The 55,013-nt window shown below is 32.8% G+C and carries 70 protein-coding genes and 2 pseudogenes (1 of these 72 running past the window's edge); 70 read left to right on the forward strand and 2 right to left on the reverse strand.

Going from position 1 to position 55,013, the window contains the following annotated elements; all coding sequences use genetic code 11:
- From LBD57_RS02035 to LBD57_RS02315, 57 genes and pseudogenes are all read left to right on the forward strand, one after another.
- A pseudogene (locus tag LBD57_RS02035) lies at positions 1-119 on the forward strand (elongation factor Tu); the annotation flags it as partial.
- Positions 120-198: 79 nt separating this feature from the next.
- On the forward strand, positions 199-540 hold the full coding sequence (gene rpsJ, locus LBD57_RS02040) for a 30S ribosomal protein S10 (protein ID WP_373469679.1): 342 nt from the start codon (positions 199-201) through the stop codon (positions 538-540).
- 39 nt (positions 541-579) lie between these two features.
- Positions 580-1,254, forward strand: a complete 675-nt coding sequence (gene rplC, locus LBD57_RS02045; protein WP_373469680.1) for a 50S ribosomal protein L3 — start codon at positions 580-582, stop codon at positions 1,252-1,254.
- Between the two features lie 110 nt (positions 1,255-1,364).
- Positions 1,365-1,985: a 50S ribosomal protein L4 gene (rplD, locus tag LBD57_RS02050; RefSeq protein WP_373469681.1), complete on the forward strand. Its 621-nt coding sequence runs from the start codon at positions 1,365-1,367 to the stop codon at positions 1,983-1,985.
- 31 nt (positions 1,986-2,016) lie between these two features.
- Positions 2,017-2,304, forward strand: coding sequence for a 50S ribosomal protein L23 (gene rplW / locus LBD57_RS02055; protein WP_373469682.1), 288 nt, complete (start codon positions 2,017-2,019; stop codon positions 2,302-2,304).
- Between the two features lie 95 nt (positions 2,305-2,399).
- Positions 2,400-3,233 (forward strand): 50S ribosomal protein L2, encoded by an 834-nt coding sequence (rplB, locus tag LBD57_RS02060; protein ID WP_373469683.1) that lies wholly within the window; start codon positions 2,400-2,402, stop codon positions 3,231-3,233.
- A 16-nt stretch (positions 3,234-3,249) separates the two neighbouring features.
- Positions 3,250-3,534, forward strand: a complete 285-nt coding sequence (rpsS, locus tag LBD57_RS02065) for a 30S ribosomal protein S19 (RefSeq protein WP_373469684.1) — start codon at positions 3,250-3,252, stop codon at positions 3,532-3,534.
- Between the two features lie 72 nt (positions 3,535-3,606).
- Positions 3,607-4,002 (forward strand): 50S ribosomal protein L22, encoded by a 396-nt coding sequence (gene rplV, locus LBD57_RS02070; protein ID WP_373469685.1) that lies wholly within the window; start codon positions 3,607-3,609, stop codon positions 4,000-4,002.
- A 28-nt stretch (positions 4,003-4,030) separates the two neighbouring features.
- Entirely contained in the window at positions 4,031-4,753 is a 723-nt protein-coding gene (rpsC, locus tag LBD57_RS02075) for a 30S ribosomal protein S3 (protein WP_373469686.1), read from the forward strand.
- A gap of 31 nt (positions 4,754-4,784) precedes the next feature.
- On the forward strand, positions 4,785-5,198 hold the full coding sequence (rplP, locus tag LBD57_RS02080; protein ID WP_373469687.1) for a 50S ribosomal protein L16: 414 nt from the start codon (positions 4,785-4,787) through the stop codon (positions 5,196-5,198).
- A 7-nt stretch (positions 5,199-5,205) separates the two neighbouring features.
- Positions 5,206-5,412 carry a 50S ribosomal protein L29 gene (gene rpmC, locus LBD57_RS02085; protein ID WP_373469688.1) on the forward strand — a complete coding sequence of 69 codons (207 nt, stop codon included), beginning with the start codon at positions 5,206-5,208 and terminating at the stop codon, positions 5,410-5,412.
- Between the two features lie 21 nt (positions 5,413-5,433).
- The gene (gene rpsQ / locus LBD57_RS02090; protein WP_373469689.1) at positions 5,434-5,703 is read left to right on the forward strand and encodes a 30S ribosomal protein S17; all 270 of its coding nucleotides are present in this window, start codon (positions 5,434-5,436) and stop codon (positions 5,701-5,703) included.
- 27 nt (positions 5,704-5,730) lie between these two features.
- Positions 5,731-6,099, forward strand: a complete 369-nt coding sequence (gene rplN / locus LBD57_RS02095; RefSeq protein WP_373469690.1) for a 50S ribosomal protein L14 — start codon at positions 5,731-5,733, stop codon at positions 6,097-6,099.
- Between the two features lie 83 nt (positions 6,100-6,182).
- On the forward strand, positions 6,183-6,494 hold the full coding sequence (gene rplX / locus LBD57_RS02100; RefSeq protein WP_373469691.1) for a 50S ribosomal protein L24: 312 nt from the start codon (positions 6,183-6,185) through the stop codon (positions 6,492-6,494).
- Positions 6,495-6,542: 48 nt separating this feature from the next.
- Positions 6,543-7,100 (forward strand): 50S ribosomal protein L5, encoded by a 558-nt coding sequence (gene rplE, locus LBD57_RS02105; RefSeq protein ID WP_373469692.1) that lies wholly within the window; start codon positions 6,543-6,545, stop codon positions 7,098-7,100.
- 31 nt (positions 7,101-7,131) lie between these two features.
- Positions 7,132-7,317: a type Z 30S ribosomal protein S14 gene (locus tag LBD57_RS02110; RefSeq protein WP_373469693.1), complete on the forward strand. Its 186-nt coding sequence runs from the start codon at positions 7,132-7,134 to the stop codon at positions 7,315-7,317.
- Positions 7,318-7,341: 24 nt separating this feature from the next.
- Positions 7,342-7,737, forward strand: coding sequence for a 30S ribosomal protein S8 (gene rpsH / locus LBD57_RS02115; protein WP_373469694.1), 396 nt, complete (start codon positions 7,342-7,344; stop codon positions 7,735-7,737).
- A gap of 94 nt (positions 7,738-7,831) precedes the next feature.
- Complete coding sequence (rplF, locus tag LBD57_RS02120; protein WP_373469695.1) at positions 7,832-8,395, forward strand: 50S ribosomal protein L6; 564 nt, start codon at positions 7,832-7,834, stop codon at positions 8,393-8,395.
- An 87-nt stretch (positions 8,396-8,482) separates the two neighbouring features.
- Entirely contained in the window at positions 8,483-8,842 is a 360-nt protein-coding gene (gene rplR / locus LBD57_RS02125; protein WP_373469696.1) for a 50S ribosomal protein L18, read from the forward strand.
- A 44-nt stretch (positions 8,843-8,886) separates the two neighbouring features.
- Complete coding sequence (rpsE, locus tag LBD57_RS02130; protein ID WP_373469697.1) at positions 8,887-9,390, forward strand: 30S ribosomal protein S5; 504 nt, start codon at positions 8,887-8,889, stop codon at positions 9,388-9,390.
- Positions 9,390-9,833, forward strand: a complete 444-nt coding sequence (rplO, locus tag LBD57_RS02135) for a 50S ribosomal protein L15 (RefSeq protein ID WP_373469760.1) — start codon at positions 9,390-9,392, stop codon at positions 9,831-9,833. The genes rpsE and rplO overlap by 1 nt, the downstream gene beginning before the upstream one ends.
- Positions 9,834-9,995: 162 nt before the next feature.
- Positions 9,996-11,417, forward strand: a complete 1,422-nt coding sequence (gene secY, locus LBD57_RS02140) for a preprotein translocase subunit SecY (protein WP_373469698.1) — start codon at positions 9,996-9,998, stop codon at positions 11,415-11,417.
- Between the two features lie 193 nt (positions 11,418-11,610).
- On the forward strand, positions 11,611-12,240 hold the full coding sequence (locus LBD57_RS02145; RefSeq protein ID WP_373469699.1) for an adenylate kinase: 630 nt from the start codon (positions 11,611-11,613) through the stop codon (positions 12,238-12,240).
- A gap of 74 nt (positions 12,241-12,314) precedes the next feature.
- On the forward strand, positions 12,315-13,100 hold the full coding sequence (map, locus tag LBD57_RS02150) for a type I methionyl aminopeptidase (RefSeq protein ID WP_373469700.1): 786 nt from the start codon (positions 12,315-12,317) through the stop codon (positions 13,098-13,100).
- 158 nt (positions 13,101-13,258) lie between these two features.
- Entirely contained in the window at positions 13,259-13,480 is a 222-nt protein-coding gene (gene infA, locus LBD57_RS02155; protein ID WP_373469701.1) for a translation initiation factor IF-1, read from the forward strand.
- 134 nt (positions 13,481-13,614) lie between these two features.
- A complete protein-coding gene (gene rpmJ, locus LBD57_RS02160) occupies positions 13,615-13,728 on the forward strand; it encodes a 50S ribosomal protein L36 (protein ID WP_373469702.1) in 114 nt (37 codons plus the stop codon).
- Positions 13,729-13,780: 52 nt separating this feature from the next.
- Entirely contained in the window at positions 13,781-14,170 is a 390-nt protein-coding gene (gene rpsM, locus LBD57_RS02165) for a 30S ribosomal protein S13 (protein WP_373469703.1), read from the forward strand.
- Between the two features lie 77 nt (positions 14,171-14,247).
- Positions 14,248-14,640, forward strand: a complete 393-nt coding sequence (gene rpsK, locus LBD57_RS02170; protein ID WP_373469704.1) for a 30S ribosomal protein S11 — start codon at positions 14,248-14,250, stop codon at positions 14,638-14,640.
- An 85-nt stretch (positions 14,641-14,725) separates the two neighbouring features.
- Entirely contained in the window at positions 14,726-15,352 is a 627-nt protein-coding gene (gene rpsD, locus LBD57_RS02175) for a 30S ribosomal protein S4 (protein WP_373469705.1), read from the forward strand.
- 41 nt (positions 15,353-15,393) lie between these two features.
- A complete protein-coding gene (locus LBD57_RS02180; protein WP_373469706.1) occupies positions 15,394-16,368 on the forward strand; it encodes a DNA-directed RNA polymerase subunit alpha in 975 nt (324 codons plus the stop codon).
- Positions 16,365-16,718 carry a 50S ribosomal protein L17 gene (rplQ, locus tag LBD57_RS02185; RefSeq protein ID WP_373469707.1) on the forward strand — a complete coding sequence of 118 codons (354 nt, stop codon included), beginning with the start codon at positions 16,365-16,367 and terminating at the stop codon, positions 16,716-16,718. Before LBD57_RS02180 ends, rplQ begins: the two co-directional genes overlap by 4 nt.
- Before the next feature lie 169 nt (positions 16,719-16,887).
- On the forward strand, positions 16,888-17,916 hold the full coding sequence (locus LBD57_RS02190) for a rod shape-determining protein (RefSeq protein ID WP_373469708.1): 1,029 nt from the start codon (positions 16,888-16,890) through the stop codon (positions 17,914-17,916).
- Positions 17,917-17,940: 24 nt separating this feature from the next.
- Complete coding sequence (gene mreC / locus LBD57_RS02195; RefSeq protein ID WP_373469709.1) at positions 17,941-18,780, forward strand: rod shape-determining protein MreC; 840 nt, start codon at positions 17,941-17,943, stop codon at positions 18,778-18,780.
- On the forward strand, positions 18,777-19,253 hold the full coding sequence (gene mreD, locus LBD57_RS02200; RefSeq protein WP_373469710.1) for a rod shape-determining protein MreD: 477 nt from the start codon (positions 18,777-18,779) through the stop codon (positions 19,251-19,253). The genes mreC and mreD overlap by 4 nt, the downstream gene beginning before the upstream one ends.
- Positions 19,254-21,038: a penicillin-binding protein 2 gene (gene mrdA / locus LBD57_RS02205; protein ID WP_373469711.1), complete on the forward strand. Its 1,785-nt coding sequence runs from the start codon at positions 19,254-19,256 to the stop codon at positions 21,036-21,038. It abuts the gene before it with no gap.
- Between the two features lie 154 nt (positions 21,039-21,192).
- Complete coding sequence (rodA, locus tag LBD57_RS02210) at positions 21,193-22,539, forward strand: rod shape-determining protein RodA (protein ID WP_373469712.1); 1,347 nt, start codon at positions 21,193-21,195, stop codon at positions 22,537-22,539.
- Positions 22,540-22,786: 247 nt separating this feature from the next.
- On the forward strand, positions 22,787-22,984 hold the full coding sequence (locus LBD57_RS02215) for a hypothetical protein (protein WP_373469713.1): 198 nt from the start codon (positions 22,787-22,789) through the stop codon (positions 22,982-22,984).
- Positions 22,985-23,275: 291 nt separating this feature from the next.
- Positions 23,276-23,800, forward strand: a complete 525-nt coding sequence (gene infC, locus LBD57_RS02220) for a translation initiation factor IF-3 (protein ID WP_373469761.1) — start codon at positions 23,276-23,278, stop codon at positions 23,798-23,800.
- 96 nt (positions 23,801-23,896) lie between these two features.
- Positions 23,897-24,097 (forward strand): 50S ribosomal protein L35, encoded by a 201-nt coding sequence (rpmI, locus tag LBD57_RS02225; protein WP_373469714.1) that lies wholly within the window; start codon positions 23,897-23,899, stop codon positions 24,095-24,097.
- Between the two features lie 32 nt (positions 24,098-24,129).
- On the forward strand, positions 24,130-24,477 hold the full coding sequence (rplT, locus tag LBD57_RS02230) for a 50S ribosomal protein L20 (RefSeq protein ID WP_373469715.1): 348 nt from the start codon (positions 24,130-24,132) through the stop codon (positions 24,475-24,477).
- Positions 24,478-24,485: 8 nt separating this feature from the next.
- A complete protein-coding gene (locus LBD57_RS02235) occupies positions 24,486-25,793 on the forward strand; it encodes a TrkH family potassium uptake protein (RefSeq protein ID WP_373469716.1) in 1,308 nt (435 codons plus the stop codon).
- Between the two features lie 10 nt (positions 25,794-25,803).
- Positions 25,804-26,505, forward strand: coding sequence for a TrkA family potassium uptake protein (locus LBD57_RS02240; protein WP_373469717.1), 702 nt, complete (start codon positions 25,804-25,806; stop codon positions 26,503-26,505).
- A 48-nt stretch (positions 26,506-26,553) separates the two neighbouring features.
- A complete protein-coding gene (locus LBD57_RS02245; RefSeq protein ID WP_373469718.1) occupies positions 26,554-26,847 on the forward strand; it encodes a tetratricopeptide repeat protein in 294 nt (97 codons plus the stop codon).
- Positions 26,848-27,004: 157 nt separating this feature from the next.
- Positions 27,005-28,024, forward strand: coding sequence for a phenylalanine--tRNA ligase subunit alpha (gene pheS, locus LBD57_RS02250; protein ID WP_373469719.1), 1,020 nt, complete (start codon positions 27,005-27,007; stop codon positions 28,022-28,024).
- 22 nt (positions 28,025-28,046) lie between these two features.
- The gene (locus LBD57_RS02255) at positions 28,047-28,445 is read left to right on the forward strand and encodes a hypothetical protein (protein WP_373469720.1); all 399 of its coding nucleotides are present in this window, start codon (positions 28,047-28,049) and stop codon (positions 28,443-28,445) included.
- A 5-nt stretch (positions 28,446-28,450) separates the two neighbouring features.
- Positions 28,451-28,836: pseudogene (locus tag LBD57_RS02260) on the forward strand (SDR family NAD(P)-dependent oxidoreductase).
- Positions 28,837-28,848: 12 nt separating this feature from the next.
- Positions 28,849-31,209 (forward strand): phenylalanine--tRNA ligase subunit beta, encoded by a 2,361-nt coding sequence (gene pheT, locus LBD57_RS02265; RefSeq protein ID WP_373469721.1) that lies wholly within the window; start codon positions 28,849-28,851, stop codon positions 31,207-31,209.
- Positions 31,210-31,884: 675 nt separating this feature from the next.
- Positions 31,885-33,006 carry a Fic family protein gene (locus tag LBD57_RS02270; RefSeq protein ID WP_373469722.1) on the forward strand — a complete coding sequence of 374 codons (1,122 nt, stop codon included), beginning with the start codon at positions 31,885-31,887 and terminating at the stop codon, positions 33,004-33,006.
- A gap of 370 nt (positions 33,007-33,376) precedes the next feature.
- Entirely contained in the window at positions 33,377-34,153 is a 777-nt protein-coding gene (gene purQ, locus LBD57_RS02275; RefSeq protein ID WP_373469723.1) for a phosphoribosylformylglycinamidine synthase I, read from the forward strand.
- Between the two features lie 118 nt (positions 34,154-34,271).
- Positions 34,272-35,336: a threonine synthase gene (thrC, locus tag LBD57_RS02280; RefSeq protein ID WP_373469724.1), complete on the forward strand. Its 1,065-nt coding sequence runs from the start codon at positions 34,272-34,274 to the stop codon at positions 35,334-35,336.
- A gap of 4 nt (positions 35,337-35,340) precedes the next feature.
- Positions 35,341-36,642, forward strand: a complete 1,302-nt coding sequence (locus LBD57_RS02285; RefSeq protein ID WP_373469725.1) for a competence/damage-inducible protein A — start codon at positions 35,341-35,343, stop codon at positions 36,640-36,642.
- Position 36,643: 1 nt separating this feature from the next.
- Positions 36,644-37,087 carry a bis(5'-nucleosyl)-tetraphosphatase gene (locus tag LBD57_RS02290; protein WP_373469726.1) on the forward strand — a complete coding sequence of 148 codons (444 nt, stop codon included), beginning with the start codon at positions 36,644-36,646 and terminating at the stop codon, positions 37,085-37,087.
- 1 nt (position 37,088) lies between these two features.
- Complete coding sequence (locus LBD57_RS02295) at positions 37,089-37,799, forward strand: Bax inhibitor-1/YccA family protein (protein ID WP_373469727.1); 711 nt, start codon at positions 37,089-37,091, stop codon at positions 37,797-37,799.
- Between the two features lies 1 nt (position 37,800).
- Positions 37,801-38,388: a ribosome biogenesis GTP-binding protein YihA/YsxC gene (gene yihA / locus LBD57_RS02300; protein ID WP_373469728.1), complete on the forward strand. Its 588-nt coding sequence runs from the start codon at positions 37,801-37,803 to the stop codon at positions 38,386-38,388.
- Between the two features lie 24 nt (positions 38,389-38,412).
- Positions 38,413-38,889, forward strand: a complete 477-nt coding sequence (locus LBD57_RS02305; RefSeq protein ID WP_373469729.1) for a cytidine/deoxycytidylate deaminase family protein — start codon at positions 38,413-38,415, stop codon at positions 38,887-38,889.
- A 69-nt stretch (positions 38,890-38,958) separates the two neighbouring features.
- Entirely contained in the window at positions 38,959-39,390 is a 432-nt protein-coding gene (locus LBD57_RS02310) for a hypothetical protein (protein ID WP_373469730.1), read from the forward strand.
- Positions 39,391-39,660: 270 nt separating this feature from the next.
- Positions 39,661-40,878, forward strand: coding sequence for an ATP-binding protein (locus tag LBD57_RS02315; RefSeq protein ID WP_373469731.1), 1,218 nt, complete (start codon positions 39,661-39,663; stop codon positions 40,876-40,878).
- Positions 40,879-41,003: 125 nt separating this feature from the next.
- On the opposite strand, the gene LBD57_RS02320 is transcribed toward LBD57_RS02315, so the two are convergent.
- Together LBD57_RS02320 and LBD57_RS02325 are read right to left on the reverse strand one after the other, a co-directional pair.
- Complete coding sequence (locus LBD57_RS02320) at positions 41,004-42,197, reverse strand: carbohydrate porin (protein WP_373469732.1); 1,194 nt, start codon at positions 42,195-42,197, stop codon at positions 41,004-41,006.
- Between the two features lie 35 nt (positions 42,198-42,232).
- Positions 42,233-43,585 carry an MFS transporter gene (locus LBD57_RS02325; RefSeq protein ID WP_373469733.1) on the reverse strand — a complete coding sequence of 451 codons (1,353 nt, stop codon included), beginning with the start codon at positions 43,583-43,585 and terminating at the stop codon, positions 42,233-42,235.
- Between the two features lie 361 nt (positions 43,586-43,946).
- Between LBD57_RS02325 and rpsB the strand changes: the two genes are divergently transcribed.
- The 13 genes from rpsB to ispG all read left to right on the forward strand — a co-directional run.
- Entirely contained in the window at positions 43,947-44,735 is a 789-nt protein-coding gene (gene rpsB / locus LBD57_RS02330; RefSeq protein ID WP_373469734.1) for a 30S ribosomal protein S2, read from the forward strand.
- The gene (gene tsf, locus LBD57_RS02335) at positions 44,732-45,331 is read left to right on the forward strand and encodes a translation elongation factor Ts (RefSeq protein ID WP_373469762.1); all 600 of its coding nucleotides are present in this window, start codon (positions 44,732-44,734) and stop codon (positions 45,329-45,331) included. The genes rpsB and tsf overlap by 4 nt, the downstream gene beginning before the upstream one ends.
- Positions 45,332-45,333: 2 nt before the next feature.
- A complete protein-coding gene (pyrH, locus tag LBD57_RS02340; protein WP_373469735.1) occupies positions 45,334-46,053 on the forward strand; it encodes a UMP kinase in 720 nt (239 codons plus the stop codon).
- A 129-nt stretch (positions 46,054-46,182) separates the two neighbouring features.
- On the forward strand, positions 46,183-46,743 hold the full coding sequence (frr, locus tag LBD57_RS02345) for a ribosome recycling factor (RefSeq protein ID WP_373469736.1): 561 nt from the start codon (positions 46,183-46,185) through the stop codon (positions 46,741-46,743).
- 23 nt (positions 46,744-46,766) lie between these two features.
- A complete protein-coding gene (locus LBD57_RS02350) occupies positions 46,767-46,937 on the forward strand; it encodes an indolepyruvate ferredoxin oxidoreductase subunit alpha (protein WP_373469737.1) in 171 nt (56 codons plus the stop codon).
- Positions 46,938-46,963: 26 nt separating this feature from the next.
- On the forward strand, positions 46,964-47,641 hold the full coding sequence (locus LBD57_RS02355) for an isoprenyl transferase (RefSeq protein ID WP_373469738.1): 678 nt from the start codon (positions 46,964-46,966) through the stop codon (positions 47,639-47,641).
- 77 nt (positions 47,642-47,718) lie between these two features.
- Positions 47,719-48,516 (forward strand): phosphatidate cytidylyltransferase, encoded by a 798-nt coding sequence (locus LBD57_RS02360; protein ID WP_373469739.1) that lies wholly within the window; start codon positions 47,719-47,721, stop codon positions 48,514-48,516.
- Complete coding sequence (locus LBD57_RS02365; RefSeq protein WP_373469740.1) at positions 48,513-49,676, forward strand: 1-deoxy-D-xylulose-5-phosphate reductoisomerase; 1,164 nt, start codon at positions 48,513-48,515, stop codon at positions 49,674-49,676. Before LBD57_RS02360 ends, LBD57_RS02365 begins: the two co-directional genes overlap by 4 nt.
- Positions 49,673-50,725 (forward strand): RIP metalloprotease, encoded by a 1,053-nt coding sequence (locus tag LBD57_RS02370; RefSeq protein WP_373469741.1) that lies wholly within the window; start codon positions 49,673-49,675, stop codon positions 50,723-50,725. Before LBD57_RS02365 ends, LBD57_RS02370 begins: the two co-directional genes overlap by 4 nt.
- Before the next feature lie 177 nt (positions 50,726-50,902).
- Positions 50,903-51,103: a Fic family protein gene (locus tag LBD57_RS02375; protein ID WP_373469763.1), complete on the forward strand. Its 201-nt coding sequence runs from the start codon at positions 50,903-50,905 to the stop codon at positions 51,101-51,103.
- Between the two features lie 313 nt (positions 51,104-51,416).
- Complete coding sequence (locus LBD57_RS02380; RefSeq protein ID WP_373469742.1) at positions 51,417-53,585, forward strand: ATP-binding protein; 2,169 nt, start codon at positions 51,417-51,419, stop codon at positions 53,583-53,585.
- 38 nt (positions 53,586-53,623) lie between these two features.
- A complete protein-coding gene (locus LBD57_RS02385) occupies positions 53,624-53,899 on the forward strand; it encodes a hypothetical protein (RefSeq protein ID WP_373469743.1) in 276 nt (91 codons plus the stop codon).
- Positions 53,900-54,171: 272 nt separating this feature from the next.
- Positions 54,172-55,013 carry the 5' portion of a flavodoxin-dependent (E)-4-hydroxy-3-methylbut-2-enyl-diphosphate synthase gene (ispG, locus tag LBD57_RS02390; RefSeq protein WP_373469744.1) on the forward strand. It continues 241 nt past the right edge of the window, so the window shows 842 of its 1,083 coding nt (coding positions 1-842); it begins with the start codon at positions 54,172-54,174; the stop codon falls past the right edge of the window.

Here is a 55,013-nt window from a genome sequence, read left to right on the forward strand (position 1 = left end):
ATGTAACGATGGATATAGAGTTGATAATGCCAGTGGCGATGGAGTCGCAGTTGAGGTTTGCGATAAGAGAAGGTGGAAGGACAGTAGGCTCAGGTGTTGTAACTGAAATTGTTGAATAATCACGTATTTTAATGTTTGCTATATAGAATGTTGTCGATGGTATTAGAAAGATAATCAAAATAAACAGGATTAAAAGTTATGGGAAATGAAAAGACAGTCCAGAATCAAGATTTAAGAATTAAATTGCGGGCTTATGATCACAAAATGTTAGATGATTTTCTTGCCAAAATAGTGGAAACGGCAAGACGTACAGGTGTAACTATAACAGGTCCTGTACTGTTACCTACAACTATAAAAAAGTATACAGTTAATAGATCGGTTCATACAGATAAAAAATCTCGTGAACAGTTTGAAATGAGAATTCACAGAAGATTAATAGATCTTCGTGAACCTTCTAATAGAACGGTAGAAGAACTTCAAAAATTAGACTCACCTGCTGGTGTTGATATTGAGATTAAGTATAAAGAAGTTCGCGGATAGAGTAAAAATAAAAAACAATTAAAACCGTAGAGAGAAAATATGTTGAAATCAATTATAGGTAAAAAAGTTGGCATGTCCCAAGTTTTTGATGATAAGGGAAATCTTATACCGGTAACAGTGGTAGAAGCTGGACCTTGCATTGTTACAAATGTACGTACAGTAGAGAAAGATGGTTACAGCGCTGTGCAGCTTGGTTTTAGAAGTGTTAAAGAAAAAAATCTTAATAAATCTTTAAAGGGATTTTTTAAGAAAAACAATGTTGAGCCTAAAAAATTTATAAAAGAGTTTAGGGTTCAAGATGCAAAAGAGTTTTCAATAGGACAAGAGATAAAGGCAGATATTTTTAAGGCGGGAGATTATGTAGATGTTTGTGCTTTAACAAAAGGTAAAGGTTATGCAGGTGTTATTAAAAGGCATAATTTTGGTATGCAACCTACAACTCATGGTCAATCAGACAGGACGCGCGCCAGAGGTTCTAGTGGTGGACAAGGGCCTCAAAAGGTTTTAAAAGGTATGAGAATGTCTGGACATTTAGGTAACGAATATGTTACAATACAAAAGTTGCGCATTGTAAATGTTGATGTGCAAAAAAATGTTTTGCTTATTAAGGGCGCAGTGCCTGCTGTAAAGAGAGGCACTTTATTTATAAGTAGTACAGTTAAAAAAGTTCCTGTTGTTCAGGAAGTAAGAGCAGTTAAAGCTAAAAAGAAATAAATAATCAGGTTTATTGACAGTTACTGGTTTTTTGTAAAAGATAATTTATTTTAGGGTCTAGAATTTATTAAATATATATTAGATTTTTTCTAATAGGATAGAGAGAGAAAATGGAAACAATAGTTTATAACGCAAAGGGACAGGAGAAGGGAAAGGTAGAACTTCCCTCTTTTTTTTGTACGGAAGTTTCTAGCGTGCTTCTGCATGAGATTACGACAGCGTATTTAAACAATCAAAGAGCGGGTACGCATAAGACGAAGACAAGGGGAGAGGTATCTTTTTCTGGTGCAAAACCTTGGAAGCAAAAAGGGACTGGCAATGCGCGTGCAGGACAAAGAAATTCTCCATTGTGGAGAAAGGGTGGTATAATTTTTGGTCCACAGCCAAGAGATTATTATACAAAAATGTCAAAACAAAAGAAAAAATCATCTTTAAGTATGGCGTTTTCTGCCCAGTTGAGAAATGGCAATGTTATTGTTGTAGATTCTGTAAAATTAGAAGAAGCTAAGACGAAAAAAGTAGCAGAAATTTTAAAAAATCTTAAAGTTGAAGATAAAAAAGTAGTTTTTGCAATTGCTAGTGATACAGATTTTAAAATGGCTGCAAAAAATATAAAAAATGTTGTTGTTGAAAATATTAAAAATGTTAATGCATATCAAATTCTTTGGGCAGACAAAGTAGTTCTTACGTCAGAAGCTATTGATTTAATAAAAGAAAGGCAATCTGTTTAATTTAGATGCCTTTTACTATTTAGGAATAAAAATGGATATTAGAAACATTATTAAGAAACCAATAGTAACTGAGAAAGCCTCAATCTTAAAAGAAAAAAGCAATAAGTATACTTTTGTTGTAGATAAAGAAGCAAACAAGTTCCAAATAAAGCAAGCTGTTGAGTCTTTGTTCAATGTTAGAGTGGAGAGTGTGCACACTGCAAATTATGCGGGTAAAAGTAAAAGAATGGGCGCTCGTTCTGGTTTTAAAAGTGATTGGAAAAAGGCTATAGTGAAACTTAGTGAGGGTCAAGAAATTCAGATGGTCGAGGAAGCTTAAATTTAGACTTTAAGCGCAAGCAATTTAATTTGCTTAAGAAGTAAATATGGGTAGTAAAAAAATTGAACTGCCCGATAACAGAACAGGAAAGTATAATGCCGATTAAAACATTTAAGCCGTATACGCAGTCTAGAAGACAAATGTCTGTTTCAAATTTTTCAGATATTACAAAAACAGAGCCGGAGAAGTCATTAACAAGAATTATAAAGAAAAAAGGCGGCCGTAACAATACTGGACAAGTAATGGTTCGCTTTAGGGGTGGCGGGCACAAAAGATTTTATAGAATCATAGATTTTAAAAGAGATAAATTTAATATTCCAGCCAAAGTCATTGCAATTGAGTATGATCCTAACCGTTCAAGCAGAATAGCGCTTCTGCAATATCAGGACGGAGAAAAGAGATATATAATACAGCCTGTAGGTGTAAAAGTTGGAGATACTTTGGTTTCCGGACCGGATGCCGAGATAAAACCAGGTAATGCTCTTTCTCTTGCAAATATTCCTGTGGGTACTTTTATACATAACTTGGAGCTTGCAGTAGGCAAGGGTGCACAGCTTGTACGCTCAGCAGGTGCTGCAGCACAGCTTTTAGCAAAGGAAGGCGAATATGCTCATGTAAGAATGCCTTCTGGCGAGATAAGGCTTATTCGAGTAAATTGTTATGCCACTGTTGGACAAGTAGGCAATTTGGACCATGAAAATATTACGATAGGCTCAGCAGGAAGAAACCGCCATATGGGAAAAAAGCCCCATGTGCGTGGAACTGCAATGAACTCTGTTGACCATCCTCATGGAGGAGGTAGAGGCAGATCTAAGGGAAATAATCAGCCTAGAAGCCCATGGAACCAGCCTGCTAAAGGTTTTAAAACAAGGCCTAAAAAGATTTGGGATTGGGTAATAGTAAGCCATCGTAATAAAGCTAAGAAGTAATCGGAGGGAATAATAGATGAGTCGTTCAACAAAAAAAGGTCCTTATGTAGATGATAAACTTTTGAAAAAAATGCAAAAACTTAATGAAGAAGGTAATAAAAAGGTTATAAAGACTTGGGCGAGGTCTTGCACTATAACACCAGAGTTTGTAGGACATACAATAGCAATACATAATGGGAAAAAGTTTCTTCCAATATTTGTTTCTGAACAAATGGTTGGCCATAAGTTAGGTGAGTTTGCTCCTACTAGAATTTTTAAAGGTCATGGCGGTATGACAAAACAGGAAACATCACTTACGTAAAAACAACAAGACAATATCCAACAGCTCAGGCTATTCAGTATGTTGTTGAACAAGAAAAAAAGGATACAAAAGATGCAAGCAAAGGCAACAGCGAAATTTGTTAGATATACTCCAAGAAAAGTTAACCAAGTGCTAACGCTTATAAGAAATAAAAAAGTGGATAAAGCATTTGAAGTTCTTTCTTTCCTTCCTAAGTCTGCTGCGCCGCTTGTTAGTAAAGTGCTAAAAAGCGCGACTGCAAACTCAGGGAAACTTAAAGATTTTTCTGGTCTTAAAGTAAAAGAAGCTTGGGCAGGTAATGGCCCTATTTTAAAAAGAATGAGACCAGGCCCTCAAGGACGAGGAATGCCAGTTAAAAAAAGAACATCTCATCTTACTATAGTTGTTACAGATGCTGGTGTTGTTGAAAAAAGAAAGAAGAAAATTGCCAAGACTGCAAGTGCAGGCAAAGAAATGCAAGCAAGGTAAGATAAAAAATTTAGGAAAGGTATAATAAATGGGTCATAAAGTACATCCCAAAAGTGTAAGATTAGGATATATTAGAGATTGGGAATCTAAGTGGTTTAGTTTAAAAGAAATGCCCGATTTTATAGAAGAAGATCGTCGTTTAAGAGTTTATTTAAAAAATCAACTCAAATTGGCCTCTGTGTCCAAAATTGTTATTGAGAGACCAGGTAAATATATACGTGTAAATATTTACACATCGCGTCCAGGCATTGTTATTGGCAAAGGTGGACAAGGTATTGAAAATTTAAGAAAAGAAGTTGAATCTATGACGTCAAAGAAAAGCTTTATAAACGTTATGGAGATAAAAAAGCCTGAACTAGATGCTCAACTTGCTGCTGAAGGCATTGCTTTTCAATTAGAAAAGCAAATTGCTTTTAGAAGAGCAATGAAAAAAACTATAGAAAAAGCAATGGCATCAGGAGCTGGTGGTATAAAGGTCATGGTTTCTGGGAGACTTGGCGGAGCAGAAATTGCAAGAACTGAGTGGTTAAAAGAGGGGAGAGTACCTCTACAAACTTTTAGAGCTGATATTGATTATGGTTTTGCTGAAAGCTATACGACAATGGGGCAAATCGGTGTAAAAGTTTGGATATTTAAAAAGGAACTTTTTAAAAAAACTACTAAAGATTTAATTGAAGAAGCCAAGCTTGTTGAAGCATCTTCTGATAGTATAGAGCAAGGAAAATTGCCAAAACAAGAAGTATCTAAATAATTAATAAGATATAAAGACCAAAGGAATTTATATGTTGATGCCAAAAAGAGTTAAATATAGAAAAACACATAGAGGACGGATGAAAGGTAAAGCTAAAGGGGGCACTTATTTAGCTTTTGGTAAATATGGCCTTCAAGCTCTTGAGCCTGTATGGATAAATAGTAATCAGATAGAAGCAGCTCGTGTTACGTTGACAAGATTTACAAAAAAAGGTGGAAAGGTTTGGATCAGAATATTCCCTGATAAACCAATTACTAAGAAACCTGCTGAAACAAGAATGGGTAAAGGTAAAGGAGATCCACAGTTTTGGGTTGCGGTGGTAAAGCCTGGTAGGATAATGTTTGAGATGGAAGGACTTTCAGAAGCTGAAGCACGTAAAGCTTTAACGCTTGCATCAAACAAACTTCCTATACATACAAAAATTTTAGTTAGAGCTGATATTTGAGGGTATGATGAAAAGTAAAAATTGGAATGAGACAAAAAATATGACAGAAGCTGAACTTTCCGTAAAACTTAGCCAGCTGCAGGATAAACTTTTTAGGTTAAAATTTCGTCATCAGACAGCTCCTGTAAAAAACCCTTTAGAAATTAGAGGACTGAGAAGAGATGTTGCCAGAATTAAAACTTTAATTAATCAGAAAAGAAAAGAGTCTAAATAAGACAATAAATAGGAAGGAACAATGTCACAACAAGAACGTGGAAAACGCAAATGTCGTACGGGCATAGTTGTAAGTGATAAAAGTGATAAAACAAGATTAGTTTCCATAGAGAGGACATATCGTCATTCATTGTATGAACGTGTGCTTCGTAGAAAAGTTAAATTTGCTGCACACGATGAGAAAAACATTTCTCATATTGGCGACACTGTTGCAATAATGGAATCAAGGCCAATATCAAAGACAAAAAGATGGGTATTAATGGAAGTTATAAAAAAAGCGGCAGAAATTTAAAAAATAAGTTTATCGAAGGATAACAGAATGATTCAGGAAAGAACTATTTTAACTGTAGCAGATAATTCAGGTGCAAAAAAAATTCGTTGTTTCAGAGTTACAAAAGGTTTGAAGCGTCGTTATGCAAGTATTGGAGATGTAATTCATGCTTCAGTACAAGACGCATTGCCGCATGGAAATATAAAGAAGGGTGAAGTAGTCAAAGCTGTTGTTGTACGTACAGTAAAAGAAGTACGTCGTGCAGACGGCACGTATATTAAATTTGATGACAATGCTGCTGTTATAATTAATGATGAAGGAGAACCAAAAGGTACGCGTATTTTTGGTCCGGTAGCAAGAGAGTTAAGGGAAAATAATTATCTTAAGATAATATCTTTAGCTCCTGAAGTGATATAGCCTCTAGTTATTGTTATCTTTTATTGGTAGAGATAACATGCTTGTGGATATAATTTTTAAGCGAAAAACAAACAGGATATAAAATGCTTAACATTAAGAAGAAAGACAAAGTGGTAGTGTTATCTGGGAAAGATAAAGGTAAGAAAGGGGAAGTTCTTGATATTTTTCCGGATAAGGGAAAAGTTATTGTTTCAAAAGTAAATTTTGTAAAAAGACATACAAAACCTACTCAAAGAGATGCTGGAGGAATTCGTGAAAAAGAAGCTCCTATTGCTATGAGTAAGGTAATGCTTATATGTCCTAAATGTGAGCAAGCTTCAAGGCCTAAGTTTGATACGCTTTCCGATGGTAAGAAGGTAAGATTATGCCGTAAATGTGGGGAAATGATAGCATAATCAGACAAGATAATTGGAGAATAAAGGCAATAATAAGGAAAGAATAAAATGAATCAACCTCGTTTAAAAAAGGTTTATCAAGAAAGTGTAGTAAACGAATTAAAGAAACAGTTTAGTTTAAAGAATACTCATCAAATTCCTAGGCTTAGTAAGATTGTTATTAATATTGGTTTAAGTGAAGCAAAAGATAATATTAAAGTTTTAGATATTGCGTCTGCAGAACTTGCATCTATTACTGGACAAAAACCGTTAGTATGTAGAGCAAAAAAATCTGTATCTAACTTTAAATTGCGTCAGGGAATGCCAATAGGTATTAAAGTAACGTTGAGAAATGCGATGATGTATGAGTTTTTAGATAGACTTATAAATGTAGCAATCCCTCGTATAAGAGATTTTAGAGGGATAGAGCCTAATGGTTTTGACGGACAAGGGAATTTTAATTTAGGACTTACAGAACAATACATATTCCCAGAGATTAGTATCGAAAAGTCAGATAAAGCTAGAGGTATGAATATTACTATAGTAACAACGGCCAAAAAAGATGAGCAAGCAAAATCTTTGCTAGAGGCGCTTGGCATGCCGTTTAAAAAAAGAGATAATAAATAGAAACGCAAAATAGAGCAAAGGATATTTTTCTATGGCAACAACTTCAGCAGAAGCAAAAATGCGTAAACCTCAAAAATTTGCAACACGGTACAGGAATAGATGTAGTCTCTGTGGAAGACCGCGTGGTTTTTATAGAGATTTTGGTCTTTGCAGAATATGTTTGCGCAAATTAGCGCATAATGGCGAAATACCAGGTCTTACAAAATCAAGTTGGTAATATTTTTTAAAAGAGGTCGGTTGAATGATTACAGATCCAATTTCAGATATGTTTGCGCGCATTCGTAACGCGAATGCAAAGTTGCACGAAAAAGTAGATATTCCATCTTCAAAAATGAAAATGGAAATAGCTAAGATTTTAAAAGAAGAAGGGTATATTTTAAATTATAAGAATATTGAGGACAACAAACAGGGAATTTTAAGAGTTTATTTAAAATACACTCTAGCAGGCAGGCAAGTTCTTAAAGGTATAAAGAGAGTTTCTAAATCTAGTTTAAGAATATACAAGGGTTATGAAGATATGCCTAAATCAGTTGGTGGATTAGGTGTTACAATAGTTTCTACATCTAAAGGCTTAATGACTGATGCAAACGCAAGAAAAGAGAAGGTTGGAGGAGAAGTAGTGGGTTTAGTTTGGTAAAAGATTGTTTTTCTTTGCAATTGTCCTGGCAAGATTTGTCTTGAAGAATTTTGATTTTGTTATTTTGTAAAAAATTTATATTGAGGGTCAAACAATGAGTCGCTTAGGCAAAAAACCGGTTCATATTCCGGAGAAGACGAAAGCAGAATTTAAAGACGGTATATTAGAAATAACAGGTCCCGGTGGAAAACTTTCGCAAGTAATTGATAGCAAGATAAATGTAAAAATTGAGAAGGATAATATACTTATTGAGGCGCTTGGAGATTCTCGTGAGCATAACATGTTTCATGGTCTTACGAGGGGTCTTATTGTAAATATGGTTGAAGGTGTTACAAAAGGTTTTAAAAAAGAATTGGAAGCAATAGGCCTTGGATTTAAGGTGAATATAGAAGGAGGGAAAAAGTTAGTGTTAGCTGTAGGTTTTTCTCATTTAGTAAATCTTGAAATTCCTCAAACAGTTAAAGTAACTGCTGCTCTTACTCCAGACAAAAATACCTTAATAACCGTAACAGGTACAGATAAATACGAAGTAGGCGCTTTTGCTGCCAAAATTAGAGCTGTAAAACCGCCAGAACCATACAAGGGTTTTGGTATAAGATATTTAGGCGAAAAGATTATTAGAAAAGCGGGTAAAGCTGCAGCAGGTGGCAAAAAGTAATTTTTTGCGCTAGTTTCCAAAAATGGAGATTTGTTTTTATCTAATAATTAACATAGTAAAAGCAGCCAAAAAAATAGAGGATATTAGATGAAAGATTCAAATAAAAGATTTGATTATCGTGTAAAAAGAGTAAGAAGCAAAATAAAAGGAGCACAAGAAAGGCCTCGTTTAAGCGTTCATCGTGGGCATAAACATATCTATGCTCAAATTATAGACGACAGTAAAGGGGTTACTCTTGCATCTGCGTCAACATTGTCTCCGGAACTTAAAGGTAAGTTAGAAGTTACAGATACCGTTACAGCTGCCAAATCAGTAGGTGATTTAATTGCCAAAAAAGCAACAGAGAAGGGCATTAAAAAGGTTGTTTTTGACCGCAGAGGTTATGAATATACAGGCAAAATAAAAGCTCTCGCAGATGCTGCCAGAGAAAATGGATTAGAATTTTAATATAAATTTTAAATAAACGGTGTTGTAAGTCTTAGGAGGACAAGTTGGCTGAAAAAATAAGTAAACAACAAAATGATAGTGGTTTAAAAGAAACAGTTGTGGTCGTTAATAGAGTCGCAAAAGTTGTTAAAGGTGGCAAAAGATTTTCTTTTAATGCTTTAGTAGTGGTAGGGGATGAGTCTGGTAAGGTTGGTTGCGGATTAGGTAAAGCGAACGAAGTCCAGTCTGCAATACAAAAAGGTAGTGCTCAAGCGGCAAAACATATGGTTTCAGTACAGCTTAAGGGCAGTACAATACCTCACGAAATAATAGGTGTTTCAGGTTCTGGGAAAGTTTTGTTAAAGCCTGCTGCTCCTGGTACAGGTGTTATTGCTGGCGGGGCTGTAAGAGCTGTTCTTGAGGCTGTCGGAATTAGAGATATTCTTACAAAGTCAATGCGTTCTTCAAACCCTTTTAATGTGGTTTATGCAACGATAGAAGCTCTTAAGGAACTTCGCTCAAAGGAAGAAGTTGCTAAAATTAGAAAAAAAGAGGCGATAGAAATATGATAGGTTTGCACAATTTAAAGCCTCAAGAAGGCTCAAAACATAGAAAAAAAATAGTTGGACGTGGAGTAGGGTCTGGCCACGGTCGTACATCTACACGTGGATCTAAAGGACAAAAAGCTCGTTCTGGTGATGGGTCAAAAAAGATAGGTTTTGAAGGCGGACAAATGCCTTTGTTTAGGAGAATTCCTAAAAGAGGTTTTAATAAGCAGTTTCGTAAAGAGTACGAAATTGTAAACATTGAGAGTTTAAATAGATTTGAATCGGACGTAGAAGTTACGCCTGAGATTTTAAAACAGGCCGGCATGGTAAAAAAAGCTAAACTTGTTAAGATTTTAGGTGTTGGCGAACTTAAGAAGTCTTTAACAATCAAAGTCGCCGCTTTTTCTAAATCTGCAGTAGAAAAAATTAAGTCTGCAGGCGGTAAAGCTGAAGTAGCAAAATAAGCTTTTAGAGAGTTCTTTAAGGTAAAGTAATATAAGCGATCAAATATATGTTTTATAATTTTTTATTTAAAGATTTAAAAATATTACATATCTGAACAACGTTGTTTTTTAATAGTTTTTTATAAGACGTTCGGAAGATAATATAAACGAACGTCTGTTGTTTTGTACGCATCTGTTTTAATAGATTTTATAAGGTTTTTAGATAGACCCATAAATCCAAATGATAACAGGGATAAAGATATGTTAAAAAGTCTTTCTGACATTTTTAGGGTACCTGAACTTAGAAAAAAAGTAATCTTTACATTGCTTATAATAGTTGCTTATAGAATTGGTGCTACTGTTCCTATTCCTGGTATAAACAGTGAAGCTGTAAAATCTTTATTTGCTGCGCAAAGTAATGGTTTACTTGGATTTTTAGATATGTTTTCTGGTGGAGCTTTAAATAGGATGTCAGTTTTTTCTATGGGTATTATGCCATATATTAACGCGTCTATTATAATGAGTTTATTGCAAGGAGCGCATATAATACCTTATTTAGACAGACTTGCTAAAGAGGGTGAACAAGGAAGAAAAAAACTTACGCAAATTACAAGATATGGAACCCTTGTATTAGGTGCTATACAATCTTTTGGATTAACTATGGCAATAACAAAATTGCCTACACCTTCTGGTGTCCCTATAGTTGTTGATCCTTCGTGGTCATGGATTGCTCTAACAGGAACCACTCTTGTTACAGGTACTGTACTGATTATGTGGCTTGGCGAACAAGTTACAGAAAGAGGTATAGGTAATGGGATTTCTATTATAATATTTTCAGGCATTGTAGAAAGGCTTCCTCATGCAGTTATGAGTGTTATAAAACTTGTGCAAATGGAAGAACTTTCAATACTGTTTGCTTTAACTTTAACAGCTATAGTAGCGGCAGTTTTAATTATTGTTGTATGGGTAGAGACGGCTCAGAGAAGAATCCCTATTCATTATGCAAAAAAAATGGTTGGTAGAAAAACTTATGGTGGACAGACTTCTTTTTTGCCTATAAAAGTTGACCAATCAGGTGTTATAGCTGTTATATTTTCAATGTCTATACTATCTGCTCCTCTTACTATAGCGCAGTTTGCTCCTGACTGGACAATGTTTGGTTATCCTTTAGCTAAAAAAATTATGGAATGGTTTAATGGTAGTTCTGTAATATATAGTCTAGTTTATGCATTTTTAGTTATATTTTTCTGTTATTTTTATAATTCAATATCTTTTAATCCTAAAGATTTAGCAGAAAATATGAAAAAATCTGGTGGTTTTGTACCTGGTATAAGACCTGGTGAGCCGACTTCTAACTATATACAAAAAGTTTTGGAAAGAGTTACCCTTGGTGGTGCGTTGTTTGTTGCTGCGATTGCAGTCCTCCCAGACTATTTACGTTCTGCGATGAGTGCACCATTTTTTTTTGGAGGGACGTCCTTGCTTATTGTTGTAGGTGTAGCTCTTGACACAGTCGGGCAAATAGAATCACATTTGATTATGCGACATTACGATGGGTTTATGAAAGAGGGGCGTATAAAAGGACGTTGGTTCAACATTAAGTAGTTGGGCTAGTCTTTTAATTTGTACTTCCTTATGCGGTGGCTCACATATTTTAATCATATGCTTCGCCGTCGCAAGCGTTGTCTAAATTTAAAATTCTGCGCTTTGAGATAGAGAGTTTTTGTAGAAATGTGGGTTTACGTTTTGTCAAAACGAGTGTTGCCTAAATTAAAAGTGTTAAAAATACAAGGAAAAAATGAATTATATACTTTTAGGTCCTCCAGGAGCAGGGAAAGGTACACAAGCTAAAAATATTGTAGACAAGTTTGAGTTAGTACATTTATCTACAGGAGAAATGTTTAGAGAAGCTAAAAAATCAGATGAAACTATAAGTAAACTTGTTGCTTCCGGGCAACTTATTTCAGACGAATTAGTTGTAAATATGATCAAAAAACATCTTTTGAAAGTGGGTGTAAAAAAAGGGTTTCTTTTAGATGGGTTTCCTAGAACAGTAAACCAAGCTAAGTCTTTGGATTTAATACTTAAATCAGAAAATATTAAAATAGATGCAGTATTTTTTATAGACTTAAAATTTGAAGAAATAATCAAAAGAATATCAGGAAGAAGAATTTGTTCCTGTGGAGCAAGTTATAATTTGTATTTTATTCCTCCAAAAGAGTCTAATAAATGCGATGATTGCAATAAAGATCTTATTCAAAGAGATGATGATAAAGAAGAAATTGTAAAAAATAGGCTTGATGTTTATGAGAATCAAACAAAACCTTTAGTTGAGTATTACAAGAGGCAAGGTTTTTTAATTGAAATAGACGGGTCAAAATCTGAGTCAGAAGTTTTTAAACAAATAAGTGAAAATATTAAACCGTAAAGTTTTTGTTCTTTAAAGATTTTATAGACTGTTATGTGCTTAAACAGATAACAACGTTTATTTTGGAGTGTTAAGTGTTTTTAAAAAATCTTAATATCGAGTTAAAATCGGCAAGAGAAATTGAAAAAATGAAAATTGCCGGTAAAGTTGTAGGCGAAATTTTAGAGAAGCTTTCTGAAATAATAAAGCCTGACATAGCAACTAAAGATATAGATATATTTGTAGAAAAATATATAAAGTCATCAAAAATGAAGCCAGCTTTTTTAGGGCAAAAAGGTATAAGATATCCTTTTCCGGCTTCAGCTTGTGTGTCTATAAATGACGAAGTTGTACATGGGATTCCAAATGTTTCTCGTGTGCTTAAAGAGGGCGATATTGTTTCTGTAGATATTGGCGTTATTTATGAAGGATATTATGGAGACGGAGCAAAAACTTACGCAGTCGGTAAAATTTCCGATACCGCATCCAAACTTCTTAAAGTTACGGAAATATCTTTAGAAAAAGGCATTGAGCAGGTGTTGATAGGCAACAGACTTGGTGATATTTCTTGGGCAGTGCAAAATGCAGTAGAAAGTGAAGGTTTTTCTGTTGTTCGGGATTTTGTTGGACATGGTATAGGTAGATCTTTACATGAAGATCCTCAAATTCCAAATTACGGGAAGGCAGAAACTGGTGTAAAGCTTATGGCTGGTATGGTTTTGGCAATTGAGCCTATGGTTAATGTAGGAAGTCATGAAGTTGTTATGGTAGACGATGGCTGGACTGTTGTTACAAAAGATGGCAGTTTAAGTGCTCATTTTGAGCACACAATTGCTATAACAGAACATGGTTATGAAATTTTGACAGGGTGTTTTTCTTAAAGCCTCTAATTCGTATGATTGATGTGAACTTTTTGACAAGGCAATGCAAAAATATAGGACTTATTGTGCAATAAGCGCAATTTTTTAACGTAGCAGTGTCTGAAAAGGCTCAGTAAGTATACGTGTTAAGGTTTTTAAAGAGACCTCGAGGGTATAAAATGACTAAAGAAGAAAAAATTGTTGTTGAAGGTAAGATACTAGAAGCTTTGCCAAACGCAGTTTTTAGAGTAGGACTTATTGAGGGAGGGCATATTATTTTAGCGCATATTTGCGGGAAAATGAGAATGCATTACATAAAGATCCTACCGGGAGATAAAGTTAAGGTAGAACTTTCTCCTTATGATTTGTCTAGAGGAAGAATAGTATATAGAGAAAAGTAAAAGATTTTTGTAGATACGCGTAAATATTAAAAAGTCTCAATTGAAAAATACCCAAAGGGATTTAAAAGTTATTATTTTTGTGGTATAATGCATAGACTTTATTAGAGTATAGAACTTATATGGAGTATATCAAAATGAAAGTCAGAACATCTGTAAAACCTATTTGTCAAAAATGTAAAGTAGTAAAACGTAAAGGTGTAGTAAGAGTAGTATGTCAAGATCCTAGACATAAGCAAAGACAGGGATAAATTTTGGGGAAAATATAATTAAAATAGAAGCACAGAATTTGGAGGATAATAAATGGCTCGTGTAGCTGGAGTAGATTTACCAAAAAGCAAAAGGCTTGATATAGCATTAAGATATATTTATGGTATCGGATCTGCAATATCAAATGAAATTATTGCAGAACTTTCTTTAGATCCCGCTAAAAGAGTTAAAGATTTAACGGAAGAAGAAGTCAATAGAATCAATAATCTTATTACTAAAAATTTAAAAGTAGAAGGCGATCTTAGAAGAGAAATTCAATCAAATATAAAAAGACTTATAGAAATAGCCAGCTATAGAGGGTCTAGACACAGAAGAAATCTTCCTGTAAGAGGACAAAGAACCAAAACAAATGCACGTATAAGACGTGGCAAGAGAAAAACTATAGGTGCAAGTAAAGCTCAAGATCAAGGTAAAAAAGGTTAGTTTTTAAGTTTTTTGGAATAAAAAATAATGGGTTTCTCTAAAAATTTTAATTGTAGATAATAAAATACGGAGGAAGTATGGCAGATGAAAAAAAGATCGGTAGTACCAAAAAGAAAAAGTATACCGGGTCAGTAGCAAAAGCATATATATTGTCAACATTTAACAATACTATTGTTAATATAACAGATGAAAGAGGAAATACTTTAACATGGGCATCAGCAGGAGGGTCAGGCTTTAAAGGAACAAAAAAAGGTACTCCTTTTGCAGCGCAGCTTGCAGCTTCTTCTGTAGGTAAAAAGGCTTTGGATATGGGCGTAAAACAAGTAGCTGTTTTTGTTAATGGTCCAGGACCTGGAAGAGAGACTGCTATTAGAGGTTTACAGAGTGCAGGTCTTGACATAACAGCTATAAAAGATGTTACGCCGGTACCTCACGATGGTTGTCGTCCACCAAAACCAAGAAGAGTATAATTAAGATAATATTTGGCACAACGGCTGCTGTCAAGTATTGTTTACATAAAGAAATTTGTAAATAAACCTTGGAGGGTTTTAATAGATGTCACGTTATTTAGGGTCAGTATGTAAATTGTGTCGTCGAGAGAGAGAAAAGCTTTTTCTAAAAGGGGAGAGATGCTCTTCTAATTGTACTCTTGATAAGAAAAGAGGGAAAAACGGCCCTGGTCAGCATGGAGCAGCTAAAAGTAAAATGTCTGATTACGGAAAACATTTACGTGAAAAGCAAAAAGCAAGAAGAGTTTACAATTTAACAGAAGAACAATTTGTTCACTATTATGAAGTTGCAGAAAAAATGAAAGGTTCTACAGGAGACAATCTCTTTAAGCTTTTAGAAATGAGATTAGACAATGTAGTTTTTAGATTAGGACTTGCAGTTTCTAAAAAAATGGCAAGGCAGATTGTTAATCACGGGAATATTTTAGTAAACGATAAGAAGATAGATGTGCCTCGTTATCAAGTTAAAATTGGTGATGTTATAACAGTGCCTGAAAAGTATAAAACAAGTGATGGTATAAAGAATTTGCTTGAAAAAACAGCACCGAATATTCCTGCTTGGCTAAGTTTTGATAAGAATAAGGTAGCAGGAACAGTTGTAAGTGAGCCGCTTGCAGGAGAGGTATCGCATCCTATCAACAGCCAGCTTATTGTTGAATACTATTCAAAATAAACTAACAACTTAAAAAGTTGTTTTAATGAGGTTATTAAATAATGAAAGCACCGGATTTAGAAAAATTACGCAAACTTGTTTTAGATGAAAAAACTTCCACCTCGTTTTATGGTTGTTTAACGGCAGCCCCTTTTGAGCGTGGTTATGGTCATACAATTGGAAATTCACTAAGAAGAGTACTTCTTTCTAGTCTAGATGGCGCTGCTATAACTTCTGTAAAGGTTACAGGAGCCTTGCACGAGTTTGCAGTTCTCAAGGGCGTTAAGGAAGATGTTGCTCAAATAGTTTTAAACTTAAAAAAAATTAGAGTTAAACTTAATTCAGAAGGTCCAGAGAGACTTTATCTTAAGGTAAAAAATCCAGGTAAAGTAACTGCAAAAGATATTGAGATGAATCCTAATGTTGAAATAATGAATCCAGAACAAGAAATAGCTCATATAGATAATGGTACAGTTCTTGAAATGGAGATGGAAGTAAGTATGGGTAGAGGCTATGTTCTTGCTGAAGAATTAAAATCCTCTAAAGATTCTGTAGGGACAATACTTTTAGATTCTTTATTTTCGCCTGTAACAAAAGTAAATTATGAGGTTGAAAATACACGTGTAGAGCAGGCTTTAAATTATGATAAACTTGTTATAGAAATTTGGACAGATGGCTCTATTGCTCCTAAAGATGCTTTAATAAAATCTGCAAAAATACTTAGAAATAGCCTAGTAACTTTTACTGGTGAGCCAGTAGAGTCTGAAGAAGTTGTTGTAGAAGATTCTTCTGTTAAAGAGAATTTAGAAGAAGGCATTTTTGGTCAGCATATAAGTAATATGGGCCTTTCAACAAGAGCTTCCAATAGTTTAAAAAATGCTAGTATAGAAACTATTGGTGATCTTGTAAAGATGAAAGCAGAGGATATATTAAAGCTTAATAACTTTGGGAAACGTTCCTTTGAAGAAATAAAAACAAAACTTGAAGAACTAAACTTAACGTTTGGAATGGAAGTTAAGAACGGAGTAAAGAAATGATAAAGACTTATAATGGGAGCAAATTAGGAGTAACAAGTGCGCATAGGAAAGCATTGCTTCGCAACTTGGCTGCTGAATTGTTTCTTCATGAAAAAATAACTACTACGCTTACAAAAGCAAAAGAGCTTGTAAGCTATGCGGAAAAGCTTGTAACTAAAGCTAAAAAGGCTGATTTAAGTGCTATAAGAGCAATAAATGGACAAATACATAATAAAGATGTTGCAAAAAAAGTTTTTGATGTTTTAGTTCCAAGGTACAAAGAAAGACATGGCGGATATACACAAATTTTAAAAGTTGGAACAAGACGCGGTGACAGCGCGCAAGTAGCCATAGTAAAATTAGTTATTTAGTAAAAACTTTGTCTTTTTTAAATTTTGTTACCGTATAAACTTATTTTATATAATAAAAAGCATAGAGTGTTAATAAGATAGTTAATATATATATAAGTTTAATTTGTATTAGCTTAAGTGCACTCTTGTTTTTTGTTTGTTAATTCTATAAGCTCGAGGGAAATGATAAATGTTTAATTATATTTTTGGTCTATTTTCATACGATATGGGTATAGACCTTGGGACAGCTTCAGTTTTGGTATACATAAAAGGTAAGAACGTTGTTTTAAAAGAACCTTCAGTAGTTGCTATGGATAAAGAAACAAAACGAGTTTTAGCTATTGGTATTGATGCAAAGAAGATGTTAGGTAAAACTCCTGCAAATATTGTTGCTGTAAGGCCTCTTAGAAATGGTGTTATAGCAGATTTTGCAGCTACAGAAAAAATGATTAGATATTTTATAAAAAAAGTGCATAATAAGAGAGCTTTTCTTCATCCAAGAGTAGTTATAGGTGTACCTTCTGGGATAACAGAAGTTGAAAGAAGAGCTGTGAGGGAGTCTGCAGAGCAAGCAGGAGCAAGAGAGGTATATCTTATAGATGAACCTATGGCAGCAGCAATTGGGGCGGGAATTCCTATTCAAGATCCTGAAGGCACTATGATAGTAGATATTGGTGGAGGCACAACGGAAGTTGCTGTTATTTCTTTAGGTGGTATGGTAGTAGCAAAATCTTTAGATGTTGCCGGCGATAAAATGGATGAAGCAATTGTTCAATATTTTAGACGCAAATATAATCTTGCAATTGGAGAAAATTCTGCAGAATCAGTAAAAATGCAGATAGGTTCAGTTTTTCCTTTGGATCAAGAAATAACCATGGATGTAAAGGGGAGAGATTTATTAACAGGCCTTCCTAAAACTGTAACAATGTCGTCTGAAGAAGTTAGAATAGCTTTAGAGGATCCAATAAGAAAAATCGTAGAAGTAGTAAAAAGTGTTTTAGAAGAAACTCCTGCAGAGCTTTCTGCAGATATTGTAGATAAGGGCATAATACTCAGTGGTGGTGGCTCTTTGGTAAAAGGATTACCTGAGTTGTTATCTCAAGAGACGGAACTTCCTGTAAATCGGGCAGACGACCCTGTTACTTGTGTAGTCAGGGGAACAGGTGCGTATTTAGAAGAGCTTGATAATATAAAAAAATCTAAGAAAAAAAATATATAAAATTTTTAGACTTTTATAAATGAAATGAGTCTATATAAAAAATCAAGATATGAAAATATTGTTTTTATAGTATTAATACTAATATGCTTTATTTTTATGTGTGGTAGATTTTTTGTTAGTATAAACTGTATAAAACACTTCATTTATTACATAGCCTATCCTAACTTAAGTGCAGCTGATAATATTTTAAAATTTTCTGGTAACTTTGCCAATAATATTGAGTCTTTAATTTCTCTACATCAAGACAATATATCTTACAAACAAAAGAATCAAGAATTAACAGACAAACTTCGCAATTATGAATTAATAAATCATGAATATGAGAGCTTGTTAAAACTCTTCAAATTAGACAAAGTTGATAATACTAAATCTGTCTATGCTAGAATTGTGGTAAGAGAGCCTAGCTTGTGGTATCAAAGTTTTATAATAGATAAAGGTTCAGATGATGGTCTTTATAATGAACTTCCTGTTGCTGTTTTTAATAAGACAAAAAATGCTTTGTATGCAATGGGGACTATAGTTGAAACTTATAAAAATTCATCTAAAGTTGCTTTAATAACAAACTCAGAATCTATTTTGCCTGTAGAAATTAAAAACAAAGGTATAAATTGTTTGGTTGAAGGCTTCGATTCGTGTTTAGTCAAAGTAACTTATATTCCTCTAAATGTTGATGTTAAGCCCGGAGATGAGCTTGTTGTTAGTAATTTAAGTTCAATTTTTAATTACGGTATTCCTGTGGGTGTTATTAGAGGTATTGTTCAAGAACCGTACATGGATTTTCAGACTGCCACTGCAGAAGTTTTTTTTGATATGGTTTCTTCAAATATAGCAATTGTTTTAGTGCCTTCGGAGCAAAAACAATGAGAAAATTAATACTTTACTTTCTTATATACATAATTTTTTGTTTGATACAGTTTTTCTTTAGCCAATACTTAAATAGTTTTAGAATTTTCCCGAATTTTATTTTAGTTTGTGTTGTTTGTATAGGTTTTATAAAAGGATCTTTTAATGCGCAACTTGTTGGTTTTTTGTTTGGTCTTACTTGGGATATTTTTTCCACAGATGTTTTTGCAACAAGGGCGCTGCTATTTACAATATTAGGTTACTTATCAGGAAAATTAAATAGAAAGTTTGACATTATCAATACTTTTTTTCAGTGTGTTATTGTTTTTCTTGCAAATATAGTTTATGATTTAGGCTTATATCTTATTAATTGCATTATAATTCAAGATTTCAAAGATACTCTTACATTTAAAAATATTTCAAATATTTTTACTACAACAATTGTAACCCCTTTTGTTTTTTATGTTTTGCGGCGCGTCTTAAAAGGAATATAGATGGTATGGCAAAAGAAAGATAAGTTTTCATATGAAATTTTTCTTGCTAAACACAAGGTAATCCTTGTGTTTTTTATGTTTCTGTTCCTGTCTCTGTCATTACGTCTTTTTTATTTGCAAATTATAAATGGTAGTAAATATAAAAATATTTCAGAATATCAAAAAATTCATAATACTAAAGAATGTGCCAAGAGAGGTATTATATATTCAGCTGATGGGCAAATACTTGCAGAAAGTAAAAATTCCTATGCTGTATTGTATTATCCTTGTCCAGGAAATCAAAAGCCTTCAGAACAAATTTTATTGGAATTGAGTAAAATTTTGCAAAAAGAAATTAAACCTTCCAATAGTCTTTTTTCTAAATATGGAAGAAAAGTTATGGTTCTTGTAGAAAATTTAACTCTTAATGAGGTATTTAAAATTCAAGAGAAGAAGTTTAAACTAAAGGGAATTACTATAACAAAAGCCTCTAAACGTTTGTATCATTTTTCTAAAGAAACTAGCCATGTTATAGGTTATATAAGCCAAATACAAGCAAATGAAATGAAACATTTATCTGGAGCAGGTTATAAGTTAGGCGACTATATCGGTAGAGGTGGCATAGAACAGTATTATGATGAATATCTTCAAGGGAAAGATGGTGGTTGGCAAATAGAAGTAAACTCTAAAGGTGATAAAGTAAGGATGATAAAATATGTTCCACCTGAGACTGGTAATAGTATTTATTCTACTATAGATTTGAAACTTCAATATTGTGCATATAATGCTTTAAAAAATAGTGATACAGGTAAAGGTGCTGTTGTTGTTTTGGACGTAAAAAGTGGGAATGTAAAAGCTTTAGTTTCATGTCCTGGCTTTGACTCAAACAAAGTATTAAATAACAGAATCTGTGAGTATATAAAAGATGGTAAGTTGCCACTGTTTAATAGAGCACTGCAAGCTTTATACCCACCAGGCTCCACGTTTAAATTTGTTACTTTTGCAGCTGCAATGGATTTGTTAGATATTAATCCTTATGAGACTATAGATTGTAAAGGCAAATTTGAGTTAGGTGATAGAATATATGTCTGTTATCATAAAACTGCTCACGGCAGATTGAATTTAATTTCAGCAATGGCAGTTTCGTGTAATGTTTATTTTTATAATTTAGGTTTAAAATTAGGTATAAGAAACTTAGAAGTGTATACTAGAAAATTTTTGTTTGGACAAAAGACAGGGATAGATTTGCCAAACGAAAAACAAGGTTTTATACCAACCCCGGAATGGAAAAAATCAAAATTTAAAGTTCCTTGGTTGCAAGGTGACACATTAATTTTTACAATAGGACAGGGTGCTATTTGCGTAACACCTCTACAAATGGCACACATTATGGCTACTATTGCAAAAAGAGGATTTATTTGTAAACCTTATGTAGTTGATAAGATTGTAGATTTAAACGGTAACGAAATTTACAAACATGAAAATTCTCAAATTAAAGATCGTATAGAACTTTCTAATAGGACTTGGGAATTTTTACATAAATCTCTTTTAGAAGTTGTTGAAAATGGAACAGCAAGAAGATGCAAAATCCCAGGTATAAAAATATCTGGCAAAACAGGTACTGCGCAAAATCCACACAAAAAGGATCATTCTTGGTTTATTTCATACGCTCCATCAGATAATCCAGAAATTGCAGTAGCAGTTATTGTTGAACATGGTGGCAGTGGAGGATTAAACGCTGTGCCGATAGCAAAAAGAATATACGAGACTTATTTTGGAATTAGTGCAAGTCCAGTTTTAGATTAATAAAAGCAGCCCTCTTTAAAGCGTATAATTGCTATAAATCTTTTGACAAAGCAAGGCAAAAAGCAAGGTTTATATCGTATGTTTTACCTTGCAGAAGCGCCAAAAATAGCACTGTAAGGTTTAGACAGGACCAAATATAAATAGGAATAAGAAAATGGTTCAAGAAAAAAATCTTTTAGAGCGTTTAATTTCTAGTATAGATGTATGGCTTGTTCTTGCTGTTTTTATGCTGATTTCTATAAGTTTTTTCGCTATATACTCTGCAAGTTTTGCTTATGGCTTATCATTTAGATACATTTTTGTGCAAGCTGTTGCTGTCGGCATCGGTCTAGTGTGTTTTTTGTTTCTCACAAGTTTTAATTATCAATATTATAAACATTTTAGTAAAGTTGTTTATATTTTATCTTTAATGCTTTTGGCAGCTGTTCTTGTGTTTGGTTCTTTTAAAAGAGGCACAAAAGGATGGTTTGATTTTGGTTTTATTTCTTTTCAACCAGTAGAAATTACAAAAATAATGTTTGTTTTAGTGTTATCTGCATTTTTAGATATTAGGGTAAAAATGTCAAAAACACTTCCTTTTTTGATTAGTGTATTTGCGATACTTATGGGACATTTAATTCTTATAATGATGCAACCAGATTTTTCTTCTACGCTTTCATATTTTCCTGTAACTCTAGTTTTACTTTTTGTTGTAGGAGCAAATCCTTTTTATCTTTTTTGCATAGTTGTTTTTGGAGGTTTAGTTGTAGGAATTCCTCTTTTAGACACATTTGTAAATTTACAACTTAAATTTATACAAGATGGAACATTTTTTGCTAAGCTAGCCATATTTTTAAAGAATGATAAAAATGTTATATGTATAATTTTTTCAATTTTAGTTTTTATTATAGGGATTTGGCGTTTTTTATGGAAGTTAAAAATTGAAATTCCTATTGTATATCCGGTTATTCTATGCTTAGCTATATCGTTAGGATCTTTAGCATCTATTCCTGTAGAAAAATCACTAAAAGATTATCAAAGAAAAAGATTAATAGTTTTTTTAAATCCAAATGTAGACCCTAAAGGAGCAGGGTATAATATAATACAATCTAAAATAGCTATAGGTTCAGGAAAGATTTTAGGTAAAGGTTTTAAAAAAGGCACCCAAACTCAACTTGGCTTTCTGCCAGAGCAACACACAGATTTTATATTTTCTGTTATAGGTGAAGAAGGTGGCTGGTTAGTATCTCAAGCCACGATCATAATTTATTTTATCTTTATTTGGCGAGCTTTGGTGATAGCTAAAGAGTCTAGGGATAGATACGGGTCTTTGATTGCTATTGGAATTGCTACTATGTTTGCCTTTTATGTTGTTATAAACATAGGTATGGTTATGGGCATGATGCCTGTAACAGGAATGCCGTTACCCTTGCTATCTTATGGAGGGTCTTCAATACTTTCTTCTTTATGCGCAATAGGTGTTTTATGTTCTATAAATATGAGAAGGTATATGTATTATTAAACTAATTTTGCCTTTTCTAAAAATGAAGTTATTCTCTAGACAAATGCATATTAATTTACATAGAACCTGACTTGACCAGTAAAAGCTGAAAAGAAAGGAATTATTCATAAAAAAGAAAGATAAGGGGAACCTTAAAATTGATTTGTTTAAATTTGTATATAAATTTACAAATTAAAATATTTGCAAAAAAGAAAAAAAAGATATAAAATTTGCCCCATGAAGTTACAATATAATAAGGAGATATAATATGAGAAAGATTTCGTTTTTAGCAGCATTGTCGTTGTTTTTGAGTTTTGGTTTGGTATCTTGTTCAAGCAATAAAGGAGAACAAGCTCAGGAACCATCTCAAGAAGCAGTTGAAGAACAAGTTGTAGAAGTAGAGACAAGCACTTCTCAGGCAGCAGGGACAGCGACAGAAACATCAAATGTTCAATCTGCAGAATAAAAATTTTAAATCATTGTTTAAAGAAGGCCACTTAAAAAATAAAAGCGGCCTTCTTTTTGTTTGACAAAAATATATAGTTATTATAGAATAATACACTAATTCAGGCATTATATAAAGAAGCCGTCCCGGCTCACCTTCACCAAGCTAATGTTTCAAAGGGAAAAGGTTGAATAATATTTAGTTTACATTTTACGGGGCGGATAATATCTTGCCCTGATTTTTTTATCAAAACTGTCTGTAGTTCGGGTTTTTAGAAAGTTCTAAATATACTACAAAGAGACAAGAGGGGGAATCGTCGAAAACAAAAAATTTCGTATAAACCAATTTATTAGAGTCCCAGAAGTAAGACTCATTGACTCTGATGGAACCATGTTAGGAATAGTTAAAACAGTTGAGGCTTTGTCCAAGGCTCAATCTTTAGATCTAGATCTTGTTGAGATTTCTCCGCAGGCAAGTCCGCCTGTGTGCAAAATAGTTAATTTTTCTAAATTTAAGTATGATATGGAAAAAAAAGATAAAGAAGCAAAAAAGAGACAAAAAATTTCTCAAATAAAAGAAGTTAGAATAAGACCTCATATAGGGGAACATGACCTAGAAGTAAAGATTAAACATGCCAGAAGTTTTGTAGAGGATGGAAATAAGGTCCAAATTACAGCAATGTTTTCTGGTAGAGAAATGCAGCATAAAGATTTAGGTATTAAAGTGATGAATAAAATCAAAGAATCTTTGTTTGATATAGCAGAAGCAGAAGGTAGAACTTCTTCTATGGGTACAAGAATATTTTTGACACTGGGCCCAAAGAAGAAAGTAAAGTAAAGTAAAGTAAAGTAAAGTAAAGTAAAGTAAAGACTAAAATAATATTATTAGTTTTTAACAGTTATAGAATAGCTGTTTAAAGCAATGGAGAAAGTAATGCCTAAAATGAAGACGCATAGCGGCGCAAAAAAACGTTTTAAAATTATAGGGAAAGGTAAAGCCAAGTATAAAAAACCTGGCCAGAGACATCTTTTAACAGGCGACTCTGGAAACCAAAACAGAAAATCAAGAAAAGCTGTGCTCGTATCAGAATCAGATATGAAGATTATAAAAAAGGTTATGCCTTATAATTTTTGATAGTATTCCTACACAATCCAAGGAGATTTTAAATGCGTACTAAAAGTGCTGTATATACAAGACAAAAAAAGAAAAAAATATTTAGATTAGCAAAAGGTTCTTATGCTACAAAGAAAAACCGTTGGAGAATGGCTATTCAACAAGTAGAAAGATCTCTTGCATATGCTTATGTAGGAAGAAAAGACAATAAAGCTAATTTCGGAACGCTTTGGATAGTTCGTTTAAATGCTGCAGTAAGACAAGAAGGTATGTCTTATAATAGGTTTATGTCAGGTCTTAAAAAGGCTAATGTAGCTTTAGATAGAAAAGTACTTGCAGAAATAGCAGTAAATGACAGTCCTACATTTAAAAAACTAGTAGAAATTGCAAAGTCAGCATAGTATAAATAATGAAGTATTCTCCAGCAAAAACATTGATACTGTTTTTTATTGGACTTATAGCAGTAGGCATGGTTCTTTTATCTTTACCTGCTACCTCTAATTCTGTGGTGGGACACTCTTTTTTTAATAATTTATTTACTTGTGTTTCTGCTGTTTGTGTTACAGGTCTTTCAATTGTAAATATTGGAGAATATTACTCTAAATTCGGGCAGATAATTATATTGCTTTTAGTACAAATTAGTGGAATGGGCTATATGTTTGTCTCCACTGTTTTAACTTTGTTGTTAGGCAAGATTGCATTGAAAGATAGACGGATAATGCAAGAAATGTTTGAAGTTTCTTCTTTTAACGGCCTAAAGAAGCTTTTATTAAAGGCTGTGCTTTTTGTTTTGGGGATAGAATTTATAGGAGCTGTATCTTTAACAGTAGTTTTTTTAAGAGATTTCTCTTTTTTAAAGTCAGTATACCTAGGAATATTTTATTCAGTAATGGCTTTTTGTAATGCAGGATTTAGTGTTTTTAACAATAGTATGACATCTTTTTCGCAAAATCCTATAGTACTCTATATTATTTCTATTCTTATACTACTTGGGGGGCTAGGCTTTTTTGTTATAGTAGATATTTATGATTATTATAAAGAAAAGAGATTGCATTTATCTATACATACAAAAGTTGTACTTTTTATGTCTTTAATTATTACTGTTTGTGCTTTTATTGTATTTTTGTTTTCAAAGGCAGCAGGCGGACACGGAATTTTTTATTTAATCAACAATTCTTTTTTTGAAGCAATCAGTTCTAGAACGGCTGGATTTTGCAGCGTGCCAGTAAACTTATTTAACGAGTTTACAGAGTCTGTTATAATACTGCTCATGTCTATAGGTGCAGCTCCTGGCAGTACCGCCGGTGGTGTAAAGGTTACTACACTTGCTCTCGTATTTATATTTGTAAAAAGTGTTCTTGTTGGTGATGAAGACTATGTTTTATTTAAAAGGAGTATTCCTTTTGACTTAATAAAAAAGGCATTGGTAATTTTTATTATATTTTTTGCTTTAATATTTTTGTTTTCTGCAGTTGTTATTTTACATGAAGATAATTTAAGACCAATTGCTGTTGTTTTTGAGGTAGTTTCAGCGTTAGCTACAGTCGGTATGTCTTTGGGTATTACAGAAGAGTTGTCGTTAGCAAGTAAAATTTATATTATTATTGCTATGCTTGTAGGCAGGATAGGCATACTTACGTTATTTATACTCATGTTAGAACCTGGTTGTAAAAAGAAAAATGTAAAGTATCCAGAGGGAAGGATTTTAGTTGGATAAAGAGGTCCTGATGAAAAGTAAGCAATTTGCCGTTATTGGGCTAGGTACTTTTGGATATAATGTTGCAATAGATCTTGCAAACAAGGGTATTCAAGTTTTAGCTATTGATATTAATATAGAGATAGTTAACAGAATAAGTCAATTGGTCACACAAGCTTTAGTTGTAGATGCAACAGATGAAAAGGCCATGTTAGAAGCAGGTGTTGCAGATTGTGACAGTGTAGTAATATCTATAGGGGAAAGTATAGAAACAAGCATTTTAGCGACATTAATAGTTAAAGAACTTGGGATTAAGAATGTTATTGTTAAGTCTGCAAGTAACTGGCATTCAAAGGTTGCTGTAAAACTTGGAGCAAGTACTGTTGTCTATCCAGAACTTGAAATGGCAAAAAAACTTGTAGAAAGCATAGTAACGCCAAATATTTTAGAACAAATAAAGCTTTCTAAAGATTATAATTTGGCTGAGTTGGTAGCTCCAAAATCTATGTGTGGCAAAACTATAAAAGATTCAAATATAAGAACCAATTACGGTATAAATATTATTGCTATACGAAAGAGAGTGCCCATAATTAACGATGATGGTCAAAGTGATATAAAAGAGGAAGTTAATATGGTACCTGGGCCCTCTGACGAAATCAATCAAAACGATGTTTTATTTGTTGTTGGATCAGAAAAATCTTTAGCAAAAATAAAAAAGGAGGGGGCTCTCTAAAAACTATAAGGATGTGTGCTAGCTTTTTTACAGAGACCCGTATAATGGATGAACACAGAAAATTTAAAGACAAATCTTCCTTTGGAAGCAACTTATATGGAACTTGGTAAATTTTATTTTTTAAACAATAAGTATGATGAAGCAGTTTCGGAATTTAAAAAGGTTTTAGAAATAAATCCTGCAAATGCAGAAGCCTATTATAATATAGGACTTATTAAAGAAAGTTCTAATTTAATAGATGATGCAAAAGAGATGTACTCAAAAGCTTTATCAATTAATTCTGAGTACAAGATAGTAAAAGATAGGCTCGATAAACTTATTGGCATAGAAAATAAGAGTTAAAGACTCTCTCTAAAACCCTTACTGTGCCTTTTTCGCCACTGTTGCGTTAAAAACTTGTGCTTATGCACGATAGTTCTGCATTTTTGCCATGCATTACCAAAAATTCACAAGAATTATACGCAAGTTTTTAGAGAAATCCTTAAAATGAGGTTTGTAGATGAACAATATTGAATCAATTATTAAAGAAGCTATTTTACAAATAAAAGAAGCGGATTTAAAAGCTATTGAAAGTATAAAAGTTAAATATTCAGGCAAAAGTGGAGTTTTAACTCAAATTTTAAAATCTTTATCTAATTGTTCTGTTGATGATAAAAAAAGAATAGGACAAGAAGCTAATAAAGCAAAAAATATTATAGAAACTGAAATAGAACTAAGAAAAGAAGCATTAAAAAAAGAAATATTAGAAGAAAAAATGCAAAAAGAAAAGCTCGATTATTCAAACAAATTTTATTTCCCTTTTACTAAAGGCAGTTTTCATCCTATAATACAAACGATACAAGATATTAGTTCTGTTTTTAAATCGCTTGGTTTTTCTATAGCGCAAGGGCCTGAAATAGAAACAAATTGGTACAACTTTGAAGCTTTAAACATCCCTCAGAATCATCCTGCAAGAGATGTCCAAGATACTTTCTATCTTGTCGGCATGAAAGAACTTCTTAGGACGCATACTTCTCCAGGCCAAATTCATGTTATGGAAACCCAAAAACCACCTATAAGAGTAATTGTTCCAGGTAAAGTTTATAGGAATGAAGCTTCAGATGCAACACATTCGGCAACTTTTCACCAAGTTGAAGGTCTATCTGTAGACGAAAATATAACTTTTGTTGACTTAAAAGCAGTTTTGTCAGACTTTACACACGAATTTTTTGGCACAGATGTAGACATACGTTTTAGGCCGTCGTATTTTCAATTTACAGAACCGTCAGCTGAAGTTGACATGCAATGTATTTTTTGTAAAGGTAAAGGTTGCAGGATATGTAAAAATTCTGGTTGGATAGAGCTGTTAGGTTGTGGGATGGTACATCCGAATGTTTTAAAAGCTGTTAATTATGATAGTGAAAAATATACAGGGTACGCTTTTGGAATTGGTGTTGAAAGAATAGCTATGTTTAAGTATGGTATAGATGACATACGTTTATTTTATGAAAATGATTTAAGATTTTTAAAGCAATTTTAATATATATTTTTTGGAGTTTTATATGCTAGATTTAAATAATAAAGTTGCTCTTATAACGGGAGTGAATAATCCTCAGGGAATAGGAGCCAGCACTGCAAATAGTTTAGCAAAAGCAGGTGCAAAAGTTGTTTGTGTTTATAAGAAGTTGAAATTCCATTTTAATGAAAATGAAACTAGAGAGAATGGTTTTAATAAATATCATAAGGCTTTATCATGTGATGCAGCTGAAGTTGAAGAGCAAATAAAGCAATTTACTAATAATTACTTGATTATTGAAAGAGACAGTGTAGAAAAAGATAATATAACTGATATATTTAACATTATAGAGCAACGTTTTGGCAATGTTGAAATTTTTGTAAACAATGCAGCCATGTGTAGTGAAAATGACACAATATTTTATCCATTAATGACAAGACGATAGATGAAATAGTTAATGTTAACGTAAAAGCAGTCTTTCTTATGACGCAAGAGTTTGTAAAAAGAAGTAATGGTTACGGAAGAGTTATAAATTTAAGTACAGATTCAGCGCAAATTTTTGCTGGCCAAATTGCTTATGGAGCAAGTAAATCTGCTGTAGAAGCATTGAAATGGAGGTTGGCAAATTAGGTATAACAGTTAATACAGTTGCGCCAGGGCCAACTCAAACAGGATGGATAGATAAAGATCTTGAAAAGTCCGTTTTGCCTTTAATTCCAACAGGTAAACTTATACAACTACAAGACATAGGAGACGTCATTTTGTTTTTAGCGTCACAGCAAGGCGCGCAAGTTACAGGTCAAGTTATAAAAGTTTCTGGTGGCCATGCTCTTTAAAAGGGATAAAAAATGAAAGTATCATATAATTTACTTAAAAGTTTTGTAAGTTTTGATTTAGAACCTATGGAATTTGCTTGGGCACTCACTTCTATAGGAATAGAAACATCTGTTATTTCAAATACATGTAACTGGCCAAATGTGGTTACTGCCAAAATTTTAGATATAAACAAGCATCCTCAAGCTGATAAACTTTCTTTGTGTAAAGTAAGTGACGGCACAAAAGAGTATACTATAGTGTGTGGAGCAAAAAATATATCTGTAGGGCAAGTTGTCCCTCTTGCAAAAGTAGGAGCAGTACTGCCTAATAATTTCCAGATAAAAAAATCTAAAATTAGAGGCATAGAGTCTGAAGGAATGCTATGCTCCAAAAAAAAACTTGGGATTAGCAAAGAATCAGAAGGTATTTACATTCTTGATGATAAAACAAAAATAGGTAGTACTTTAGAAAGCGTTTTAGGTGATTCAGACTCTATTTTTGATATAGAGATAACTCCAAACCGCGGAGATGTTTTAAGTCATCTTGGAGTGGCAAGAGAAATTGGTGCAAAACTTAAAAAGATTGTTACAATCCCTAAAATAAAGACTTTTAATGTTTCAGGCTTAAATTGTGTCCAAGTAAAGTCTAACTTATGTTTGCGTTATATAGGAGGTGTAATTTCTGATATTAAAGTTGGAGAGTCCCCTAAGTGGATTAAAGATATTTTAGAAAAAAGTGGTATTAGGTCAATTAACAATATTGTTGATATAACAAATTATGTTATGCTAGAGTTAGGGCAACCTCTACACGCTTTTGATTTAGAAAAGTTATCTTCTAAAAATATTGTTGTAAGAGCTGCAAACGAGTCTGAAAAAATTACAGCTTTAGATGGCAAAGAGTATAGTCTTTCTTCTGATATGCTTGTTATAGCAGACGATAAACAACCTGTTGCAATTGCTGGTGTAATGGGAGGTCAATATTCTGGAATTGACGTAAGTACACAGACAGTATTTTTAGAAAGTGCTATTTTTGACAGTGTATCTATAAGAAAGACTTCAAGGAAATTAAATTTATCTAGTGATTCCTCTTATCGGTTTGAAAGAGGTTTAAGTTGGGACATAGCCGAAACAGCTTTTTGGAGAGCTGTAAATCTTATATCTGATATTGCTGGCGGCAAAATTGAAGCACGAGAGGATCTTCAAAATGTTAAACGCGAAAAAACGAGTATAGCTTTAAGAATTAATAGGGTTTTTAAAGTTTTAGGCTACAAAATAAATGAAGATGAAATAATAGAAATTTTAAGATACTTAGGCATAGATTTAGAGTCAAAAGGAGAGATTATATTTTGCACGGTTCCATCGTGGCGTAACGATATAAAAGAAGAAGTAGACCTTGTTGAAGAAATTGTAAGAATTAAAGGCTACGATACTATTCCTTTACAAAGGAAACAGGCAACTTATTCGTCAACTTTAAACGAATCTTTTATTGGTAAGACTGTAGAAAATTTTAGAGTTAAATTAAACGGACTTGGGTTTAACGAAGCTTTAAATTGTAGTTTTTGCGAAATTAAGGAACTAGAAAAGTTTGGTTTACAATACTCATATAAAATCATGAATCCTGTATCTAAAGAAAACGAAGTTCTAAGGCCGTCTTTACTTCCAGGACTTTATAAAAATTTGATGTTAAATATTAGCCAATGTGCAGAATCAGTTACTTTATTTGAATTTGGGAAAGTTTTTAATGAATTAGGTGAGAAAAAAAACTTTTCATTAATTGCTTATGGCAGAGTGTGGCAAGAATGGTGGAAATGGGAAGAGCAAAAAATCAGTCCAAAATATGATTTCTATTTTGGAGGCGGTGTAATAAAAAATATTTTATCAGAAGATTTTGTGATTGTTCAAAATTTAACTCCTGCAAAATATTATCATATAGGCAAAACAGCAAGCATAATATACAGAGGTCAAGTTATTGGCCAGTTTGGTATTTTAAGTCCATCTATAAATGAAGATCTAAAAGACGAAATTTTTTACTGTCAAATGGATATAGATACTATAGAAAAAGATAAAAATTCAAAAGTTATACGATATAAAAGTTTCTCAAAACTTCCTTTAGTAAGGAGAGATATTTCTGTAATTGCAGATAAAAGATTACCTTTTAATGAAATAGAAAGTATTATAAAAGGTGTTATGAAATCTAACGGCATTTTAAGAAACTACTCTTTGTTTTCTGTTTATACAGATGAAACAAAAATCGGCAAGGGTAAAATAAGTTATTCACTTAGGTTATTATATAGAGACGATAACAAAACTTTAACGGATGCAGAAGTTAATAAAGACATGATACATCTTTTAGAAAAATTAGATAAAAACCTGCAAGTCAAACTTAGGGACTAAACTTACATCAAAAAAACAATCCCGTGAATTCAGCTATTCACGGGATTGTTTTTTTGAAACCTGACTTGACCTTTTGGGTTCCCCCCCCCCCCCCTTCCTCCTTTTTTTCGTTAAAGCGGTCAAGTCAGGTTAGAAGAAAGTGTTCCTGATGCTCTAGAATGCCTATCGACAAAATGTGCACGTCCAGAAGCAGAAGTATTTGCAGAAGCATTGGGTTTTCTGAAAGTAGCACTACTTAGCCTGAGGCTGGCTTGAGTTTTGTGCGCTTGTAGCTATAGGCGCGCAAAATGTGGCTGTACAAAAAACAAAAAAGATGAAAGAGTCCAAACAGGGTTGTAGATAAGTCATACCAATCTCCTTTTTGAATGTTTTTTTGCCGTTAATAGTCACAAACGGCATAGCCAAAATATTGAAATAAAAATATTTATGGAATTTTGTTTGATGTTTTGATACGAAATAGTTAAAAATTGATTTAATAGAGAAGAGAGGAATCTCTTAAACAGCAAGGAAAATCTTGTAACATAGACAGCTCCTTATAAAAAGCTACAATTGAATTGTATATAAAAAGAAATGATTTCACAGGGGCTCTCTATACCCCTCCCTCAGGAACCCTTATACGGACTTGACCTTGCGGAGATAATGCGCTAAAATCTCCGCATAAAATGCGGAGATAAAATGTATATCTATCAAAATCCAAAATGGCCAAATTTTATATGGAATAAAGAACTAATTGCCAAATTGCTTGTTAAAGTTAAATCGAGGCAAGCATACCTCTTAGGCAAAATGGATTCTTTGGGATTTGATATTAAAGAAAAAGCTTTTCTTAATACCATAACAGAAGATATTATAAAATCAAATGAAATAGAGGGGGAATTTTTAAATACGCAACAGGTCCGTTCATCAATAGCTAGAAAACTTGGAATAAAGATTGAATCTAACATCAATATTGATCGCAATGTTGAAGGTGTTGTTGAAATGACGCTAGACGCAATGCAAAACTATAATAAACCTATTACAGAAAATCGTTTATTTGGTTGGCAGTCCTCAATGTTCCCCGGAGGGTTTAGTGGTTTATATAAAATTAAAACTGGGTCATATAGAGATGATAACAAAGGTCCTATGCAAGTAGTATCCGGTGCAGTGGGCAGACAAAAAGTTCATTATCAAGCGCCTTGTGCAAATGTTTTAAAGAAGGAAATGAGAAATTTAATTGTATATATAAATAACAAAAGAGAGGGTATAGATTTAATCTTAAAGTCTGCAATTGCTCATTTGTGGTTTGTTTCTATACATCCATTTGAAGATGGCAATGGTAGAATCGCAAGAACTTTAAGCGATATGTTGCTTGCAAGAAGCCAAAATTCTTCAGAAAGATTTTATTCTATGTCGTCCCAAATAAAAAAAGCAAGAAAATCATATTATAAAGTATTAGAAATTACGCAAAAATCATCATTAGATATTACGGTTTGGATTCAATGGTTTTTAGAAAATTTAATTTTGGCTATAGACTCTTCGCAAATTTTGTTGAAATCTGTTTTAGAAAAAACTGAGTTTTGGAAGAGGCATAAGGCTCAATTACTAAATGAGCGTCAAATAAAAATGCTTAATAAAATGTTTGATGATTTTAAAGGAGATCTTACAACGTCAAAATGGGCAAAAATAACAAAATCATCTCAAGATACTGCAACAAGGGATATAGCAGGTTTGATAAGAAAAGGAATATTAGTTAAAAAAGGTTCTGCCCGCTCAACTCACTATGTAATACAGGATTTTTGTGATTTTAAAGAAACTCTATAAATCTAAACTAAAACTTACATAAACAAAAACAATCCCGTGAATAGATTGAGTTCACATGATTGCTTTTGTTTTTGAAATAGTATTATTTAGTAGTAAGAAAGAGTTGTCCTATGAGGATTCGAACTTAAATCGTTTATATAGTGTCCAGGTTAATATTTTATAAATAGTATAATATTTATTAAAAGGAATAAAAAGAAAAGTAATTGTGAAAGAGTAAGAAGTTGTCTAAAAAAGATAAAAAAAGGTTAAAATAAAGTAAAAAGAATAAATAAATTAAGTATAATAAGAAGAAAAGAAGTATTATTAAATTAGTTATATATTTGAAGAAAAGATAGTTTTAATATTGTTGAAGTTGTAATTAGGGTAAGATATGAAAAGGGTAAAAGTACTTATTTTAAGAACAGCGGGCACAAATTGTGATTTAGAAACTCAAAGTGCATTTGAACTTTGTGGGGCAGCTGTTGAGCGGCTTCATATAAACTTTTTAACAAATAATAAAGATAAGATTTTAAATTACGATATTTTAGCTTTTCCAGGAGGCTTTTCGTATGGGGATGACATAGCCTCTGGGAAAATACTTGCTAATGAGGTTAAAAATAAGCTTGGAGATCAAGTTAAAAAATTTGCTTTAAGTGAGAGACCAATTATTGGTATATGTAATGGGTTTCAAGTCTTAGCTAAAATGGGTCTTCTCCCAGAACCTAAACTTTTTGAGCAAGTATCTACACTTTTTTATAATGATTCAGATAAATTTGAATGTCGTTGGGTTTATTTAAAAATGGAAGAAAAATCAAATTGTATTTGGACAAAAAACATTGCATCAATTATAAGCTTGCCTATAGCGCACGGCGAGGGGAAGTTTATTCCCAAAGATAAAAAACTTCTTGAAATATTGAATAAAAATAATCAAGTTGTGTTTAGATACTCTACAAAAGATGGCAAAGAGGCAAGTTATCCATTATGTCCAAATGGTTCAATTGAAAATATAGCTGGAATCTGCAATAAAAAAGGCAATGTTTTTGGTCTTATGCCTCATCCTGAAAGATATGTTTTATCATTACAACATCCTTGTAGAGAAGGACTTGATGGTGAATACGGTTGGGGAAAAATTATTTTCCAAAATGCAGTTAATGCTGTAAAATCATAATGAAGATGGCATTGATATTAGGTAAACTCAGTGTTCAGTAATAAATAGGCAGTAAAAAAAGAGAGGTTGTATTATTAAATGATACATTAAAATTGTTTAATAAAAGGGAATTTTAACGATGAATTATATAAGTTTAATTGAAAAGTACAGAAAATATTTACCGATAAATGAAAAGACCCCAATTGTGTCTCTTTGTGAAGGGAACACACCGTTAATACAGGCAAAAAATTTGGCTAAAGAAATTGGATTTAAAGGTCAAATATATTTTAAGTTTGAAGGTCTAAATCCAACAGGGTCTTTTAAAGATAGAGGCATGACGATGGCTGTGTCTAAAGCTGTTGAAAGTGGCAGTAAGGCAATTATTTGTGCTTCTACTGGTAACACTTCTGCTTCTGCTTCTGCATATGCAGCAAGGGCCGGCATAAAATGTGTAGTGTTAATTCCTGAGGGAAAAATTGCTTTGGGCAAACTTTCTCAGGCTCTTATGCATGGCGCTGAAGTTTTGGAAATAGATGGAAACTTTGATAAAGCTCTAAACATTGTAAAAGAGTTAAGTACTAAATACCCTATTACTCTAGTTAATTCAGTAAACCCTTTTAGGATAGAAGGCCAGAAAACAGCTTCTTATGAAATATGTGAAAGTTTAGATAAAGCCCCAGAATACCAATTCATGCCTGTAGGCAATGCAGGCAATATTACAGCTTACTGGAAAGGTTACAAAGAGTTAAATAATGAGAATCCTAAAAAGTATGGCCTCCCTAAAATGATGGGGTTTCAAGCTGCAGGAGCAGCTCCAATAGTGGAAGGGCGTCCTGTTTTACAACCAGAAACAGTAGCTACTGCTATAAGGATAGGTAATCCTGCTTCTTGGAAAACTGCAGAATTTGCTCGCGACGAATCTAAAGGGGTTATAGATAAAGTTACCGATGAAGAAATTCTGTTTGCTTATAGGCTTGTAGCTAAAAGAGAAGGTGTTTTTTGTGAGCCAGCTTCAGCAGCACCTATAGCTGGTCTTATAAAATATGTAAAGAAGGGATACTTTAAAGATGTGCAAAATTTACAAGTAGTATGCATACTTACAGGGCATGGTTTAAAAGATCCTGGTAATGCGATTGTTAATACCCAAAAGCCCAAAAAAGTTAAGTCAGACATAAATGAAGTCGTAAAGGCTATAGGGTTTTAATTTTGTGAAAATTGAACTTATTTGTACAGGCAGTGAACTCTTAAACGGAACAATAAATACTAATGCTGGTTTTATTGGTTCTAAACTTTGCAGTATAGGTCAGGAGTTATGCTTAATAACAGAGGTCAGTGATAAAAAAGAGGATTTAAAGAAAGTTTTTAACAGCGCTATATCTAGAAGCAACATTATTATTATTACAGGAGGGCTTGGCCCCACATTTGATGATATAACGGTTGAAAGTGTGGCAGAATGTTTAAATATTCCAGTCTATAATGATGAAAGAGTTTTAGAAAATATAAAAAAGTATTTTTTAAAAAGAGGAAAAGTATTTCCTGAAGTTAATAAAAAACAAGCAAATATTATTAAATCTGCCAAAATCTTAGAAAATAGATTTGGTACAGCTCCTGGTCAGATGTTACATTTTGACTTTAAAGATAATGATAAAAGTGTTAGAAAAACTTTGTTCTTGTTGCCTGGTCCTCCTAGAGAAATGCAAGGGATTTTTAACGATAACGTAGAACCATTTTTAAAAAGTTATTCTGTAGGCATAAGAAAATGTGCTTGTATAGGTGTTTTTGGGCTTGCAGAGTCTGAAATTGAAGAACTTATAAAACCTGTTATAGATGGAGCAAGGTTTGGCTATGATAGTGCAGTTGATTTTGGTATTTTAGCTAACGATTCTTTTGTGAAGATTAAATTTTCTGTTTCAGGACGGGACGAGATTTTTATAGATGAAATTATAAATAAATTGAAGTCAGGTTTTTCTAATATTTTAAAAGATAATATTTTTGGTTTTGAAGATGATACTTTAGCGTCTGTAGTCGGGAGATTGCTAATTGCAAAGAAAAAAACTATTTCGCTTGCAGAATCTTGTACAGGAGGAAAAATAGCTTCTGCAATTACTGATATTCCAGGAAGCTCTTTATATTTAAAAAGTGCTATGGTAGTATATTCTAATGAGTCAAAAATAAAGTTGTTAGGTGTAAAAGAAGACACCATCAGTAATTTTGGAGCTGTAAGTGAGCAAACTGCTAAAGAGATGGCAGAGGCAGTTTTAAGACTTTCAAATACAGACTATGCATTATCAGTGACAGGTATTGCAGGCCCTGGAGGGGCTAAGAAAGATAAACCGGTAGGACTTGTATATATTGGACTTTCTAGTAAAAGAAGAACAGAAATTTTTAAGTTTGTTTTTAGTGGTCAAAGAGAACAAATAAGAAGGTATGCTGTAAACACAAGTTTGGATTTGCTTAGGAGACGGTTAACTAAATTAGGGGTTTTAGATAGGTCCTCAGATAGGAATTGAGATGGTTAAAGAAACTTCTTGTGGGGCAATAGTATATAAAATAAAAAGTGCTAGTCCTGTTTTTCTACTTGTAAAATCTGTTAAGGGGAATAGGTGGGGTTTGCCTAAAGGGCACATGGAAAACAGCGAAACAGAAAAAGAAACTGCTATTAGAGAAATTTTTGAAGAAACAGGAATAAAGCAACTTCAATTTGATGACACTTTTAGGCAAGAAGATATTTATATAATAGATAATGAAGAAACAGAGAAATTGGGATACAAAATAGAAAAACATGTAATATATTTTCTTGCTCTTTCAACTGGCCAGGAAGTTGTAGAGTATGATAGAAGTGAAATATCGGAAAGTAAGTGGGTAAATTTTCAAGAAGCAAAGAAATTACTTTTATTTCATAATTCAAAAGAGATTTTAAGTTTAGCCTATAAAAAAATTACAGGAGGTAATTAATATGAGTAATCCGCTTTTAAAAAACAGTGTTTTTGATTCGCCAATAAGAAGTAATGATGTTATGACAGTTTCAGGCACAATAAATAAAAGTATAATTCTTTGGGTGTTGCTTAGCGCCAGTGCGTTTTATTCTTGGACACATCCAGGTATAATTATGCCATTACTTGTACCTTTGTTAATTGCTGGGTTTGTTATAGCTATGATTTCGATTTTTAAAAAAGAGTATGCACCTTTTTTATCTCCGCTATATGCAATATGTGAAGGGTTAATTTTGGGTGCGATATCTTTATCTTTTGAAAAGTCTTATCCAGGTGTTGTTATAAACGCAATTTTATTAACTATGTGCGTATTATTTTGTATGCTTGCAGCTTATAAAACGGGTATGCTTAGGGCTACGCCGAGATTTCAAAAAGTTGTAATATTTTCAACACTTGCTATATGTTTGGTGTATGTTTTAGATTTGCTTTTAAATCTTTTTGGTGCTGGAAGTTTTTCTTATATCCATAATTCTTCAGGGCTTGGTATAATTATAAGTTTGGTTATAGTTGCAGTCGCTTCTTTAAACCTCATTATAGACTTTGATTTAATAGAACAAGGGTCTCAACAAGGGTCTCCTAAATACATGGAGTGGTACAGTGCTTTTGCACTTATGATAACGCTAGTATGGCTTTACCTTGAGATGCTAAGACTTTTAAGCAAACTAAGAGATTGATGTGGCATTAAATAAAACAGTGTTTTTTATGGCAACTTCTGCCGCAAAAACTTTGCCGCAAAGTATTGCAGAGGTTATTTTTGTAGGGAGATCTAATGTCGGTAAAAGTAGTGTTATAAATGCTTTGTGTTTTAGAAAAAATCTTGCAAGAACTTCAAAAACTCCAGGCAGGACAAGAAGTATAAATGTTTATAGTATAGTGATGAAAAAATGGCTTATAGATTTGCCAGGTTATGGTTTTGCAAGAGTAAGCTTTAAAGAAAAAGAACTTTGGAACAAAATGATAGAAGAGTGTATAGTTCAAAGGAAAAGCAAAAAAACAGTTTATGTTATTATAGATGCTTTTGTAGGCCCTACAGAGTTAGATTTTAATATGGTTGATTGGCTAAAAGCTCATAAGATACCATTTAGAATCATTGTTAATAAGTGTGATAAAGTGTTAAATTTAGTGTCTAAAGAGGAAATAAACACTAAAACAAGAGAACTTTTTAAAATAGAGCCAGAAAGCGTATTTATGGTAAGCGCTAAAAAAAGAAGCGGATTTGAAAAATTGCAATTAGATATAACAAAATTTTTAGCTCTAAAGTAAAGGCCCTCTCTAAAGGATAGGTATATGCCTGAACGTCCATGTTGGGATAATTATTTTATAAAACTTGCTTGGCTTGTTGCAGAACGGTCAACATGTGTGCGCCATCATGTTGGAGCTGTTATTGTAAGAGATAAAAGAATTCTTACAACAGGATACAATGGAGCAGCCACTTCTACACAAGATTGTTTAGAAAAAGGTTGTTTAAGGAATGAACTAAAAATCCCCTCAGGGCAAAGGCATGAAATATGCAGAGCAATACACGCTGAACAAAACGCTATTATTCAGGGGGGCTACAATGGGATAAATATAAAAGATTCTATTCTCTATTGTACGCATTCTCCTTGCGTTTTATGCTCAAAAATGATAGTAAATGCAGGTATTAAAAAAGTAGTTGCAGATATTGAGTATCCAGACGACACTTTTAGAAAACTTTTTTTTGAGGTAAATATAGAATTTTCCACATTACATCTTAAAGATTTGACAATAGCTCAGGTTAAGTGAGCTTAAAGGGTCTGTCTAAAAATTTTAAAGTTTTTAGACAGACCCGTAAAATAAAAGGTGGAGGTTTTTATGAAAAAGATCAGTTTGCTAGTTTTGTGTTGCGGGTTCTTTTTATGTAATTCTATAGTATCTACTGCTGGTCATCATAAGGATAAAATGGGGAAAGATGATCCCAAGATGGAAGCTCTGATAAAGGATAAAACGCAGTATGTAAAAAAATTGGATGCTTTGTTATTAAAATATGAAGCAGCAGGAGAAAAAGATAAAGAATCGATAAAAAAAGACATAAAAAAGTTAATAAAATCTAGTTTAGACAAAAATGCAACTTTTAAGAAAGCTATAATAGATAAAAATAAAAAAATTATAGAAAAACTTGAAAAAGAGCTCGCAGATATTAAGGCTGATAGAAATAAATATATTGACGATAAGGTAGATTTTTATGTAAGTCATGAAGGAATAGCAAAAGCACATGATAAAGCTTCAATGAATTCAGAGAAATAAGCAAGATAAAATAAAAAAGGACGTACTTTTAAAAGTACGTCCTTTTTTATTAGCTAATTTTTATTCCAAAAGGTCTCAAAAAGAGATTATTTTAGAACCTGACTTGACCATTAGGGTTCCCCCAAACCTTCCTTTTTATGAGTGTTTTTTCCTTTTTTCGTTAAAACGGTCAAATCAGGAGAATGCTTTCTGTCTATTTTAAAGTTAAGCTTAAAAATAGTCTTGACGTTTTACTTGAAATAGTTTATACTGTGCATAGAGGTGGTTGAGATGAGGAAAGGATATATTTATCGACACTTACAGAATGTGTTAAAAGATAAAAAATTTGCTAAAGGTGTTATTGCCGTAACTGGGGCAAGACAAACAGGAAAAAGCACTATGCTTGAAAATTTAGTGCCAAACATCCCTAATTTAACGCTTGATGATTTAAGGTTGCGATTTTTAGCAAAAAAAGACCCTGCTTTATTTATAGCTGATAATAAAGCGCCTATTTTTATAGATGAAGTGCAACGAGCACCTGAAATTTTGTCATATATTAAAATTGAAGTTGACAAAGCAAAAGAAAAAAATATGTATTACCTAACCGGCTCTCAAAAATTTAATATGATGAAAGATATGGCAGAAAGTTTGGCAGGTAGAGTTTCAATATTTGAGTTGCTAGGCCTATCTATGCGTGAACTTCAAAATGATAATTTTAAAGAACCATTCTTGCCAACGAGTAGCTATAAAGCTCGTAGGAGAGAAACAGCAACTCCTATTTGTGATATTTGGGATTTAATACACAAAGGTAGTATGCCACAGATGTATACAGAAGAGTTAGATTGGAAAAAGTTCTATGCAGATTATATGAACACGTATTTAGAGAGAGATGTTAGTCAACTCGCTCAAGTGGGCAACTCTCTGAAGTTTATAAAATTTATGGAAGTTTTAGCAGCACGTATAAGCAATATGTTAAATTTAAATGATGTATGCCGCGATGTTGGCATTTCTCATCCTACTGCAGAGCACTGGCTATCTATTTTGCAAAGTTCAAATATAATCTATTTACTTCGTCCATATTATAATAACAGAACAAATAGGGCAATTAAAACGCCAAAGTTATATTTTTTAGATACGGGACTCGTCGCTTATCTTACCCATTGGGATACAAAAGATGTTTTAAAAAGCGGAGCAAAAAAAGGTGACTTTTTAGAAAACTTTGTTATATGCGAAATATTGAAAAGTTATTATAATGCAGGATTAGAGCCCAATAATTTATATTACTACCGAGATAAAAATCAAAGAGAAATTGATTTAATAATTGAAATAGGTGGAGTTTTATACCCGACTGAAATAAAATCAAAATCCAATCCTACTAAGCAAGATATACCTGCGTTTGAATTTTTAAGCGCTATTGCTAAAATTGACCAGGGCGCGGTTATCTGTCTTTGCGATAAACCATTCGCAATTTACTCAGGCGTTTATGCTCTTCCTGTTTGGTATATTTGACTTGAAAATAAATACTAATACCTGACTTGACCATTAGGGTTCCCCCAAACCACCTTTTTTATGAGTGATTCCCCCTTTTTTTCGTTAAAAAGCTCAAGTCAGGTTCTAATTAGACTAGGCAATACTTAAAAAACAACTCTTGTTCTTATACCTGCAACAACTATATTATCTTTTACTACTGCATTTCCACCTTTAGGATTAATAAAATATTGAACAGCTGGTGTAATTGCAATATTATATTTCTTGAGGCCAAAATTGTAATATATTTCCATTTCGGTTTCTGCACCGTCGTTGTAGTTATAATCTAAGTGATGTTTATTGTGTTTTGTATAGTATTCTGAAGTATACATTTGACCTATTGCAAAACCTACAACGTCTGTAGGTCTAGACCAAATGTTCCCACTGATTTGGACTCCAGTATCCCAAGACGCAAATGGTTGCAGTTTCATCTCTGATGGTGTTATTGCTGATGTAGAGGATTTAAGTACTGAAACAGAAGGATCTTTATATGAAGTCCTTACAAAAATACCTACATTGTCAATAAGTTCGTGGTCTACGCTAATACCAAAACCATAAATCCCTGATTTTATATTTGGATCTGCTATTGAATAATGATTTTTGTTATTGCCCCAAGCATAAAAAAGTAGATTACAACGGTTAGAAGGAGAATATGCAAGTTGTACTGTATTAACTCCGCTGGAATCTACGTGATCTATGTCTTGTGAAAAATAAGCATAAGTAACTTTAAAGTTTTTAGCTATACCATAAGCTAATGCCAAGCCTAAACGCTGAGGAGGAGTTTCTGCTATTTTGTCTCCAGTAAAAATTGAGGTGATAAATTGAGAATCGCTGTCGTTAGAATATTTATTGCTTGCAAAGAATGAGTTAAAGTTTAGTTTTCCAAAATCTATAGTAAGCTTGTCGTCAAGTATAGATTGTTGGTAGTATGCCTTTGTAAATTTAGCAAGTGTGTCTGCTGCGTCATTTAAGCTAGGGTCAGATACAGCATTAACCATAGCATATGTCTCTATTTTATCATTAAGCCCTTTACCTCTGCCGCCTTTTAATTGGACTACAATTTTACCGTTATGTTCAAAATTTCTTTCTAATGTTAAATCAACAAGGTATACGCCTGCAGACGCTCCTTCTACATCATTTGTTATGTTTTCTTTAGGAGAATCTTGAACAACAGTAGTTATGCCACCCTTAAATTTAATGCCAAATTGTTCTGCTAACGAATCTGCTGAAAATACTTTTACAGTAATACCAATTAAAATAAAAGCAGTGACTAATAATGTTGATTTTATAAAGCCTTTCAATTCAAACCTCCATTTATATTATAAAAGTAGTTATATTAAACTTTTTGTTCTTCTGCTTTTAAACTATGCAAAATTTCTTTTCTCCAAGTTAATGAAACAAACAGCATTGCAATTACACATGAAACTCCACAAGCTACAAATACTCCATGCCAACCCCAATTTTCAATAAGGTAAGCAGTGCCAATACCAGAAAGAAATGCTCCTAAATATCCAAACATTCCTGTGAAACCACAAGCTGCAGAGACAGATTCTTGCACAGTCACACGAGAAGCTTGTACTCCTCCAACAAGGTTTTGAGGTCCATCTACAAAAAAACCTACTAAAGCTAAAAATAGACCAACAAGCCACCAAGGAGTGTTTACATGTGTAAAATGGTACATTCCCCATAAGCTAAAAATTAAGCAAAATAAAAATATTAAGTTTGTTGGAGTACAACGTCCATTAAAAAATTTGTCTGATATCCATCCAGCAGCAATTCCACCCAGAGTACCGATAAAAGGCATAAATACAAGCAAATAAGCAGCTTTATCTTTTGCTATGCCTCTTTCTACCATAAATACTGTACTCCAATCTAATGTTGCAAAACGTATAAAATAAACAAATATATAAGCTATAGCAAGTGACCATAAAAACGGATTACAAAAAACATACTTTGTTAGTGTTTGCCAGTGTGAAAGGTTACTTTGTTTCTTTGCAGGTGGGAAATCATTGCGATACTTTTCAACAGTAGGTAACCCAATAGAGGATGGTTTATCTGTCAATGTGAAAAGGAGGCACACCCCCAATATAAGGGCTACAACACCAGAGAAATAAAATGCAGCTCTCCAATGACCGGTAGCAATACAAAAACCTGCTACAATACCTATTAAAGATGTCCCTACTGTATGGGCAGATGACCACAATGTCCACTTTGTAGCTCTTTCACTTGGAGAAAACCAATAAACAAGACCTTTAGCAACAGGAGGAAACCCCATAGATTGTAAAGCACCGTTTATTCCCCAAAAAAACGTTAATAATGGTAAGGATGGTAAGAAGCCAAAGAAAAGGTTAATTATTGCAGAGCCAATCAATCCAAAAGCCATAAATGTACGAATGTTGCATTTGTCTGCAAGCATGCCACTTAGAAACTTGCCAATTCCGTATGTTACATACATAGTGGAACCTAGAATTCCAAACTCCATTTTTGTGATACCAAGCTCTGTAATAAAAGAAGGTGCTGCATAAGATATGTTTTTACGTGTAAAATAGTACATAACATATCCAACATACATACCAAAGAACATTTTTATACGCCATTTCCTGTACATCCTTGCAATTTGTTTGTCATCACTGATAGGTGTTTTAGAATCAGGCAATGGTTTCATCCAATTAATGAACTTTGACAGCATTTAATGTCCCTCCTAAGTTTTATCGTTTACATTTTGCAAAGCCTGTTGATTTTGCAAGTATGGTATGGAATCTAATCTAATTACCTATTATATTATACAAAAGAACAAAAACCTGAATGAAAAAAAAATGTGAATTTTATTATTTAAAGAGTTTCATGTATTTTTAATAACTTGAAAAGTGTTTTGAGATTTTGATACAATTGCTAAGATATTTATAGATGTTTTAATGAGCACACAACTGGATTGCTAAAAGTTCCCTATTTTGGGTTTTAGAGATGTAAAGCTGTGGAAGCCGTAAGGCGGATAATAAGCGTCTTAAAACGGAACTGCTTAATTGCAGTAAAAACAAAAGGAGAGTAGTATGGCAAACATTACGATGAAGGCTTTGTTGGAAGCTGGTGTTCATTTTGGCCACCAAACTAGAAGATGGAATCCAAAAATGGCTAAGTTTATTTTTGGTACGAGAAACAAAATTCACATTATAGATCTTCAAAAGACGTTAAAAGAGTTAAAGAAAAACTATAAAGTTATAAGAGATTTTGTTTCAGAAGGCAGGGGTATAATATTTGTAGGAACAAAGAAACAAGCTCAAACACCAATTAAAGAGGAAGCTCTTCGTTGTGGAGCGTACTTTGTCTCGGAAAGATGGTTGGGTGGCACTTTAACAAACTTTGAAACATTAAAAAAATCTATTGCAAGATATAAAGAAATAGAAAAAATGAAAGAAGAGGGTGTCTTTAATCTTCTTTCAAAGAAAGAACAGTCTAAAATTGAAAAAGAGAGAATCAAACTTGAGAAATCTTTAGAAGGTTTAAAAAATATGTCTGCTTTGCCAGGTCTTATGTTTGTAGTAGACCCTAATGAAGAATCAACAGCAGTTTTAGAAGCAAGAAAGTTAAACATACCTGTTGTTGCAGTTTGTGATACCAACTGTGACCCAGATCTAGTTGATTTCCCAATTCCAGGGAATGATGATGCCATAAGAGCTGTAAAGCTTTTCTGTTCTGTTGTTGCAGATGCAGTTTTAGAGGGGAAGGGTGTTGGAGAAAAAAAAGATGAAGGGCAAGTAATAACTGATTCTACACCTACAGATGGAGAAAAAACAGAAGTGGAAGAATCATCAAATGTTGCTCAAGGAGAAGTGAAATAATGTCAACAGAACTTATAACAAAATTAAGAGAAATGACAGGTGCAGGTATAATGGATTGTAGGAATGCTCTTAAAGAGTCTTCTAATGATATAGAAAAAGCTTGCCAATGGCTAAGAGAAAAGGGCATGGCTTCTGCTGTTAAGAAAGCAGGCAGGGCGGCTAAACAGGGATTGATATATTCTTATATACATGGTAACGGTACTCTTGGAGTTTTAGTTGAAGTAAACTGTGAAACAGATTTTGTTGCAAAAACCGAAGATTTTCAATCTTTAGTTAAAGAAATTGCAATGCAAGTTGCTGCAGTTTCGCCTACTTATGTTTCTAAAGATCAAGTACCATCAAGTATTATTGAGGCAGAAAAAGAGATTTATAAAGCTCAACTTAAAGAAGAAGGTAAACCCGAGAAAGTTTGGGATAAAATAATAGAAGGCAAAATTGAAAAATTCTATAGTCAAGTATGTTTATATGACCAAATTTATATGAGAGATATGTCAGGAAAAGAGACAATAAGAGATTTAGTTACAAAGGCCATAGCAAAAATTGGTGAAAATATTGTAATCAAAAGATTTGCAAGATTTAAACTAGGGGAAGAATAAATATGCGCTCAAAAAGAGTGCTTTTAAAACTGTCTGGAGAATCCTTTTGCGATGGGAGTTCTTCTATTAGTCAAAAGTGTCTTTTAAGAACTGTAGAAGAAATAAAGCATGCCATTTCTAGAGGTGTAGAGCTTTCCATAGTTGTTGGAGCTGGAAACATTTGGAGAGGAGTTGGAAAATTTATAGAAAGAGTTACTGCAGACAAAATGGGAATGCTTGCTACGGTTATGAATGCGTTAGCTTTAAATGAAGCATTACTAAAAGCCAAAATAAAAGCTATAGTTTTATGTGCAAGTGGTGTAAGTAGTTTTGTTGAAGATTTTAGTGTAGAGAAAGCTATAAATTATATTGAGCTCGGTTATGTTGTTATATTTGCTGGTGGCACAGGAAATCCATATTTTACGACAGATACTACAGCTGCTTTGAGGGCTGCAGAAATAAAAACGGACGTATTACTTAAAGCTACTCAAGTTGACGGTGTTTATAGCGCAGATCCAAAAAAAGATAAGGGTGCAATAAAGTATGATTTTTTAACTTTTAAAGAAGCAATAAATAAGCAGTTAAAAGTCATGGATAGTCAAGCATTTTCTTTATGTGAGCAAACAAATATTTCTATTATTGTTTTTGATTTTTACAAAGACGGAAATTTAAAAAAAGTTTTATGTGGGGAAAAAATAGGTACAAGCATCTCTAAAAACTCTAATGAGTATAAATTGTCGTGAATTTTTTGACAAAGCAAGGCAAAAAACGCAGGGTTTATCTATATAAATACAAGTTTTTAAATGCAGCATTGTCTAAAAAGTGTGGTAAGGATAGGCATTATAGTGCTTGTATAATAGTGGAGGGTTAAAATGCAAGTTCAAAGTTTTTTTTCAGCGTCGCAAGAAGCTATGAAAAAAACTATAGATAGATTGAAAACTGAATTGTCTTCTCTTCGGACAGGAAGGCCAAGTACTGCTGTTATAGAAAATATTAAAGTTGAAAGTTATGGTGCTGTTATGACTATTAATCAAGTTGCAGGTGTCAGTTTGCCTGATGCAAAGACAATAGAAATACGGCCATGGGATATTTCTCAATTAGGTGTTATAGAAAAAGCTATTCTTAAAGCTGATATAGGGATGACACCTGTTAATGATGGTAAACTTATACGTATTAATGTTCCTCCTTTAACAGAAGATAGGAGAAAAGAGATAGCGAAATCTATTAACAGAATGGCTGAAGATTTTAGAGTAGCTGTAAGAAATGAAAGAAGAAGTTTACTTGAGAATATTAAAAAGCTTGAAAGAGATAAAACTATAACAGAAGATGTTCGAAAAAAGTCTGAGGCAGAAGCTCAAAAAATAACTGATAATTTTATAAAATTAATAGATGAGTTAATATCAGCAAAAGAAAAAGAAGTTATGCAAGTATAAGAAGGGGGGGGGGGTATCTAGTAATGGCGTATAAAATTGATGCAAATGTATGTGTAGGATGTGGAGCTTGTGCAGGAAACTGCCCGGTTTCTGCAATAGAGCCTAAAAATGATAAGTATGAAATAGATCCAAATGTATGTATAAGCTGCAGGGCTTGTAAATCTACTTGCCCAGTGAACGCAATTTCGCAATAAGCAGGATATTTTTGATACCCGTACACGTGGCTATTATAATGGACGGGAATGGCAGATGGGCAAAGAAAAAGTCTTTACCCAGAACTTTCGGGCATAGGCAAGGGGTCAAAACCATAAAAAAGATTGTTAAGGCTGCAAATAGCCTTGGGATTAAGGTTTTGACCCTCTATGCTTTTTCAACAGAAAATTGGAAACGTCCAGAAAATGAAATAAAAGCTTTGATGGTTTTGCTTAAATATTTTTTGTCTAAAGAAATTGATGAGTTAAGTAGAGAAGGCGTTAAGTTAAGAATATTAGGAGACTTGTCAAAATTTTCAAAAGATATAAAAATAGAAATAGATAAAGCATGTAAACGTACTTGTAATAACACGGGATTAGAGCTTAATATAGCTTTGAATTATGGCGCAAGGCAAGAAATTTTACAAGCTTTTGAAGAAATGTTGAAGCAAGGTATAAAAAAACCTACCGAAGCAACTCTGTCTTCTTTTTTATATACTGCAGGCCAACCTGACCCTGATTTGCTTATTCGTACTTCAGGAGAATTTAGAATATCTAATTTTCTTCTTTGGCAGATTGCATATTCTGAAATTTATATAGTAGATAAACTTTGGCCTGATTTTACTGCGCAAGATTTAGAAAATGCAATAAAAAATTTTGAAAATAGACAAAGACGCTTTGGAGGCATTGTATTAGAAAAGCAGTAAATATATGTACTAAGGTTTTTTAGATAAACCAAGATAACTGCGACTGTCTAATGCAATGTTTTAATTGGAGAAATAATATGTTATTAACTAGAATATTGACAGCAGTTGTATGTATTCCTGCTGTGTTTTCATGTATATTTTTAGGCAATATACCATTTTATTTAATGATGTTTATAGTGTCCTTTTTTTGTGTTTATGAGTACTTAAATATTTCAAAGAAATACAACCCTCATAGAACACTTTCACTTGTAAGTGCAGTTTTGTTTTTTTTATTTTTACAGTTTTTTAATAACTGTCCTATAAATAAGGTGTCATTTTCGGCTATTGTAATAGCACTGACGTTTTTTATAAAAGAAGTTTTTGGAAAAAGCCCTAAATTTAGTGTTGAAAGAATTGCAATTTCATTTTTTGGCACATTTTTTATACCTCTTTCTTTAATACACATGGTATACTTGCGCAATTTATATGGTGGCATGGAAATAATTTTTTTTATTTTTCTTGTAGTTTGGGTATTGGATACTGCAGCTTATGCTTTTGGCTTTATGTGTGGTAAACATAAACTCGCTCAATATGTAAGTCCTAAAAAGACAGTAGAAGGTGCCATAGCGGGAGTTATTTTTGGTGTGCTGACAGCTTTTATTTGTAGGACGTTTTTTATGAAAGATGTTTTAAGCGTGCACAGTTCTTTAATTCTTGGTTTTATAATTGCTGTTGCTGGTCAGTTTTCAGATCTTGCAGAATCTCTTATAAAAAGAGATGGTGATATTAAAGATTCTGGCAAAGCGATTCCAGGTCATGGCGGCTTTTTCGATAGGTTTGATTCTTATATTTTTGCTGCTCCTGCAGTATATTATGTTTTGAAATTTTTAGAATGAAAAGAATATCAATTTTAGGTTCATCAGGCTCTATAGGGACTCAAGCTCTTGAAACTATTTCTTCAATGAAAGAAATAGTTAAAATAGATGGTCTTGCTGTTGGCAATAACATAAAGATTCTACAACATCAAATTAAAAAGTTTAAACCTAGAGCTGTTTCTGTAAAAAGTGTTTTAGATGCTGTAAAATTAAAAAAATGGTGTAAAACGAATAACGTAAGAGTTACCGTTTATAGCGGGCAAGAAGGACTTATAAAGCTTGCTACAATGACTAGTGTTAACTTAGTTGTTGCTGCAGTTGTTGGGGCAGTTGGTTTAAATTCTACAGTTGCTGCAGTTAAAGCAAAGAAAGATGTAGCTATTGCAAATAAAGAAACGCTTGTAATGGCAGGCAGTTATATAATGGAGCTTGCTGCTAAACTAGGAATTAAAATTCTTCCGGTTGATAGTGAGCATTCAGCCATATTTCAATGTTGTAATGGCGAAAAAAAGTCTCAAATAAAAAAGATAATCCTTACTGCCTCGGGCGGCCCTTTTTATAAATATGAGGGTGATTTATCTAAAATAACAATTAGTCAGGCGCTAGACCACCCTACTTGGAAAATGGGTAATAAGATCACTATAGATAGTGCTACTCTTATGAATAAAGGGTTGGAAGCAATAGAAGCTTCTGTTCTTTTTGATGTGCCTATAGAGAAGGTTGAAATTGTTATACATCCTCAATCTATAGTGCATTCTATGGTAGAGTATGTAGACGGTTCTGTTATAGCGCAACTTTCAAATCCAGACATGACGCTTCCCATACAATATGCTTTAACGTATCCTAAAAGAATTGGTTCTAAAATAAAACCTTTAAACCTTACAGAAATCGGAAAATTAGAATTTTATAAACCTGACTTTAATAAATTCCCATGTTTAAATCTTGCATATTTTTCTGCAAAAAAAGGATACACAATGCCTGCAGTAATGAATGCTGCAAATGAAATTTGTGTAAATGCGTTTTTAAGAGGGGCTATAAAATTTACAGATATTGCAAAAATTGTTAAAAATACCATTTTAGCTCATAAGGTTTTAAAAGATAAGTCTATAAATGTATTTATTAAAGCAGATACTTGGTCTAGAGACTATGCTAATAATTTGATAAAGAAAGGAACATTATGATTATTCTTCAAATTTTAGGGATTATAATAGGTTTTGGTTTTTTAATTTTTATACATGAATTAGGGCATTTTGTTGCAGCTAAAATGTGTAAAGTAAGAGTATTAGCATTTGCATTAGGGTTTGGTCCTGATATAGTAAAAGTTAATTATAAAGGAACAAAATATGCTATCAAAGTTTTTCCTTTAGGTGGTTTTGTTTTGATGGCAGGAGAAAATCCAAAAGAAGTTAAAGGCGAAGTTGGTGAGTATTTATCACTAGAATGGTATAAAAAAATATTTATAGCTTTTTTAGGCCCTTTTTGTAACTATGTACTTGCTGTATTTTTATTTACTTTTATTTTTAATATTTGGGGTACGCCAATATTATCTAATAGCTCCAGGATTGGCGATGTTTTAAAGGATCAGCCAGCTGCTCAAGCGGGACTTGTTGCTGGAGATAGAATAATATCTATAGATGGGAAAGGCGTAAAGACTTGGAACGACCTATCTGAAAACTTAAAAGATAGGGTAGATAAAGAGACTTATTTTGTTGTAGAAAGAGGATCAAACTCTTTTTATGTAAATATATTGGTATCAAAAAATCCTGTAACAGGAGCAGGTGTTATAGGAATAACACCTTATATTACGCATGCTGATGCAAATATTTTTGAGTCTATGTATTTAGGCTCTAAAGCTGTAATAGTTCAAAGTGTTAGGACTATAACATATCTTTTCAACAAGATAACTTCTTTTGAGAAACCAGAGCTTTCTGGCCCTATAGGTATTATGAACGTTATGGCAGATGCTACAAAATCTGGTATAGACGAATATTTAAAATTGCTTGGTATTATATCTGTGGCTCTAGGTTTGTTTAATCTTTTTCCTATACCTATGGTAGATGGTGGTATGATTGTATTATTTTTTGTAGAAGGTATAATAAAAAAACAAATAAGCACAAAAGTTGTACAAATTTATAATACAATAGGGTTGGCATTTATTTTAGCTATTTTTATTTTTGCCACTTACAGCGATCTTCTAAGGTTGGGTATAGGTAAATTATTTGGTAAATAGTTTTTTATATGTAAAATCTTATAGGTGTTTGTGGTTTGTTGTCATATTAAAGCACTTTTTTTGATATTAAAACTAAAGATCTTGTAGAATGCTGTAATCTGTGTAGTTGCTGCCACGCAATCTTTCTGCACAGACATTTGTTGTTAATTATTACTAGGTAAAAATTTTACACCTTGTATACATTATGCGGCTAAACTCCATGAAGCAATTGCCACTATTCATCTTTTTAGCGATGGCAATGGAAGAACAGCAAGACTTGTTATAAATCTTACCTTGCTACAAGATGGTTATCCTATTGTTATTATAGTGCCTATTTTAAGGAGTGATTATAAATACTTAAAGTTAGCTAATAAAGGTAAATTTACTCCCTTCTTATAACTTTATACCTAATTGTAGAATATGGAAGCGTAAGGGACTACATCAGAATTATTAAAACATCTGATTTAAAGTAGAATTTTAGCAAATGTCAAATTATTTTTAGCTGTGGATTACTAAAGGAAGATATTTCATACTAATACCTGACTTGCCCGCTTTAACGAAAAAAAGGAAAAAGCACTCATAAAAAAGGAGGAAAGTGGGAACCCAAAAGGTCAAGTCAGGTAATAACTTAGACTTACCACTTAAGTGTGGAAATAAAAGTGACTTCATTGAATATTTTGTAGATTAATCAAAAATAAGGAGAAATACTCTTATGGCAACACATAGACTTGTAAGATGGAGTAAAGATGCCTTCAATTTTCTACAATCTGCTGATGACAATAGTATAGTTTTAGATCTTGTTATATCTTATGCCTGTGCTACTCAGACAGGAGAGGGATTTGAAGAACTTGTTAATACAATAAATAGTGAAAATATAAAGTGTAAAATAAAAAAAGTTAATATTACCGATACCTCTTATTTGTATAGATATAGCATTCTAGAATTTTCTAAATATTTAAACCCAGATATTCCAACTTTGTGGTATTTAAAAAATAAAGATTCTATAGATAAGTTACAGGTCGATACAGAGATAAAATCATGGGCAGTAGGGCTCCAAAGCGATGAATTTAAGTACTGGAATAAACAAATAAGGACTGATTTTGCTGGAGATGAAAAAGGCAATGGTATAATAGAAGGGTTCAAAGAAATAGTAATGGATACAGTAAAAACATCAATCGCTAAAACGGGTGATACATTTGAACATTGTGTAGACTTTATATTAGAAGAATGTGCCTATACCTGTGCGCATTTTCAAAATGTAATCATGGTGTATCCAATGACTCTACGGCCGATAGAACCTATAATTAAACGCTATAATTTGAATATTCGTCAACTTGCGTACAAGATGTCAGATTATGCAGAAAAACATAAAAATCGTATTCTAAGTGCAAACAATATGGATCGTGAAATAATTGAATTTATTACTCATAGAGCTGACAATGTAAACTTTTTTATAATAGATAAATTGGGGAATCTTTTATATAAAAATGAAGCATGTAAAAAGCAAGTAAGAGACATGCATGTAAGAGGTCTAGGTCAAAAGACATGGGAAACAACGCTTGATGTTATAAAGTCAAAAAAGCAAGTTATTATAGAAGAAAAATCTAAAGAAGGGCAAAGGTATCTTTCTGTCAAAGCTCCTCTGATGGTGGATGGTAAAGTAGAAGGAGTGATAGGATTAGCGGTTGATATAACGGATAAAAAAAGGTTAGAAGAATTAGAGATTCTAAACAAGTTAAATGAAGAAAGAAAAGTTATAGCAAAGCGTGTAGCACATGATATAAGTGGACCGTTAAGTGTATTGGAATTATTTGTATTAAATAATAAAGATATATCAGATAAAGATAGAATGCAAATAGATGCTGTAGTAACACGAATAAGAAATATATCAGGTAGCTTGCTTAAGGAATATAATAAGGATAGCGGATTGGAATTGGAAGGCAGTAAAATGTCAAAGAAATATATTTGTATAGATTTATGTTTGGAAGAGATAATTGCTGAAAAGAGATGTCAATATAATATAGATTCTAAAGTGACGTTTAGATATACTTCGCCAATGGATAAGAATAAGATATTTATAAAAGGATATTATTCTGATTTTTGCAGGATGATATCAAACTTGATAAATAATGGAATAGAAGCCATTGGCTCTAAAGAAGGTATTGTAGATATAAAGTTAAGTGTAAAAGACGCGAAAGTGGAAGTAAAGATAAGAGATAGCGGGTTAGGAATGCCTCAAGAAATGATAGATAAAATAATGGAAGATAAAGAAATAGGCACAACAAAGAAAGAAGGCCACGGGATAGGAATGGGACAAATTAAGAGTGTCTTGAGTGAGATCAAAGGTGAAATGAGGATAAAGTCAAAAACAAATTTCGGATCTAATGATGAAGTACTGGCGCTTCCCACAGGTACAGAAGTTACATTGATATTTCCACAGTCAGAAATTCCAGAATGGATTGCAGATAAAATAATATTACACAAAGAGGATATAGTAGTGGTATTAGATGATGATATTATAGTTCATGAAACTTGGAAAGAACGTTTTCAGGAGTATTTTGAAGATATTAAAATTGAGTATTTTTCGCAAGCTCAAGATGCTATAAATTATATAAATTCAAAAAAAAGAGGAAGAAGTTTTTTGCTTGTAGATTACGAATTAAGAGATCAAGGAATAAATGGTGTGGAGGTAATAGAGGAGTGTAAAATGCAAAATAGATCGATATTAGTGACAAAAAATATACATGCGGTAAGAATAAAGGATTTTGATAAGAAAAGTGAATTTTTAAAGATATTACCGAAAATGTACGTGAAAAACGTACAGATATTATTAGAGGAAAGGGGAATAAAAAAAAGGATAAAGCAGATTTTGTATTTGTAGATAACGATGATCTTTTTGCAAGCGTAGTAAAGAAAGTTTTGGAACTAAAAGGGTTAAGAGTAGATGTATATACAGATGTAGAAGACTTTATTAAGAATTTAGATAAATATTCAAAAGATACAAAGATAGTAACAGATAATAATTTGGGTTGTAATAAGATAGATGGATTTGAACTAGCAAAGAAATTAAATGAAATTGGATATATAAGATTGTACATGATATCTGGAAATGAATTTAGTAAAAATGAAATTCCATCATATCTTAAAGTTATGTTGAAAGAAGGAGCAGTGATAGATAAGTTGCTAATGATGTAATGCTGAGCGTCATGTGTGTTCAACTAAAACATAAATTCATCGGTTGGAAATTGGTAGGGGCTTTTTTTATGACACTAAGAAGTTTGAAATAATTACTTTCTAGTGTTTTGGTAATAGGTGTCTAAGAAAAAGACATTAGTTGCGAAATGATTTGAGAGTAAGGGATAGATTCAAGATTAATGTAGATGAGAGTGGATATAAAAATCAAAAAGGCAATGATTAGATGAAGTAATATAATAAGAAAGTTATGGTAAAGGTAAAGTTGATTTAATATGAAGTTTTATAAAAGAAATCAAACAAAAAAAGTAAATATAGGTGGTACTGTAATAGGTGGAGGCTCTCCTATTGTAATTCAATCTATGGCAAATACAGATACTAAAGATTGGAAAACCACGGTAAAGCAATTAAAACGATTAGAAGAAGTCGGCTGTGAAATTGTAAGGGTATCAGTTCCTGATATAGAAGCGGTACAAAGTTTAAGCAAAATAAAAAAGCATATAAAAATACCTTTAGTAGCCGATATCCATTTTGATTACAGGATAGCTCTTGAAGCAATAAAACAGGGCGTAGATAAACTAAGAATAAATCCTGGCAATATTGGCTCTAAAGAAAAAGTCATAGCTGTTGTAAAAGAAGCAAAAAAAGCGCATATTCCTATACGAATAGGAGTTAACGCAGGTTCATTAAAGGAAGTCCATGGTTTTGCTGATAATATATCTAAATCAAAAGCTTTAGCTAATGCTGCAATGGAGCATGTCAAAATTTTAGAAAATTTAGATTTTGGTGATATCGTTGTATCTTTAAAAGCTTCTAATATAGATATAACTGTTCAATCTTGTAAAATTTTTGCTTCGAAAAGAAATTATCCTCTACATTTAGGGATAACAGAAGCGGGCTCTCTTTTTAGTGGGACTGTAAAGTCTTGTACAGGTCTTGGAATAATGTTAAATTATGGTATAGGAGATACTTTAAGAGTCTCTCTTACTGCAAACCCTATAGAAGAGGTAAAAGTGGCATATTCTCTTTTACAAGCTTTGCATTTACGTAGTACAGGAATAGAAATTATTTCTTGTCCAACGTGTGCAAGATGCAAAGTGGACTTAATAAAGATTGT

The organism is Candidatus Endomicrobiellum cubanum (assembly GCF_031278955.1).
Classification (GTDB): domain Bacteria; phylum Elusimicrobiota; class Endomicrobiia; order Endomicrobiales; family Endomicrobiaceae; genus Endomicrobiellum; species Endomicrobiellum cubanum.

What these genes read in the sequence shown, in the direction of transcription:
- rpsB (WP_373469734.1), top strand. Translation starts at nt 43,947, where the DNA reads ATGGCAAACATTACGATGAAGGCTTTGTTGGAAGCTGGTGTTCATTTT.
- rpsM (WP_373469703.1), top strand. Translation starts at nt 13,781, where the DNA reads ATGGCTCGTGTAGCTGGAGTAGATTTACCAAAAAGCAAAAGGCTTGAT.
- LBD57_RS02350 (WP_373469737.1), top strand. Translation starts at nt 46,767, where the DNA reads ATGGCGTATAAAATTGATGCAAATGTATGTGTAGGATGTGGAGCTTGT.
- LBD57_RS02365 (WP_373469740.1), top strand. Translation starts at nt 48,513, where the DNA reads ATGAAAAGAATATCAATTTTAGGTTCATCAGGCTCTATAGGGACTCAA.
- rpsH (WP_373469694.1), top strand. Translation starts at nt 7,342, where the DNA reads ATGATTACAGATCCAATTTCAGATATGTTTGCGCGCATTCGTAACGCG.
- LBD57_RS02245 (WP_373469718.1), top strand. Translation starts at nt 26,554, where the DNA reads ATGAACACAGAAAATTTAAAGACAAATCTTCCTTTGGAAGCAACTTAT.
- rodA (WP_373469712.1), top strand. Translation starts at nt 21,193, where the DNA reads ATGGTTCAAGAAAAAAATCTTTTAGAGCGTTTAATTTCTAGTATAGAT.
- LBD57_RS02110 (WP_373469693.1), top strand. Translation starts at nt 7,132, where the DNA reads ATGGCAACAACTTCAGCAGAAGCAAAAATGCGTAAACCTCAAAAATTT.
- rplP (WP_373469687.1), top strand. Translation starts at nt 4,785, where the DNA reads ATGTTGATGCCAAAAAGAGTTAAATATAGAAAAACACATAGAGGACGG.
- infA (WP_373469701.1), top strand. Translation starts at nt 13,259, where the DNA reads ATGACTAAAGAAGAAAAAATTGTTGTTGAAGGTAAGATACTAGAAGCT.
- rpmI (WP_373469714.1), top strand. Translation starts at nt 23,897, where the DNA reads ATGCCTAAAATGAAGACGCATAGCGGCGCAAAAAAACGTTTTAAAATT.
- rplX (WP_373469691.1), top strand. Translation starts at nt 6,183, where the DNA reads ATGCTTAACATTAAGAAGAAAGACAAAGTGGTAGTGTTATCTGGGAAA.
- pheS (WP_373469719.1), top strand. Translation starts at nt 27,005, where the DNA reads ATGAACAATATTGAATCAATTATTAAAGAAGCTATTTTACAAATAAAA.
- LBD57_RS02215 (WP_373469713.1), top strand. Translation starts at nt 22,787, where the DNA reads ATGAGAAAGATTTCGTTTTTAGCAGCATTGTCGTTGTTTTTGAGTTTT.
- frr (WP_373469736.1), top strand. Translation starts at nt 46,183, where the DNA reads ATGCAAGTTCAAAGTTTTTTTTCAGCGTCGCAAGAAGCTATGAAAAAA.
- LBD57_RS02255 (WP_373469720.1), top strand. Translation starts at nt 28,047, where the DNA reads ATGCTAGATTTAAATAATAAAGTTGCTCTTATAACGGGAGTGAATAAT.
- rpsK (WP_373469704.1), top strand. Translation starts at nt 14,248, where the DNA reads ATGGCAGATGAAAAAAAGATCGGTAGTACCAAAAAGAAAAAGTATACC.
- rplC (WP_373469680.1), top strand. Translation starts at nt 580, where the DNA reads ATGTTGAAATCAATTATAGGTAAAAAAGTTGGCATGTCCCAAGTTTTT.
- LBD57_RS02290 (WP_373469726.1), top strand. Translation starts at nt 36,644, where the DNA reads ATGGTTAAAGAAACTTCTTGTGGGGCAATAGTATATAAAATAAAAAGT.
- pheT (WP_373469721.1), top strand. Translation starts at nt 28,849, where the DNA reads ATGAAAGTATCATATAATTTACTTAAAAGTTTTGTAAGTTTTGATTTA.
- rplF (WP_373469695.1), top strand. Translation starts at nt 7,832, where the DNA reads ATGAGTCGCTTAGGCAAAAAACCGGTTCATATTCCGGAGAAGACGAAA.
- LBD57_RS02315 (WP_373469731.1), top strand. Translation starts at nt 39,661, where the DNA reads ATGAGGAAAGGATATATTTATCGACACTTACAGAATGTGTTAAAAGAT.
- rpsC (WP_373469686.1), top strand. Translation starts at nt 4,031, where the DNA reads ATGGGTCATAAAGTACATCCCAAAAGTGTAAGATTAGGATATATTAGA.
- LBD57_RS02305 (WP_373469729.1), top strand. Translation starts at nt 38,413, where the DNA reads ATGCCTGAACGTCCATGTTGGGATAATTATTTTATAAAACTTGCTTGG.
- LBD57_RS02180 (WP_373469706.1), top strand. Translation starts at nt 15,394, where the DNA reads ATGAAAGCACCGGATTTAGAAAAATTACGCAAACTTGTTTTAGATGAA.
- rpsQ (WP_373469689.1), top strand. Translation starts at nt 5,434, where the DNA reads ATGTCACAACAAGAACGTGGAAAACGCAAATGTCGTACGGGCATAGTT.
- LBD57_RS02190 (WP_373469708.1), top strand. Translation starts at nt 16,888, where the DNA reads ATGTTTAATTATATTTTTGGTCTATTTTCATACGATATGGGTATAGAC.
- mreD (WP_373469710.1), top strand. Translation starts at nt 18,777, where the DNA reads ATGAGAAAATTAATACTTTACTTTCTTATATACATAATTTTTTGTTTG.
- mreC (WP_373469709.1), top strand. Translation starts at nt 17,941, where the DNA reads ATGAGTCTATATAAAAAATCAAGATATGAAAATATTGTTTTTATAGTA.
- LBD57_RS02310 (WP_373469730.1), top strand. Translation starts at nt 38,959, where the DNA reads ATGAAAAAGATCAGTTTGCTAGTTTTGTGTTGCGGGTTCTTTTTATGT.
- thrC (WP_373469724.1), top strand. Translation starts at nt 34,272, where the DNA reads ATGAATTATATAAGTTTAATTGAAAAGTACAGAAAATATTTACCGATA.
- rplW (WP_373469682.1), top strand. Translation starts at nt 2,017, where the DNA reads ATGGATATTAGAAACATTATTAAGAAACCAATAGTAACTGAGAAAGCC.
- rpmC (WP_373469688.1), top strand. Translation starts at nt 5,206, where the DNA reads ATGAAAAGTAAAAATTGGAATGAGACAAAAAATATGACAGAAGCTGAA.
- LBD57_RS02235 (WP_373469716.1), top strand. Translation starts at nt 24,486, where the DNA reads ATGAAGTATTCTCCAGCAAAAACATTGATACTGTTTTTTATTGGACTT.
- rpsS (WP_373469684.1), top strand. Translation starts at nt 3,250, where the DNA reads ATGAGTCGTTCAACAAAAAAAGGTCCTTATGTAGATGATAAACTTTTG.
- rplV (WP_373469685.1), top strand. Translation starts at nt 3,607, where the DNA reads ATGCAAGCAAAGGCAACAGCGAAATTTGTTAGATATACTCCAAGAAAA.
- LBD57_RS02295 (WP_373469727.1), top strand. Translation starts at nt 37,089, where the DNA reads ATGAGTAATCCGCTTTTAAAAAACAGTGTTTTTGATTCGCCAATAAGA.
- rpmJ (WP_373469702.1), top strand. Translation starts at nt 13,615, where the DNA reads ATGAAAGTCAGAACATCTGTAAAACCTATTTGTCAAAAATGTAAAGTA.
- purQ (WP_373469723.1), top strand. Translation starts at nt 33,377, where the DNA reads ATGAAAAGGGTAAAAGTACTTATTTTAAGAACAGCGGGCACAAATTGT.
- rplE (WP_373469692.1), top strand. Translation starts at nt 6,543, where the DNA reads ATGAATCAACCTCGTTTAAAAAAGGTTTATCAAGAAAGTGTAGTAAAC.
- rplN (WP_373469690.1), top strand. Translation starts at nt 5,731, where the DNA reads ATGATTCAGGAAAGAACTATTTTAACTGTAGCAGATAATTCAGGTGCA.
- LBD57_RS02270 (WP_373469722.1), top strand. Translation starts at nt 31,885, where the DNA reads ATGTATATCTATCAAAATCCAAAATGGCCAAATTTTATATGGAATAAA.
- rplT (WP_373469715.1), top strand. Translation starts at nt 24,130, where the DNA reads ATGCGTACTAAAAGTGCTGTATATACAAGACAAAAAAAGAAAAAAATA.
- rplD (WP_373469681.1), top strand. Translation starts at nt 1,365, where the DNA reads ATGGAAACAATAGTTTATAACGCAAAGGGACAGGAGAAGGGAAAGGTA.
- rplQ (WP_373469707.1), top strand. Translation starts at nt 16,365, where the DNA reads ATGATAAAGACTTATAATGGGAGCAAATTAGGAGTAACAAGTGCGCAT.
- LBD57_RS02380 (WP_373469742.1), top strand. Translation starts at nt 51,417, where the DNA reads ATGGCAACACATAGACTTGTAAGATGGAGTAAAGATGCCTTCAATTTT.
- rplR (WP_373469696.1), top strand. Translation starts at nt 8,483, where the DNA reads ATGAAAGATTCAAATAAAAGATTTGATTATCGTGTAAAAAGAGTAAGA.
- LBD57_RS02360 (WP_373469739.1), top strand. Translation starts at nt 47,719, where the DNA reads ATGTTATTAACTAGAATATTGACAGCAGTTGTATGTATTCCTGCTGTG.
- LBD57_RS02370 (WP_373469741.1), top strand. Translation starts at nt 49,673, where the DNA reads ATGATTATTCTTCAAATTTTAGGGATTATAATAGGTTTTGGTTTTTTA.
- mrdA (WP_373469711.1), top strand. Translation starts at nt 19,254, where the DNA reads ATGGTATGGCAAAAGAAAGATAAGTTTTCATATGAAATTTTTCTTGCT.
- LBD57_RS02240 (WP_373469717.1), top strand. Translation starts at nt 25,804, where the DNA reads ATGAAAAGTAAGCAATTTGCCGTTATTGGGCTAGGTACTTTTGGATAT.
- rpsJ (WP_373469679.1), top strand. Translation starts at nt 199, where the DNA reads ATGGGAAATGAAAAGACAGTCCAGAATCAAGATTTAAGAATTAAATTG.
- rpsD (WP_373469705.1), top strand. Translation starts at nt 14,726, where the DNA reads ATGTCACGTTATTTAGGGTCAGTATGTAAATTGTGTCGTCGAGAGAGA.
- pyrH (WP_373469735.1), top strand. Translation starts at nt 45,334, where the DNA reads ATGCGCTCAAAAAGAGTGCTTTTAAAACTGTCTGGAGAATCCTTTTGC.
- LBD57_RS02145 (WP_373469699.1), top strand. Translation starts at nt 11,611, where the DNA reads ATGAATTATATACTTTTAGGTCCTCCAGGAGCAGGGAAAGGTACACAA.
- LBD57_RS02325 (WP_373469733.1), bottom strand. Translation starts at nt 43,585, where the DNA reads ATGCTGTCAAAGTTCATTAATTGGATGAAACCATTGCCTGATTCTAAA.
- rplB (WP_373469683.1), top strand. Translation starts at nt 2,400, where the DNA reads ATGCCGATTAAAACATTTAAGCCGTATACGCAGTCTAGAAGACAAATG.